Source organism: Acuticoccus sediminis, from assembly GCF_003258595.1.
GTDB lineage: Bacteria > Pseudomonadota > Alphaproteobacteria > Rhizobiales > Amorphaceae > Acuticoccus > Acuticoccus sediminis.
The window spans coordinates 1,597,217-1,653,904 of the sequence record NZ_QHHQ01000001.1; the positions used below are offsets into that span (position 1 = coordinate 1,597,217).

A 56,688-nucleotide genomic window follows, 5' to 3' on the forward strand; every position below is an offset into this window, starting at 1 on the left:
GAGCGTCATGCGGACGCCCTTGCGGGGCGGCAGCGCGTCGTTCGACATCGCCGGCAGGAGCGACAGGGTCAGGAACCCGTGCGCGATCGTGCCGCCGAACGGCGACTCGGCCTTCGCCCGCACCGGATCGACGTGAATGAACTGCCGGTCTCCACTCGACTCGGCATGCCGGTCGATCAGAGCCTGATCCACCGTGAACCAGCGGGAAACCCACATTTCCCGGCCAACGGTCTTGCGCAGGTCACTCAGAGTGAGTGCGTCTCGGTCCAGCGCTTGCGGGTCCATCAAACCTCCCCGTGTGTTCGCGACCTATACATTCTCGAACGCTCCTAAGTATGAGGCATTCTCTGCCCAAGTTGTGACTTTTAGTTATGCACTGGCGGGGTAGGCGGACTGCTCGCTATGCATCGGCCCCGTGGTTCCGGCACAACAGTGCCGCATCCATCGTGCTAGGCTGCTGTGCATTTCCGCGCCCGGAGGTGGCGCCGGAGTTGCATCGTGCGGCAGCACCGGCATGTCCCGGACGCCGGCCGACACTGTTTCGGACATCCCGATCGCGCCGCGACAGGACCGATGGAGACCGCCATGAATACCAGCGACGACAAGGACGCGCCGCTCCGCGAGGACATCCGCCTCGTGGGCCGTCTCCTCGGCGAGGTCGTGCGTACCCAGGAAGGCGGCGAGATCTTCGCGCTGATCGAGCAGGTGCGGAAGCTGGGCCTGCGCTTCCATCGCGACGAGGATCCGACCGCGCGCGAGGAGCTGGAGGACATCCTCTCCCATCTCTCCCGCGGGGGAGCGATCCAGACCATCCGTGCATTCAGCTACTTCTCTCACCTTGCCAACATCTGCGAGGACCAGCACCACATCCGGCGCAACCGCGCGCACCAGATCGCCAAGTCCGATCCGAGGGACGGCAGCCTGGCGCTGACCCTGTCGCGTCTCGCCGAAGGCGGCTTCACGCCGGACGACATTCGCGCCGCCCTCGAGCACGCCCTGATCAGCCCGGTACTGACGGCCCATCCGACCGAGGTGCGCCGCAAGTCGGCCCTCGACCGCGAGCGCGAGATCGCAGCGCTCCTTACCCAGCGCGACAGGGGCAACCTCACCCCGCAGGAGGAGGCCGACATCGAGGCCGCGATGGAGCGCGCGATCCTCACACTGTGGCAGACGAGCATCCTGCGCCGCAACCGCCTCGGCGTGCCGGACGAGGTCGCCAACGCGCTCGCCTACTATGACTACACCTTCCTTGAGGAACTGCCGAAGCTCTACAACATGCTGGAGGACGCGCTCGGCGCGGACCCCGCCAGCGAGCCGCTGCCGGCCTTCTTCCGGATGGGCTCCTGGATCGGCGGCGACCGGGACGGCCACCCCTTCGTCAACGCGGAGATCCTGCGGACGGCGACGCGCCTCAACAGCGAGAAGATCTTCGACTACTACGAGCGCGAGCTCTTCACCCTCGCGGGCGAGCTGTCGCTCGACGAGCGCCTCGTGAAGGTGAGCGCCGAGGTGGCCGAGCTCGCCCAGATGTCGGACGATTCGCCCCACCAGCACTCCGAGCCCTATCGCCGGGCGCTGACCGGGATCCGCAAGCGCCTCGCCGCGACGCGCAACGCGCTCGAGGCGGCCAACGGGCACGGTGTTCCCGAGCCCTATGCCGGCCCGGACGAGTTCCGCCAGGACCTCGCCGCCATCCACCGCTCGCTGTCGTCCAACGGCTCCACCGGACTCGCCGGCGGCCGGCTCCGGCACCTGCGCCGCGCGGCGGACGTCTTCGGCTTCCACCTCGCGACCATCGACCTGCGCCAGAACTCGGACGTTCACGAGCGCGTCCTCGCCGAGCTCTTCTCCAAGGCGAGCGTCCACGAGAACTATGCCTCGCTGAGCGAGGACGAGAAGATCGCGGTCCTCTCCGCCGAGCTGTCGACGCCGCGCATCCTCGTCTCGCCGTTCCTCGAATATTCCGAGGAGACCAACAAGGAGCTCGGCATCCTGAGGGAGGCGGCCGAGGCGCGCCGCCGCTACGGCGACCGCGTGGTCGAGAACGCCATCATCTCCAAGGCCGACTCGGCGAGCGACGTCCTCGAGGTCGCCGTCCTCCTCAAGGAGGTCGGCCTCATGCGCCCGACGGATCAGACGCTGGCGCTCAACATCGTGCCGCTGTTCGAGACCATCGGCGACCTCCGCGCCGCGCCCGGCATCATGGACCAGCTCTTTGGCCTTCCCGCATACGCGCCGCTCCTCGCGAGCCGCGGCATGATGCAGGAGGTGATGCTCGGCTACTCGGACTCCAACAAGGACGGCGGCTTCCTCACCTCCCGCTGGGAGGTCTTCAAGTCCGAGCACCAGCTCGTCGACGTCTTCGGGAAGTACGGCGTGACGATCCGCCTGTTCCATGGCCGCGGCGGCTCCGTCGGCCGTGGTGGCGGTCCGAGCTACGAGGCCATCGTCGCCCAGCCGGCCGGCGCGGTCCCGGGGGCGATCCGCATCACCGAGCAGGGCGAGGTGATCACCGGCAAGTACTCCAACGCCGAGCTCGGGCGGCGCAATCTGGAGGCGATCCTCGCCGCGACGCTCGAGGCGACCCTCGTGCCCGAGGCGGCCGGTTCCTCCCCGCCCGAGTTCATGGCGGTGATGGACGACCTCTCCGAGCGCGCCTTCAGGACCTACCGCGCGCTGGTCTACGAGACGGAGGGGTTCGAGGACTATTTCTGGTCCTCCACCGTGATCGGCGAGATCGCCAACCTCAACATCGGCTCGCGCCCCGCCTCGCGGAAGAACTCCCGCGCGATCGAGGACCTGCGGGCGATCCCCTGGGTGTTCGGCTGGGCGCAGTGCCGGCTGATGCTGCCGGGCTGGTACGGCTTCGGCTCCGCCGTCGAGGGCTACCTCGCCGACAACGAGGACGGCCTCGCGACGCTCCAGCGCCTCGCCGAGGAGTGGCCCTTCTTCCAGACGCTCCTGTCCTCGCTCGACATGGTGCTGTCGAAGACGGACATCGCCATCGCCTCGCGCTATGCCGAGCTGGTGAAGAACGAGGCGCTGCGCAACGCCATCTTCCCGCGCCTCAGGACCGAGCACGACCTGACGCGGCGCATGCTGCTGACGATCACCAACCAGACCGAGCTGCTCGCCGGCAACCCGCTGCTGGCCCGCTCGATCCGCAACCGCTTCCCCTACCTCGACCCGCTGAACCACCTGCAGGTCGAGCTGATGAAGCGCCACCGCGCCGGCGACGAGGACGACCGCGTGCCGCACGGGATCAACCTGACCATCAACGGAATCGCCGCGGGCCTGCGCAACTCGGGCTGAGGGGGGAACTGGCGGCCGGTGCGTCCCTGCCGGGGCGCCCGGGCGCCGGTGTGGGCCGGGCTACAGGATGACGAAGTCGGCTTCCGTCAGCGTCGTCGTGTCGAAGCCGACGACCACGGCGAGGACGGCATCGCCGGCCATGATCTTGTGGCCGTCGAAGCTGATGTCGTCGAAGGTCAGGCCGTTGTCGAGCCCGAACACGTCGACGTGCGCCGTGAAGTCGAGGACGCGCGACTGGCCCGGACCGGGAGTGAGGACGAACGTGTCCTCGCCGCCGCCGCCCGCAACCACGTCGCGGCCGCCGCCGCCGACGATCAGGTCGTCGCCACGCCCGCCGCGCAGGACGTCGTTGCCGTCCCGGCCGAATAGGAAGTCGTTGTCCGACCCGCCGTTGATGGTGTCGTCGCCCTCCGCGCCGACAAGGCGGTCCGCCCCGCCATGGCCGAACAGCTTGTCGTCGCCGTCGCCGCCGTCGAGCGCGTCCCGGCCGGCTCCGCCCTTCAGGACGTCGTCGCCGTCGCGGCCGAAGAGGGTGTCGCCGCCCGCCGCTCCGATCAGGCTGTCGTTGCCGCGGCCGCCGACGAGGCTGTCCTCGCCCCGGTCGCCGACGAGGCGGACGCCCTCGTGGACGACGGGTTCGATGATGCCCCGGCCGCCGGCCGGCTCGTCGTCCTCGCCCGGCTCCCCGGGTTCACCCGGGTCCACCGGCTCGCCCGGGTCGATCACGACGCCGTTGCGCACATGGTAGACGACCTCGCCGGCCACCGGCGAGCCGAGCCCCGGCGAGTCGGGCAGCTCCAGCAGCGCGCCGCGGTCGCCGGACACGTCGAGTTCCGAATGGTTGCGCTGGTCGCCCGCCGAGTAGCCGATCCGCGCGTCCGCGTCTGACACCTCGCCACGGGTCCACTGGATGTCCTCGTAGCGGAAGACGATGTCGAAATCGCCGTCGCCCTTGTCGATCAGCTCCAGCTGGAAGGCGTTCCGCTCCGACAGGTTCGCCGCATAGAAGCCGACGTCGTCCCAGGTCACGGTCAGCTTGCCGGACGCCGGATCGAGGTCGTACCAGACCGTGTCGGTGCCCTGGCTGGTGCCGCCGCGGGTCGGGCCGAGGCCGGTCTCGTCGCCGAGCGTGTCGACGTCGGCGAAGAAGGCGGCGATGATCGGAATGTCCGAGTTCGTAATGCCGAACGGCGTGTAGGTCGCGAGCGGCGCCTCGAACGTCACATTGCCGTTGTTGTTGATGTAGAGCGAATTGTAAGTCGTGCCGAAGAAATTCAGCCCGTCCTCGAATACTCTCGTAATATTGATGGCGTCTGAACTCTGGTCGTCATTGGCCGGAAGCTGACGTTCGCCGAAGCCGGCCGGGCCGCCCAGCCCGCGCACGAGATCTGCCATAGTTATACCTTAAGTAAACGTGCAAACTCTCTAGCATCGCGGCGAACGGGCGGCAATGGTTTCGCCCGGCGGCTCCGCCCCGCTGCGGCACGATTGCCGGCGGTTCGTCGCATCCCCGAGACTCCGAACTCGAACCTCTGCGGTGCGGACAAATCAACAAACGCGGAAGTTAAGGAACACCAGTTCTATTTTTGGGTTGGCTCCATGAGCGTTCCCTGTCCGATCAGGGGCTTACGGACGCTCGTGGCCGAGGGATGGGACGGTCAATAGGATGTCTCTATAGCGAGACGCCAAAAAACCGATTGGACTATAGAGATCGCCTCACCCTAGATAGGCTTAACGAGAACAATTCGAGGAGCTCGACGATGACGGATCGACCCAAACTCACGACGTCCGCCGGCGCCCCCTGGCCCAACAACCAGGACTCGCTGTCGGCCGGAAAGCGTGGCCCCGTCCTGATGCAGGACTATCAGCTCATCGAGAAGCTGGCCCACCAGAACCGTGAGCGCATTCCCGAGCGGACCGTGCACGCCAAGGGCTGGGGGGCCCACGGCAAGCTCGTCATCACCGGCGATATCTCGAAGTACACCAAGGCCAAGGCGCTGCAGCCCGGCGCCGAAACGCCGATGATCGCGCGGTTCTCCACGGTCGCCGGCGAGCAGGGCGCGGCCGATCACGAGCGCGACGTCCGCGGCTTCGCCCTCAAGTTCTATACCGAGGACGGCAACTGGGACATGGTCGGCAACAACACGCCGGTCTTCTTCGTGCGCGACCCGTACAAGTTCCCGGACTTCATCCACACGCAGAAGCGCCACCCGAAGACCAACATGCGCTCGCCGACCGCGATGTGGGACTTCTGGTCGCTGTCGCCCGAGGCGCTGCACCAGGTCACCATCCTCATGTCCGACCGCGGCCTGCCGCAGTCGCCGATGCACATGAACGGCTACGGCTCGCACACCTACTCGTTCTGGAACGACGCGGGTGAGCGTTACTGGGTGAAGTTCCACTTCAAGACCCAGCAGGGCCACACGTTCTACACGAACGCCGAGGCCGAGCAGGTCATCGGCAAGACTCGCGAGGGCTACCAGGAGCGCCTCTTCAACACGATCGAGGGTGGCGACTATCCGCGCTGGAAATTCCAGGTGCAGATCATGCCCGAAGCCGACGCGGAGAAGACCGCCTACAACCCGTTCGACCTCACCAAGGTGTGGCCGCACTCGGAGTACCCGCCGATCGACGTCGGCTATTTCGAGCTGAACCGCAACGCCGACAACTACTTCACCGAGATCGAGAACGCGGCCTTCTCGCCGTCGAACATCGTCCCGGGCATCTCCTGGTCGCCGGACAAGATGCTGCAGGCCCGCATCTTCTCCTACGCGGACGCGCACCGCCACCGCCTCGGCACGCACTACGAGACGATCCCCGTCAACCGTCCCCGCTGCCCGGTGCACCACTACCACCGCGACGGCGAGATGAACATGTACGGCGGCCTCGCCTCCGGCAACGAGAACGCCTACTACGAGCCCAACTCGTACAACGGCGCGCTCGAGGATCGCTCCGCCACGGAGCCGCCGCTGCGCATCGACGGTGACGCCGCCCGCTACGACCACACCGAGTACGACGACTACCTCCAGGTCCGCGAGCTCTACGCCAAGGTCATGAACGACGACGAACGCGCCCGCCTGCACGGCAACATGGGCGGCGCGATGGTCGGCGTGCCGACCGAGATCGTCGAGCGCTGGTTCGGCCACCTGAAGCAGGTGGACCCGCGCTACGAGGCGGGTGTGCGCGCCGAGTGGGAGAAGCAGAGCCGCGACGCGGGCTACGACCCGAACGCCCTGCCGATCACCGGCGCCACGCCGCAGACGACCAAGGGCGACTCCGCCCACGGCCTGCCGGGCATGTCCCACGCCGCCGAATAGGCCGACCTCGCCGCGCCGACCGGCACACGGCCCTGAAAACGCAAAGCCCGCGGCAATCGCCGCGGGCTTTGTCGTTTGTCGCCGGGTTTTCGCTGCAACCCGGTCCGGGACGGCCAGTCAGTCCTTGTAAGCCGTCCTGTCGCTTTCCAGCAGCTCCTCGACCCAGGCGGGGATGCGCAGGCCCGCGGCGACGCGCGCGTCCTGCGCCGTCTCCGCCGCCTTCACCCGGTCGAGCTCGACGATCACCTCGTCGATGCGCTCGAAGGGGACGACGACGACACCGTCCTGATCGGCGACGATCATGTCGCCGGTCGCAATCTGGTGGCCGCCGATCTGAACCGGGAAGCCGACCGTGCCGGGGCCGGACGAATGGGGCGATGCGGGCGTGATCCCGGCGCACCAGACCGGCAGCCCGACGGCCATGACGCCCGGATAGTCCCGCACGGGCCCGTCGGTCACGAAGCCGGCGGCGCCGCAGTTCTTCATCATGCCGACGAGACGGTCGCCCGCCGCCGCGCACCCGGTGTGACCGGCGAACGCGGTGACGATGATGTCGCCCGGTTCAAGGAACCTCAGCGCGGCGAACGTCGCCAGCACGTCCGCCGCCCCGGCGTCGGCCGTCAGCGCGGGCCCGGCCGCGGCCCGGTCGAGGTCGCGTCCGCCGCACGGCTGGATCGCCGCCGAGAGCGCGCCGCCGCCGTAGAGGGCGTCGACGACATAGCCGGTCGGGACGCCCTGGAAGGCCGCGATCTGGGCCGCCGTCGGCCGCCGCAGCGTGGATTTGATGGTCAGCGTCGGAGGGGCTTCGATCACGAGGCTTTCATCCTTCTTGTTATGGGGTCACGGGCCGAGGGGAGGGGCTGTGAGCGTTGGAGCGCGGCCCCGATGCTCCCGCCGTCCGAGAGGGGCGGATGCGTCCGCCCCCCGAGCGGTTTCGATCGGGCCGGGGCGTCAGAACTCGACCCGGTCGCCGCCCTTCAGCGAGAGGATCTCGCGCGCGTCGTCCGGGGTCGCGATCTCGAGGCCGAGGCCCTCCAGGATGCCGCGCACGATCGTCACCTGCTCGGCGTTCGACGTCGCCAGGCGCCCCTTGCCGGCCCACAGGTTGTCTTCGAGGCCGACGCGCACGTTGCCGCCCATCGCCGCCGCGATCGCGGCGATCCGCATCTGGTTGCGCCCCGCGCCAAGCACCGACCAGCGATAGTCCGTGCCGAACAGGCGATCGGCCGTGCGCTTCATGTGCGCCACGTCCTCCGGGTGGCCGCCGATGCCGCCCAGGATGCCGAACACCGACTGGACGAAGAAGGGCGGCTTCACCAGACCCCGGTCGACGAAGTGGGCGAGGGTGTAGAGGTGGCCGATGTCGTAGCACTCGATTTCGAATCGCGTGCCGTTCTCGGCGCACGCGGTGAGGATGTGCTCGATATCGGCGAACGTGTTCTTGAAGATCCGCTCCTTGGAGCCTTCCAGGTACGGCTTCTCCCAGTCGTTCTTGAACTCCTTGAACCGGTTCAGCATCGGGAAGAGGCCGAAGTTCATCGAGCCCATGTTCAGCGAGGCGACCTCCGGCTTGAACACCGCCGCCGGCTTCATGCGCTCTTCCACCGACATCGTCGGCGCGCCGCCGGTGGTGATGTTCACCACGCAGTTGGAGCGCTGCTTGATGACGCCGAGGAAGCGGCCGAACGCTTCCGGCGACTGGTCGGGAAGGCCCGTCTCGGGATTGCGTGCATGAAGGTGCACGATCGCCGCGCCCGCCTCCGCCGCACCGATGGCCGCGTCCGCGATCTCCTCCGGCGTGATCGGCAGGTGCGGGGACATGGACGGGGTGTGGATCGACCCCGTGACGGCGCAGGTGATGATGACCTTGTTGGCCATGGACGCTCCTATTGCTGCGTTTTCTTGTGGGCCGCGAGGGCGGCGAGGCGCTGGTCACGCCAGCGGCTCATCTCGGCGATACCGGCCGGGGAGGGAGCCGACCCCCACGCCTCGATGCAGCGGGCGATATTCTCCTCGCTGAGTGCGGCGTCCGGGTCGCTCGACTCGGCGACGCGGCGGAAGAACGGGCTGTACCGCCCGATATAGTCGGCGAGGCCCGCCGGGGCGTTCAGCTCGCCCACCTGGAACGGGCCGATGAAGGACCAGCGCAGGCCGAGGCCGTCGGACACCGTCTTGTCGAGGTCTTCCGGCGAGACGTAGCCCTCTCCCACCAGCCGGAAGGCTTCGACCAGCAGGGCGGCCTGGAGGCGGTTGAGGATGAAGCCGTCCACCTCCTTCTTCACCGTGATCGGCTTCTGCCCCAGCGCCTCGAACATCGCGCGGGTCTTCGCGATCGCCGCGTCGTCGGTCCACGGCGCGCCGGAGAGCTCGACCACCGGCACGAGGTGCGGCGGGTTGACGGGATGCGCGACGAGACAGCGGGCGCGCCCGGCGAGACCTTCGGTGAAGAGGGAGCACTGGAGCGCGGAGGTGGACGAGGCGAGCACCGTGTCCGGCGCGGCGAGGCGGTCGAGCTCGGCGAAGATTTCAAGCTTGGCGTCGAGCCGTTCGGGACCGTTCTCCTGGACGTGGGCCGCGCCCTCCAGCGCGGCCGCGACCGAGGGGGCGGCGGACAGGCGGGCGTGCGCGGCATCGGGGTCGTCGCAGAGGCCGTGCGCTGCGAGGGTCCCGAGGGCTCCGGCGCACTCGGCGACCGCTGCCTCGGCGGCGCCGTCGACCACGTCGTAGAGGCTGACGGTCCATCCCCCGCGCGCGAACACCATCGCCCAGGCTCGTCCGATGAGCCCTGCCCCGATGATAGCGGCCTTCATAGTGTCTCCCTCGCCGGCACCTCGACGTGCGGAGCCGGGTGCATGCCGCTTGCTGCGGTCTGTGATCACACTTACGCTGGACGAGACAGTCCCATTTGTCGAGAGCGTTCAATGACCGAAAGCGACGCCGAAGTTCGTAGCCCAGCGGCTTGCCGCAAGGTCACGCTCGGCACCCAGGTCTACGAGGCGCTCTGCGACCGTCTGGTCGGTGGCGAGCTTGCTCCGGGCGAGAAGCTGTCGCTCCGGAACCTGGCGGATTCGCTCGGCACGTCGGTGATGCCGGTGCGCGAGGCGGTGTCCCGCCTCGTCGCCGACGAGGCGCTCGAGGTATCGCCGAGCCGGGCGATCTCCGTCCCCGTCATGACGCGCGCGATGTTCTGCGAGCTGACCACGGTGCGGGTCGCCATCGAGGGCTTCGCGGTGGAGCAGGCGGCCTACAACCACCGGGCCCGCGACCTCGCGATCCTGAGCGCTCACGACGCCGCCTTCCGGCACGAGTGCAACGCGATGATCCCCGACCGCGTGGCGGCGCTCCGCGCGAACCGCGACTTCCACTTCGCCCTCTACGCCGCCGCCGACCTGGCGACACTGATGCCGATCATCACCGGGCTGTGGCTGAAGATCGGTCCGGTCCTCAACCTCGACATGCGCCTCTCCTCGCAGCGCCTCGCGATCGGCGGTGCGGAGGCGCAGCACGCCCGCATCATCGAGGCCCTCAGGCGGCGGGACGGGGCCGAGGCGCGCGCCGCCATCACCCGGGACATCGAGACCACCGCCGGCCTGATCGCATCCACTGGGCGGCTGACCCCGTAATCCAATAAGAAGAACCAAACATAATGAGCGGGAGGACACCATGGAACTTGGGTTGAAGGACTTGCGGGTCCTGGTCACGGCGGGCGCGGCCGGCATCGGCCGCGAGACGGCGCGCGCCTTCGCGGAGGAGGGCGCGCGCGTCCACGTCTGCGACGTCGACGAGGACGCGCTGGAGGAGCTCGCGGAGTCCGACCCGGGCCTCACCCGGAGCATCTGCGATGTCGCGGACCGGGGTGCGGTGGACCGTCTCTTCGCCGATGCGCTCGGCGCGCTCGGCGGCCTCGACGTCCTCATCAACAACGCCGGCATCGCGGGGCCGACCGCCTACGTCGACGAGATCGACCCGCTCGACTGGGACCGCACCGTCCAGGTCTGCCTGACCGGCCAGTTCAACTGCGCGCGGCTCGCGGTGCCGCACCTGAAGCAGTCCGCCAACCCGTCGATCGTCAATCTTTCCTCGGCGGCGGGCAAGTTCGGGTTCGGGCTGCGCTCGCCCTACGCGGCGGCAAAGTGGGGCGTCGTCGGGTTCACCAAGTCGCTGGCGATCGAGCTCGGGCCGTTCGGCATCCGCTGCAACGCGATCCTGCCGGGGCTCGTGGCGGGCGACCGCATCCAGCGGGTGTTCGAGGGCAAGGCGCGGGCGCGCAACGTCACGGCCAAGGAAATCGAGGCGCATGCGTTGGCGATGAACTCCATGCGCACGTTCGTCACAGCAAGGCAGATGGCCGACCAGATGCTGTTCCTCGCCTCCGAGCGCGGCCGTACCATTTCAGGACAGGCCATTTCCATCGACGGCGACACCCAGTCGCTGATGTAACAGTCGGCGACGACGAGACCGGGGCGGGGCCACCCGTCCATCAGACGAGGCACTCCCATGGCACAGCGTTCCGGGCGTATCGAAGACGCCCGCTTCATCACCGGCCACGGCCGATACACCGCGGACGTCGCCGACCCGTCGGCTCTGACGGCCGTCTTCGTCCGTTCGCCGGTCGCGGCCGGACGCATCGAGGCGATCGACACGGAGGCGGCCGCGGCGATGCCGGGCGTGCGCGCCATCGTCACCGCGGCGGCGCTCGCCGAGGCGGGCGTCGGCCCGGTCCAGGCGCCGCTGAACCTGACGGGACCGGACGGCACGGTCTGGACCGCGGTGAACCGTCCGCTCCTGGCGAGCGACGTGGTGCGCTATGTCGGCGAGCCGGTGGCGCTGGTCGTCGCCGAGACGCGCGCCGCGGCGCTCGACGCGGTCGAGGCGGTCGACGTCACCTACGCGGACGCTTCGGCCGTGACGACCGTGACGGACGCGCTCGCGCCCGGCGCGCCGCTCGTCTCGGCCGACCGGCCGGGCAACGTCGGGTTCGCATGGGCGCACGGCGACCGGACGGCGGCGGACGCGGCGGTCGCGGCCGCCGCGCATCAGGTGCGGCTCACCACCAACGTCAGCCGCGTCAACGCCGGGGCGATGGAGCCGCGCAACGTCCTCGTCCGGCCGGACGGCGAGCGCTGGGAGGTCTACGTCAGCCATCAGGCGCCGCAGGCCTTCCGCGGCGCGCTCTCCGGCGCCTTCGGGCTGCCGGCGGAGGCGATCCGGGTCGTCGCCGGCGACGTCGGCGGCTCGTTCGGCATGAAGATGGGGCCGCTGCGCGAGGAGATGGTGACGTTCTTCGCCGCCCGCTCCCTCGGCGCGGCGGTGCGGTGGATCTCCGACCGGACGGAGGACTTCCTCTCCGACGAGGCCGGGCGCGACATGCTCATGCACATCGCGCTGGGCGTCGACGCGGACGGGACCTTCACCGGTCTCACCGTGGACATCGAGGCCAACCTCGGCGCCTACGCCACCGGCCGCTCGCAGCCGCCGATCTTCAATGTCGGCGGGATCGCCGGCGTCTACCGCACGCCGGTGATCGCGGCGACGGTGACCGGCGTCCTCACCAACACGGCGCCGGTCTCTGCCTACCGCGGCGCCGGCCGGCCGGAGGCGACGCTCGCGATCGAACGCACCGTGGACAAGGCGGCGCGCGATCTCGGCTTCGACCCGGTGGAGCTGCGCCGGCGCAACCTCATCCCGGCCGATCAGATGCCCTGGGAGTCGCCGTTCATCTTCAACTACGACTGCGGCGACTTCCCCAAGGTGCTCGCCGAGGGCGCGGCCTTCGCCGACGTCGCCGGATTCCCGGAGCGCCGGCGACAGTCCGAGGCGAACGGGAAGCTGCGCGGGCTCGGCATCGCCATGTGCGTCGAGGCGGCGGGCGGCCCCTACAAGCGCACGTCGATGGACTATTCCGACATCATCGTCGGCGAGGACGGGCGCATCGTCCTCACCGGCGGCGCCTTCAGCGCGGGCCAGGGGCTCGAGACGGCGATGATCGACCTCGTCTCCGACGCGCTCGGCCTCTCGCCCGAGCAGTTCCGCTACGTCCAGGGCGACACCGACGAGGTGCCGCAGGGCAAGGGCATGGGCGGCTCGTCGGCGATGATCTCCTGCGGCTCGGCGGCGATGGAGGCCGCGCGCGACCTCATCGCCAAGGCGACCGCAAAGGCGGCGGACAGGATGGAGGTCTCGGAGGCCGACGTCGAGTACAGCGAGGGCACCTTCCGCGTCGTCGGCACCGACCGCGTGGTCGGCCTCGCCGAGCTCGGCGCCGACGCGGCCGCCTCGGGCGAGCGCCTCGCCGGCAACGGCGCCTTCAAGCCGGAGGAGGCGACGTTCCCCAACGGCTTCCACGTCTGCGAGGTGGAGATCGACCCGGACACCGGCGCGACCACCGTCGCCAGCTATGCGGCGGTGGAGGACATCGGCCGCGTCCTCAACGAGCAGCTCGCCTCCGGGCAGATCCATGGCGGCGTGGTGCAGGGCCTCGGCCAGATCCTGCAGGAGGACGTGGTCTACTCCCCCGGCGACGGCCAGCTCCTGTCGGCGAGCTTCATGGACTACTCGATGCCGCGCGCGGACGACATGCCGACGATCCGCACCGCCTTCTCCAACGTAGAGACGCTCCTCAACCCGCTGCGGGTGAAGGGCGTCGGCGAGGCGGGTTCGGTGGGCGCCGTCGCGGCGGGGCTCAATGCGGTCAACGACGCGCTCGCCACGCGCGGCGTCGCCTCGTTCGACATGCCGGCGACGCCCGTCCGCGTGTGGGAGGCGCTCCGCAAGGCATCGCCCGAAGCGGTGTGACGGACCCGGAGGAAACCACCCTCGCACCAATCGCACGGTCGGCAGCCGCGGACCGTGCGCCGGGCGTTGTGACCGGAATGGCCGCTATCGTGACCCCGCTGGAACCGGGCCCACGTTGTGGGCAATATCGCCGTGTGTTACCCGGCAGCTCTGGACAGGGGGTGGAGACCGCACATGGTCACGCGGATGGTGTTCGGGTTCCTCGTCGCAGCGTTCGGCCTGGTGTCGGTTGCGTCGGCCGCCGACCAACTCAGCGCTCAGGAGATCCGCGACTTCATGCTGGGCTCGACCATGTCGGGCATCCTGGTGGAGACCAACGAGCGCTGGTACGAGTGCGTCGCCCCGTCGGGCGACACGGTCTACAACATCGAGGGCCACATCTCGACGGGCTTCGTCGAGATCTCCGAGTCGGGCGAGACGTGCTTCACCTACCCGCGCCCGCAGACGACCTCGCAGTCCTGCTTCTTCGTGGAGATGAAGGACGGCAAGAAGGTGTTCGTCGCGGTGGACAGCAAGCTCCAGTTCCGGGTCGACAGCGTGTCCCCGGGCTTCGAGCAGTGCCCCACGTCCGCGCCGGTCAGCTAGACCGCTCCACGCTCCCGCAATGCTCCGCCTCGCCGCCCGCGTCCTCGCGGGCGCCGGCGGAGCAGTCTTTCATTCTCTGCGCTGGCCGGTGACCGTCCCATGGAAGCTACGGTGATCACCGTCCTTCTCGTTCTCAGCACGATCTTCGTCGGCTCGGTGATGAAGGGGGCCATCGGGATCGGCCTGCCGCTGCTGGCGACGCCGGTCCTTTCCATGTACCTCGGCGTGCCGGCGGCGGTGTCGATCGTCTCGATCCCCATCGTCGCGACGAACTTCGGGCAGGTGGTGAAGTTCCGCCGCGAGCTGCCCCGGCAGCGCTACCTGGCGCCCTTCCTCGCGGCGGGGGCGGTCGGCGTGGTGGTGGGGACGGTCGTCCTCGTCAACGCGCCGGTGGCGCTGCTGGAGATCGGTCTCGGCGGCGCGGTGCTGACCTACCTCGCCATCCAGACCTTCCTGCCCCCGCTCGTGATCCCGGATCGCCTGAGCCGGACGCTCGGCGGGCCGGTGGGGTTCCTGACCGGCCTGCTGCAGGGCGCTGTCGGGATCTCCAGCGTCGTCAGCATCACCTTCCTTCAGGCGCTGAAGCTCGAGCGGCCGGCCTTCGTCGGCTCGATCTCCGCGATGTTCCTGATGTTCTCGGCGATCCAGATCGTCGCGCTGATGGTGGAGGGGACGATGACGCTCGAACGGGCAGGGCTCGGGATCCTCTCCCTGCTCGCCGCCGCAGTGGGGATGGCGGTCGGCGACCGCTTCGCCTCGCGCATGACGGTGACGATCTTCCGCCGCGCGATCTTCGCCATGCTGGCGTTCCTGGCGGCGATGCTGGTGGCGAACGGCATCACCCTCCTGTAGCGGGGCCGCCGCCTCAGGCCGTGGGCTGCCCGTCGTCCGGCGGGCTGCTCGCGAGCCAGACGGCGAGGAGCTCCCACGCGACGGCGAACACCATGGGGCCGATGAAGAGCCCCGGCAGACCGAAGGTCACCGTGCCGCCGACGAGCCCCGCGAAGGTCACCGCCATGGGCGATTCCAGCCCCTGCCGCAGCGCGATCGGCTTCAGCGGGATCTCGAGCGCGGTGATCACCACAAGCAGGGTGCAGACGACGATCGAATAGACCGTGCCGTGGCTGAACCAGACCCAGACCATGATCGGCACCGTCACGAAGCCGGCCGACATCTGGGCCAGCAGCACGATGAGGACCGCCATCGCGAGGAGGCCCGCGTGCGGCACCTCGCCGGCGATCAGCACCACCCCGACCAGCAGCGACTGCAGCAGGGCGATGCCGATGACGCCCCGCGCGACGCTGCGGACGGCCGCGCTTGCGGTCGCGACGAAGTGCGTCCCGCGGGGACCGGCGATGCGCCGCGCGATCTCCTCCACCGCGTGGCTGATCTTCGGCGCCGGCTTGAAGAGGAGGCCCGCCACGACGACGGCGATGGCGAAGGCGATCACGCTCCCGGCGAGCCCGGCGATGATGTGCAGGAGCACCTTGCCCGGGCCGATGAGCGCGGTGCCGTATTCATTGGCGAAACGCTCGATGCCGCCGGTGCCGCTCTCCCAAAGGGCGGTGACCTTCGGGCCGAGGACGGGGACGTCCTTCACGGTCTCCGGCAGGGCGGGCACCGAGAGGGTGCCGCTGGCGGCCGCCTCGGCGATGTGTTCCAGCGAGATGACGAGGCTGGTGATGAGGTAGGCCGCCGGGCCGAACACCGCGGCGAGCGCGGCCAGCATCACGAGCCCGGAGGCGAGCGTCTCGCGTCCGCCGAGGTGTCGGGCGAGCCAGGCGTAGATCGGGTAGAGCGCGACCGCGAGGATGCCCGACCACATGATGATGCCGAGCAGCGGCCGGAGGAGAGCGCCGAGCAGCGCGAGGAAGGCCGCCAGCGCCGCGAGGCGGATGGCGACCGTCATGGCGGTGCGTTCGCGGCCGGGGAGGGAGTCGGCGTGGGGCGGCGCCGGGATCCCGTCCGGCTCAGGCATGGGCGCGGTGTCGTCTGCGCAGGCGCTCCACCAGGATCATCAGCACGATGGCCGCGACCGCCAGCACGAACAGCACCCACATGTACTCTTCGAGGACCGCCACCGCCGCCGTCGCGAGGCCGAGCGCGGTGCCGATGAAAGTCATGCGCCAATTGCCGTGGACGCCGGCCGTGAACGCGCCCAGCGCCAGCGCGAGACCGCAGCCGAGGCCGGTCTCGACGTTGTCGAAGCGGCCGGCCGACTCGTAGACGTGCACCAGGACGACGGCGCCCAGGACGCCGATCCAGTGGAAGGCGATCGGCAGCGCCGAGCTCCAGTTGGTGAGCGAGTAGCCGCCGTGCAGGCGGTCGAAGACGAACGCGGCGAGTGCGTAGGCGCCGACGAGGAAGAACCAGGCACTGTCCGTCGAGCCGGGGGACACGTCGGCGGCCGCGATGGCCGCGAACGCCAGGCCGATCAGGATGATGGAGACGACGATCTCGACGATTGCCAGACGGCGAGGCTTGCCTGCTTGCTCGGCCATAGGTGTCGCGAACCCTTTTTTCCATCGACCGGTGCGGCCGCCCGATCCAGTGTGTCTAACTGATCGTTAAAGCAGATTTGGCGGCGCGGCCACCCGCCGACTGTCCGCTTTGTTGCCGGAAAATGGTCGATTCGATGCCACCGTACCGCGCCCGCGGCGACCCTGTCGCACGCTGGACCTCCTCCAGATGGCTTGACAGATGCGACTGGTTCTCAATATCAACTAAGGGCTTCGCAAGGGATGGGACCATGAGGGCGTGTGTGCGCTGGGCGGCTGTGCTGTGTGCGGTGGGGATCATCTCCGGCGCGTCCCCCGGATCCGCGGCGGCGGCCGACCGCATGAAGGTGGTGACGACCTTCACCGTCCTCGCCGACATGGCGAAGAACGTCGCCGGCGACGCGGCGGACGTCGTCTCGATCACCAAGCCGGGGGCCGAGATCCACGGCTACGAGCCTACCCCGCGCGACATTGTCGGCGCCCACGACGCGGACCTCATCCTCTGGAACGGCCTCAACCTGGAGCGCTGGTTCAAGCAGTTCCTGGACAACCTCGGCGACGTCCCGTCCGTGACGCTCAGCGACGGGATCGACCCCATCCCGATCTCCGAAGGGGCGTACGAGGGCAAGGCCAACCCGCACGCCTGGATGGGCCTCGACAACGCGATGGTCTACGTCGACAACATCCGCGACGCCTTCGTCGCCCAGGACCCGGACAATGCGGCCGCCTACGAGGCGAACGCCGCGGCCTACAAGGAGAAGATCCGCGCCACGATCGCGCCGCTGCGCGACAAGGTGTCCGCGATTCCGGAGGACGGGCGCTGGCTCGTCACCTGCGAGGGCGCGTTCAGCTACCTCGCCCGCGATTTCGGCCTCAGGGAGCTCTACCTGTGGCCGATCAACGCCGATCAGATCGGCACGCCCCAGCAGGTCCGTGCGGTGATCGACGGGGTCCGAAAGCACGATATTCCGGTGGTATTTTGCGAAAGCACCGTCAATACTGCACCCGCCCAGCAAGTCGCTCGGGAAACGGGGAGCCACTACGGCGGCGTGCTCTATGTCGACTCCTTGTCGACCGCCGATGGACCGGTGCCCACCTACATCGATCTGCTGCGCGTGACCTCCGAAACGATCGTCGACGGTCTCACGGACGCCACGCAGTGACACCCGCCCGCGTACCGACGCGACTGCCGATGACGGCCGCGCCGAGGAAGAGGACAAGACCGTGCTCGATCGACCGAGCGTGACGCCCGATCCGACTGCCGCCAACGTCCCCCGGGGCGACCCCGCCGCGCCCGGCATCCTGGCGCGGGACGTCACCGTCACCTACCGCAACGGACACACCGCGCTGATCGACGCCTCCTTCGAGGTCCCGCGCGGCTCCATCGCCGCCCTCGTCGGGGTCAACGGCGCGGGCAAGTCGACCCTCTTCAAGGCCATCATGGGCTTCGTGCCCGCCGCCAGAGGCGAAATCAGGCTCCTCGGCCTCACCGTCCGCCAGGCGCTCGCCCAGAACCTCGTCGCCTACGTCCCCCAGTCCGAGGAGGTGGACTGGACCTTCCCCGTCCTCGTCGAGGACGTCGTCATGATGGGCCGCTACGGCAAGATGGGCTTCCTGAGACGCCCCCGCCGCGCCGACCACGACGCCGTCGCCACCGCCCTCGAGCGGGTCAACATGAGCGATTTCCGCCAGCGCCAGATCGGCGAACTCTCCGGCGGCCAGCGCAAGCGCGTCTTCCTCGCCAGAGCCCTCGCCCAGGACGGGCAGGTCATCCTCCTCGACGAGCCCTTCACCGGCGTCGACGTGAAGACCGAGGACCAGATCGTCGCGCTCCTGCGCGAGCTGCGCGCCGAGGGCCGCGTCATGCTGGTCTCGACCCACAACCTCGGCTCCGTCCCCGAGTTCTGCGACCGGACGATCTTCGTGAAGGGCACCGTGCTCGCCTCCGGCCCCACCGAGACGACCTTCACCCGCGAAAACCTCGAGCGCGCGTTCGGCGGTGTCCTGCGGCACTTCACCCTTTCCGGTCACGCCCTCCACGAGGACGACGACCCGCGCGAGGTGAGCATCATCACCGACGACGAACGGCCGGTGGTCCACTACGGCGACTGCGCCCAGCGCGCCAATCCGGAGGACCCCGCGTGAGCGTCCTGCTGGAGCCCTTCACCTACGGCTACATGACGAACGCCATGTGGGTCTCCGCCATGGTCGGCGCGGTCTGCGCCTTTCTCTCCGCCTACCTGATGCTGAAGGGCTGGTCGCTGATCGGCGACGCGCTGTCCCACTCCGTCGTCCCGGGCGTCGCGGGCGCCTACATGCTCGGCCTGCCGTTCGCCATCGGCGCCTTCATCGCCGGCGGGCTCGCGGCGACGACGATGCTCGTCCTGTCGAGCCGGTCGGGCCTCAAGGTGGACACCATCATCGGGCTGATCTTCACCGCGTTCTTCGGCCTCGGCCTGTTCATGGTTTCGCTGAATCCGATCGCGGTCTCGATCCAGACGATCACCATGGGCAACATCCTGGCGATCACGCCGGAGGACACGCTGCAACTCGCCATCATCGGCTTCGTGTCCCTCGCGGTCCTCCTCGTGAAGTGGAAGGACCTCATGGTCGTCTTCTTCGACGAGAGCCACGCGCGGTCCATCGGCCTCCGCCCCGGGCTGCTGAAGGGGATCTACTTCGTGCTCCTGTCGGCGGCGACCGTCGCGGCGATGCAGACGGTCGGCGCGTTCCTGGTGATCGCGATGGTCGTGACGCCCGGCGCGACCGCCTACCTCCTCTGCGACCGCTTCCCGCGCCTCATCCTGGTGTCGGTGGCGATCGGCACCGTGACGGCCTTCGTCGGCGCCTACGCGAGCTATTTCCTCAACGGCGCGACCGGCGGCATCATCGTCTCGCTGCAGACGCTGCTGTTCCTCACCGTCTTCGTCCTGGCGCCCAAGCACGGCATCCTCGCGGCCCGGCGCAAGGCCGCCGCCGCGCTGCGCCGGGGCGCGAAGGACGCGCCCGCCAGGGACGGCACGGCCGAGGACCGTCCGGTGCCGGTCCATCAGGCGATGGCGGAGGGACGGCCGTGACCATCTCGGACCTCCTCCTGCCGTTCCAGTTCCCGTTCATGCAGAACGCGTTCGCGATCGCGGTGATCGTCGCGATCCCCTGCGCGCTGCTCTCCTGCTTCCTCGTCCTCAAGGGCTGGGCGCTGATGGGCGACGCGGTCAGCCACGCCGTCCTGCCGGGCGTGGTGCTGGCGTGGATCCTCAATATCCCGCTCATCATCGGCGCATTCGCGGCAGGGATGACCTGCGCGCTCGCCACGGGGTTCCTGTCGCACAACAGCCGCGTGAAGCGCGACACGGTGATGGGCGTCGTCTTCTCCGGCATGTTCGGCGCGGGCATCGTCCTCTACACCTCGATCACCAGCAACGAGCACCTCGACCATGTCCTCTTCGGCAACATGCTGGGTGTCGGCACCGACGATCTCCTGACCGCGGGACTGATCTCTCTGGCGGTGTCGGCGGCGCTGCTCCTGAAGTGGAAGGACCTGCTGCTGCACGCCTTCGACCCGGCGCAGGCGCAGGCCTCCGGCCTCAACACCGGGCTGCTGCACTACGGCCTCCTCGCCGTGCTGTCGCTGACCATCGTCGCGACGCTCTCGTCGGTCGGGATCATCCTCGCCGTCGGGCTTCTCATCGCGCCGGGGGCGATCGCCTTCCTGACGGTGCGGAGTTTCGGCGCGATGCTCGTGGCCGCGGTCGCGGTGACGATCGTCGCGATGCTCGCCGGGACCTACCTCAGCTTCTTCATCGACAGCGCGCCGGCGCCGACCATCATTCTGGTGCTGACCGGAATTTTCGTGGTGGCGCTGGTCCGGCGCGAGCTTCTGAACCGTGCGCGTTCACGCCGCATGCTGACCGCCGAGGGGGCGGTCGGCTGACGTCACCCGGTGCTGGCGCCGGATGAAATATTGTGACAATCCTAGGCTCCAAGGGCGCATTCAGTACGCCTGAGCCAAAGGGCCAAACCCATGTCGTTCCATCTCAAGCATTCCGATTCTTCGCTGGAGGAGGGCGTTCGCCGCATCGTGCGGTCGCAGATCACCAGCGCGCTCGAGGAGGCGGCCGCGCTCGACGATCCGGCGGAGGCCGTGCACAGCGTCAGGAAGCGCTGCAAGAAGCTGCGCGGCCTGGTGCGACTGGTCCGCCCCGGCCTCTCCGGCGCCGGCGCCAGGAACGCGCTGTTCCGCGACGCCGCGCAGGGCCTCTCCGGCGTGCGTGACGCCGCCGTTCTGGTCGAGACCTACGACAAGCTGGCCAAGGCGTTCCCGGACCGGCTCGACCGTGCCGCCACCGCGACCGTCCGCGCGCACCTCGTGGACGAGCGTCGCGCCGCGCACGTCGAGGCGGACCAGTACACCGAGCGGATGGCGGTGTTCCGCGCCACCATGGCCGGGGCGCTCGACGAGGTGAAGGACTGGGACGTCGGCGGGAAGGCCGCCGAGACCGTCGCCGAGGGTGTCGAGCGGGTGCTCCAGGACGCTGCCGAGGCGCTGAAGGCCGTACGCAAGAAGGCGACCCCGGAGCGCGTCCACGAGCTGCGCAAGCACGTGAAGTACCACCACAGCCACGTGCGGCTCCTGCGTGAGCTGTGGCCCGGGCCGATGAAGGTCCTCGCCGACGAGCTGAACACGCTCGGCGAGTTGCTGGGCGACGAGCACGACCTCTCGGTCTTCATCGACACGCTGTCCGAGGCGCCCCTCGCGCCCGAACAGACCGAAGACGTGATCGCGCTGGCGCACGAGCATCGCGACCGGCTGCGGGACGAGGCCATGAGCCTTGCCGACCGCGTCTTCGCCGACGAGCCGAAGGTGGTCGCGAGGCGCATCGAGACCCTCTGGAAGGCGTGGCGCCGGGGGCCCGCGCCGGCGAAGGTGGCGGACGTGAATCCGGCCGACGCCGACCCCAACGCCGGCTTGGAGATCGAGCGCAAGTTCATCGTCATGAGCGACGCCTGGCGCGATGCCGTCCGCGAGACGATGGAGATCCGCCAGGCCTATGTCGCCAACACCGACCGGGTGAGCGTGCGCGTGCGGATCAAGAACGGCACGCAGGCGACGATGACCGTCAAGAGCGCGCGCACGACGATGGCGCGCCGGGAGATCGAGTTCAAGATCCCGCTCGCCGACGCCAGGGCGCTGATGGAACTCGCCACGGGCGTCACCATCGAGAAGCGTCGCCACGTGGTGCCGGTCGGCGCGATCGACGTGGAGGTGGACGAGTTCGTCTCGCCGGAGCCGTCGCTGGTGGTGGCCGAGGTGGAGCTGTCCCGGCCCGACGCGCCGCTTCCGGTCGCCGACTGGCTCGGCCGCGAGGTGACGGGCAATCCGCGCTACTACGGCGCCAGCATCGCCGGAGCCGTCCGCTCGGGCGAGTAGTCGCGCTTCGCCGCTGCTGCCGGGAAGCTGCCGACCCGGCCCGGAGAGGGCGCTTCGGCGCTCTCGCACCGCGAGGGCGGGCGGTCCACGGGGTTCAACATCTGTTGACGGACGGGCGGCGCGCGCGGCTTGACAGGCGCCCTCGCGATGGGCGCCATGCGCGTCGCCTCAGCGGCACCCGATTGATCCCGGCGAGGAGCCTTCATTGACCGACACGACCGACCGCGCGTTCACCGGCGGCGCTTACGGCATCGGCAACGAGAACTGGTTCTCCGGTGCCACCAGCCTGTTCCGCCGCCGCTATGCGCGCGATCCGGCCGGGGCGGACGTCGCCGTCATGGGGATCCCCTTCGACCAGGCGGTCACGAACCGGCCGGGCTGCCGGTTCGGACCCCGCGCCATCCGCGCGGCGTCCTCGCAGCTCGCCTGGCCGGGCGGTCCCTGGCGCTGGTCCGGCGACCCCTTCGCCGCGCTCGACGTCGTCGACACGGGGGACCTCACCTTCGACATCGGCGACCTCGCCGCCTTCCCGGCGACGCTGGAGGCGCGGGCCGCCGAGATCATCGCCACCGGGGCGAAGCTCTTCTGCCTCGGCGGCGACCACTTCACGACCTACCCGGTGCTGAAGGCCCATGCGGCGCGGCACGGCCCGCTCGGCATCGTCCAGTTCGATTCCCACAGCGATACCTGGCGCGACAACGGCACCCGGATCGACCACGGCACGATGTTCTTCCAGGGCGTGGAGGAGGGGGTCATCGATCCGGCTCGCTCGGTCCACGTCGGCATCCGCTCCGCCAACGACGAGACCCACGGCGTCACGATCATCGACGCCGACGCCGTCGCCGATCACCCGCCCTCGGCGATCGCGGCGCGCATCCGCGAGATCGCCGGGGAGGGGCCATCCTACCTCACCTTCGACATCGACGTCCTCGACCCCGCCTTCGCGCCCGGCACCGGGACGCCGGTGTGCGGCGGGATGAGCACCAACACGGCCGAACGTATCCTCGTCGCGCTCGCCGGCGTCCCGTTCGTCGGGATGGACATCGTCGAGGTCGCGCCGGCCTATGACGTGTCCGAGGTCACCGCGCTCGCGGCGGCGACGATGGCGATCAACATGATGGGCCTCTTCGCGGTGATGAAGGGCGTGCCCGACTTCGGGACGCGCGCCACCGGCACGCTCTGACGCCGGGGACCGGCGACGCGCCGCGGGGCGATGACGGGGCCGGCCCGCCGGAGTGTTCTCCCGGACGGGCCAATTCATGCCGCAGTTGGGGTGGAGCCTCGGGCCGGACCGGGTTAGCACTCGGCCAATTGCCAGGTGACCCATTGGAGGCAGCCCGTTCCTTATGACCGTTGAACACACCCGACACAGTCGGCCGTCGCGGTGGTGGCTCGCCGCGTCGGTCCTTCTGGCGATGGCGCTGCTCGCCCCCGGCCCCGCCGCCCGGGCCCAGCAGGGCGCGAGCGACGCCGCGCCCGCTGCCCCCCAGGCAGAGACGCCGGCGGCGACCCCGGCCCCCGATGGCCCGTCGCCCGGCTCCACGCCCGGGACGGCCGAGGCGGAGGCCGGCGCACCCGAGGAGAACGAGGAGGCCGACCTCCTGCTCTCGCCGCTTGCGCCGGCTCCGACGACCTCGCCGCGGAAGACCTTCACGAGCTTCCGCCGCTTCGTGCAGGACGCCGCCGACACCCTCCGCCTGGCGCTGAAGACGGCCGCCGACGAGCACGCGGTGTTCGACAACGACAAGATCCGCGCTCTCAAGGCGGATGCGTTCGACGACGTCCGCAGGGCCGCGTCGACCTTCGACCTGTCGGCCATTCCGCCCGTCAACCGCCGCACCGTGGCGACGAATTCCGTCCTGCTGCTGGAGGAGGTCCTCGACCGCATTCCCCTGCCGGACCTGGAGCGCATCCCGGACGACGCGGCGGTCGATGCCGGCGCCGCGCCGAACGGCTGGGTGATCCCCGGCACTGAGATCCGGATGGTGCGCTCGGAGGCACCGGACGGCGAGCCGCGCTACCTCTTCTCGGCGGAGACGCTGCAGCGGCTGCCGGCCTTCTACGCCCAGGTGCGCGAGGCGCCGAAGCTCGCCGACGTCGGGATCGACTACTACCAGTATTTCATCGTCGGCCCGGGCCCCGCGATGCCCCTCTTCGTGCACAACATGATCGCACGCTTCCCGGAATGGCTGCGCGTGTCCTACGCGGACCAGGCGGTGTGGCAGTGGATCGCGATGGCTCTGGCGACGCTGATCGCGATCGCGATCGTCGTCGCCGCGGTGCGGCTGGAGGCACGACGCTCTCAGTCCCTGAGTGCCGTGAAACGGTCGGCGCACCGGCTGATGCTGCCGGTCTTCGTCATCCTCGTGCTGTCCCTCTACGAGCATGTCATCGACGACTACATCAACGTCACCGGCCAGTTCCTGGCGATCACCGAGCTAGTGGTCGAGAGCCTTCAGGCGCTGACGCTCGCGGTCGCCACCATCTTCGCCTTCAACGTGTTCGCGGCGACGATCATCTCGACCCCGCGGATCAAGTCGGAGAGCCTCGACGCGAGCCTCATCCGGCTGTCGATGCGGGTGCTCGGCATCGCGGTGGCCGGCTACATCGTGTTCCTGGGGGCGACGCGCGTCGGCCTGCCGCTCTACGGCGTCATCGCCGGTCTCGGTGTCGGCGGTCTCGCGATCGCGCTCGCGGTCCGGCCGACGCTCGAGAACTTCATCGGCGGCATCATCCTCTACGCCGACCGGCCGGTGAAGGTCGGCGACTTCTGCAAGTTCGGCGACATGCTGGGAACGGTGGAGACCATCGGCCTGCGCTCGACCAAGATCCGCGGCCTCGACCGCACGCTGGTGACGGTGCAGAACGCGGACTTCTCGCAGATGTCGATCACCAACTTCACGCGGCGTGACTCCAACCTCATGAACACCATGATCGGGTTGCGCTACGAGACCTCGCCCGAGCAGCTCCGCGCGATCGTCGGGTCGATCGCGGAGATGCTGCGCGCCGACGAAAGGGTGAAGTCGGAGACGGTGCGCGTGGTCTTCCGCGGATTCGGCTCGTACTCGCTGGACGTCGAGATCTGGACCTACGTGCTGAGCGCCGACTGGGGCACCTTCCTGCGCATCCAGGAGGAGCTGCTGCTCAAGGTGATGGACATCGTACGCGAGAACGGCTCGGCCTTCGCGATCCCGGCGCAGACGACCTACCTCGGCACGGACCTGCCGCCGAACACGGACCCGGCGGCGCTCCCGGCGCCGGAGCTCCAGGCGGCGACGTAGCGGCGCCCGCCCCGCCACCGGGCTCCGGGCCGCGTCATGCTGCGCCCGGCGACGGCGGGGCTGCGCAGCCGCGGGGCCTAGGCGGCCTCGTGGCTCATGATGAGGTGGGAGAGGTCGTCCGCGGTCCACCCCTCGAGCGACGTGTCGCGCACGAGGCGGCCGGACTTCAACACCAGCGCACGCTGCGCCACCTCGACGACGTCGGCCATGTTGTGGCTGATGAGGATCACGGTGATGCCCTGCGCCGCGATCTCCTTGATGAGGGAAAGGACCAGCCGGGTCTCGCGGACGCCGAGCGCGGCGGTCGGCTCGTCCATGATGACGATGCGCGCCTTCCACCGCAGCGCCCGGGCGATCGCCACCGCCTGGCGCTGGCCGCCGGAGAGGTCCGACACGTGCCGGTTCATGTCCGGAACGGCGAGGCGCAGGCGCGAGAGATGCTCGGCCGCCTCCGTCCGCATCCGCCGCTTGTCCAGCATCCGGAGGCCCGGCAGCACCTGCCGCGTGATCTCCGAGCCGAGGAAGACGTTCTGCGCGATCGTCATCGTCGGCGCCAGCGCGAGGTCCTGGTAGATCGTTGCGACACCCTGGGAGAGCGCGTCCGCAGGGGAGGCGAACGTCACCTCCTGCCCGGCGAGGCGGATCGTCCCGAACGACGGCGGCTGCGCGCCCGAGATGATGCGGATCAGGGTCGACTTGCCGGCGCCGTTGTCACCGCAGATCGCCAGCGTCTCCCCCTCCCGGACCGCGAAGGAGACGCCGGACAGCGCCTCCACCGCGCCGTAGCGCTTCCCGATGCCGTCGAGGGCGAGGATCGGCGTCCCGTCGGTCACTCGGTGATGTACTCCGACACGTTGGACTGATCGACCAGCACCGGGTCGATGAGATAGTACGGGCCCGACGTGATGTCGGACGGGTCCTCTCCGTCGAGGATGCGCTTGACGCTGTCGACCGCGATCGCGCCCATCTCCTCGAACGGGACGGTGACGGTCGCCATCAGCAGGCTCGACTGGTCGGCGATGCGCTCATAGGCCTCGGTGCCGCCGTCGGCCGAGACGAGCACGACGTCGCCCTTCGACAGGCCCTGCTGGGCGAGGATGTCGTCGATGATGAAGGCCTGGCCGTCGAACGAGGCCCAGATGCCGTCGATGTTGCCCTGGTTCTGCAGCAGGAGCGCCTCCATGCCGGAGCGCACGTCCTCGCGCCAGCTCGCCGTGCGCGCCATGGAGTGCGTGCCGGCGACCGTCACCGCCTGGTTCTCGGCAAGCACCGCGTCGAGGATGCGGCCACGGATGCGGGTCGCGACGTTGCCCTCGAACCGCTCCTCCAGGATGTTCCCCTCGTAGCCGAGCTGGCCCATCAGGTAGAGCGCCATCAGTGCGCCGACCTGGTACTCGTTGGCCTGCACGTCGAACAGCGTCTGCTGGCTGCCGCCGGAGGCGACCGTGATCACCGGGATGCCCGCTTCCTTCGCCTCGGCGAGCTGCGCGTCCGTCTCCACCGGCTTGCCCATCGCGATGATGATCGCGTCGACGTCGGCCTGGATGAGGTTCTCGATCTGCGCGGCGTGCTCGGGCATGGCGCCGGCGGAGTTGAGGAGCGTCACATTCCAGCCGAGCTCCTCGGCCGCGGCCTTGGCGGCGTTGGCGACGCGCGCGTGCGTGTCGGACGACATCTGGAAGGCCACGATGCCGAGGTCGACGGCCGCCGCCGGGGTGGCGGCGAGGGCCATCGTGGCCGCGGCGATGAGGAAACGAAGGCGCATCGGAGGATCTCCCGGGGTCAGACGGTGAATGCCGCTTTGGTGAGGACGGAGGCGGACAGGGCGACGGAGGCGAGGATGATCAGGCCGAGCACGATCTCCTGCACGTAGTAGGCGGCGCCGAGCAGCACCAGGCCGTTGGAGAGGACGCCGATGACGAGTGCGCCGACGACGGTGCCGGGAACGTTCGGCCGGCCCGGCTCGAACATCGTCATGCCGAGGAGCACCGCGGCGATCCCCTTCATCAGGAAGTCGTCCGCGCTGGTCGGGCCGGCGGAGGACAGCGACGCTGTCAGGAGCACCGCGCCGAGCCCCGCGAACAGGCCGGAGAGCGCGAGGCCCCACACTTTCATCGAGCGGATCGGGATGCCGGCGAGACGCGCCGCCTCGTCCGCCTGCCCGGTCGCCGTCAGCCAGACGCCGAAGCGCGTCTGGCGCATCACGAAGAACGCGGCGAGGGCGATGACGACCATCCAGACTACGAGCACCGGGACGCCGCCGACGTGGCCGCGGCCGAGCCACAGGAAGCTCTTGTCCCACCGCCCGACCCAGGCAACGCCCTCGGTGAGCGCGAACGCCGTGCCGGTGGCGATGGACGCGGTCGCGAGGGTGGCGATCAGCGATGGGATCTTCGCGCGCGTCACGAACAGTCCGTTGGCGAGACCGAAGACGCCGCCGATGGCGAGCGCCGCCACGACCGCGAGCGGCCACGGGTAGCCGTGGTGGACGAGGCCGCCGCAGACGACGCCGGCGAGCGACGCGACCGCGGCGAAGGAGAGGTCGAGCTCCGACGTCGTGAGCGCGAAGGTGAAGCCGACGGAGAAGACCACCAGGAAGCTCACCTGCCGCAGGATCGTGAACTGGTTGCCGACGGTCAGGAAGTTGTCCGCCGCGAGGGCGAAGACGAGGAACACGAGGAGGCCGCCGACCGCGGTGCCGTAGGCGGCGACGAGCGCTCTCGCCCGGGCGCCGGTGAGGGGCGATGCGGCGGGACGCGTCTCGGCGGCATCCTCGGTGGCGGGGCGGTCGGTCATAGCGGCAGCGAACTCGGGACGAAAAACGGGACGATCATTCGCCGACCATGCCGGAAAGTGCAAACGACTTCAGCGCGGCTCTGGCGGCGCGGCGTTCGGCGAAGACGGCGGCGAATTCCGGGCGCGGCGCGAACGTCCGCTCCGGGGCGTTCATGGCCCGGGCGGCCTCTGCGAGCGTGGCGTAAACCCCGAGGCCGACCGCCGCGGCCGCGGCCGAGCCGACGAGCCCCGTCTCCACCTCGCGGGGGCGGATCACCGGGAGGCCCAGAACGTCGGCCTTGATCTGGCACCAGGCGTCGCTGAGCGCGCCGCCGCCGCAGACGGTGACCGCGCGGGCCGTGGTGCCGGCCGCCTCGGCGGTGCGCACGATATCCTCGACCGCGCCGGCGACGCCTTCGATGACGGCGAACATCGCCTCCGCCGGCCCGTGCGCGCGCGACAGTCCGGCGAGGACGCCGCGCACGTCCGGACGCCACACCGGCGCCCGCTCGCCGGCGAGGTAGGGGACGAACATCGGCAGTGATTCGCTCGGGCCGAGGCGTCCGGCGGCGTCCACCGCCTCGGCGAGGGTGCCGGGGAGGCGCAGCATGTCGAATGCCCAGCGCGCGGCGTCGCCACCCGCCTGCGTCGGTCCGCCGAGCTGGAAGGCGTCCTCCGACCAGGGCATGGGAACGAGGCCGGGGACGCGGGCCGCGCGGGCGGTGACGAGCCCCACCGCCTCGGAGGTGCCGCACACGTCGTAGGCGAGGCCCGGCTCGACGGCACCGGCGCCGACCGCGCCCGCCCACGTGTCCATCGCGCCGCCGAAGACGGGGAGGCCGGCGAGGCGGTCGAACGGCGCCCCGGTGGCGGTGACGGTGCCGACCGCCTCCCACGGCATGCGGCGGGGCAGGTCGACGAGGGCGAGCGCGCGGGCGAGCCAGTCCGGCGCGTCCGGAGTGGGGACAAGGTCGTCGAACCGCGCGGCGGTCACGCCGTCGGCGGCGATGACCCCGGTGAGGCGCAGGTTGAGCGCGTCCTTCGGCTCCAGCACGGCGGCGAGCGCCTCGAAGGTCGCGGGCTCGTGCGCGTGGAGCCAGGCGATGCGCGCCACGGTGTGGAACGCATTGACCGCGGTGGCGGGATTGTCGATGGGCAGCCACCGGGCACATTCGGCGGCGATCGCCGCCGCGCGGGTGTCGCGCCAGATGATCGCGGGGCGAAGCGACCGGCCGCCCGCGTCGAGGAACACCTGCGATCGCGTCATGGCGGTGATGGCGATGGCGCGAGGGGCGACGTCCGCCTCCAGCACCTCGGCCATCGTCTCGGCGAGGGCGTGCCACCACAGGTCCGGGTCCGCCTCGGCCCATCCGGGCGAGGGCTCGGCGAGGGTGAGCTCGCGGCGGGCGATGGCGTGCGTCGCGCCATCGAGGCCGATGGCGGCGGCACGCAGCGAGCCGGCGCCGAGGTCGGCGGTGAGGATTACCTCTTGGGTCATGTGACGGTCGTCATGCGGCGGAAGTCGCGGCGAGGCAAGTCATTGCTCCGCAAGGCAGAGCGCCGCCGAAGCCCGCCCCGCCGCCCGGCGCGCACCGGGCCGGGGATCCGGCGTCCGGTTCACGCCGGCTCGGCCTCGACGCGGATGCAGGCGGCGCTGCGGTGCGTGCCGGACGCCCCGCTCCCCGCCACGGTGCGCAGGGCGGGGTCGGTCCCGGCGCATTCGGGGATGGCGCGCGGGCAGCGCGGGCGAAACCGGCAGCCGGAGGGAATGTCGAGCGGGTTCGGCCATTGCGTGCCAAGGCCGAGGTCCGGGAGCCCCGTCCCGCCGCCCACCGTGAGGACCGAGCGCGCGAGGGCCAGGGCGTAGGGGTGCCGCGGGTCCTTCAGGACCGCACCGGCCGGCCCCTCCTCGACGATGCGGCCGAGGTAGAGGATCGCGACGCGCTCGCACAGGTGCTGCACCACGGCGAGGTCGTGGCTGATGAGGAGCATCGCGACGCCGGTCTCCCGGCGCAGGTCGGCGAGGAGGTTGAGGATCTGCGCCTGCACCGAGACGTCGAGCGCCGATGTCGGCTCGTCGCAGATGAGGACGTCGGGCCGGATCGCCAGCGCCCGGGCGATGGCGACGCGCTGGCGCTGCCCGCCGGAGAGCTCGCGCGGGCGGGCCGAGGCGACCCGCTGCGGCAGGCCGACCTGGTCGAGGAGCTCGGCGACGCGCGCCCGCCGCGAATGCCGGTCGCCGATCCGGTGCACCGCGAGCGGCAGTCCGACGATCTCGGCAATGCTGTGGGCGGGGTTGAGGGAGCCGAACGGGTCCTGGAAGACCGGTTGCACCCGCCGCGCCACTGCGCGCCGGCCGAGCGTTCCGAGCGGGGCGCCGTCGAACAGGATCTCGCCGCCCGATGGGGCTTCCACCCCGAGCAGCAGCCGCGCCAGGGTGGACTTTCCAGACCCGCTCTCGCCGACGAGGCCGACCGCGCTTCCTTTCTCGATCGAGATGCCGACGCCGTCGAGCGCGGTCAGCGTGCGCGGGGCCGAGAAGAGGCCGGCGGTGACGCCGTACTGCTTGACGACACCGCGCGCCTCGAGGACCGCCGGGGGCCGGTCCGGCGGGCTCACGCGAACCACCCCAGCGGCTCGGGATTGACGCAGCGCACCTCCCGCCCCGGACCGTCGGGGCGCAGGGTCGGCGCGGCGGCGGTGCAGCGCGGGAGCGCGCGCGGGCAGCGGTCGGCGAAGACGCAGGCCTCGGGCGGGCGGATCAGCGAGGGCACCCTGCCCGGGATGGTGGCGAGCGGGCTCTCCGGGTCGGCCCGGTCCGGGTTCGGGAGGCTGCCGAGGAGGCCGCTGGTGTAGGGGTGGCGCGGCCGCGACAGGATCTCCGCCGTCTCCCCCGCCTCGACGATCTGGCCGGCGTACATCACCGCGATCTTGTCGGCGACGTGGGAGACGACGCCGAGGTCGTGGGTGATGAGGATGAGGCCGGTGCCGAACTCCTGCTTGACGTCCTGCAGCAGCCGCAGGATCTGTGTCTGGATGGTGACGTCGAGCGCCGTCGTCGGCTCGTCGGCGACGATCAGCGCCGGGTTGCACATCAGCGCCATGGCGATCATCACGCGCTGGCGCAGCCCGCCCGACAGCTGGTGCGGGAACTGCGACAGGCGCGCCGCAGCGTTGGAGATGCCGACGCGCTCCAGCAGCGCCACCGCCCGCTCGCGCGCGGCCGCCCGCGTGCCGCCCTTGTGGCGGCGGTAGACCGCGGTGAGCTGCGAGCCGATCGGAAACACCGGGTTCAGCGCTGTCATCGGCTCCTGGAAGATCATGCCGATCCGCGCGCCGCGCAGCCCCTTGATGCCGCGCGGCCCGCCGGCCAGCACGTCCGACCCCTCGAACTGGTAGTTCGTCATCGAGACCTTGGCGCCGGGCGGCGTGAGGCCGAGGAGCGACAGCGCGGTCATGGACTTGCCGCACCCGGACTCGCCGACGATCCCGAGCGTCTCGCCGCGCCGTACGTTGAGCGAGACGCCGCGCACCGCCGACAGCGGACCGGCCCCGGTCGGCAGCGTGACGGTGAGGCCTTCGATGTTGAGGACCCTCATCGCCGCCCTCCGCGCAGCCCGTCCCGCAGGCCGTCGCCCATCAGGTTGATGGCCATGGTGAGGGTGAAGAGGCAGAGCCCCGGCAGCGTGATGAGCCAAGGGTCGAAGAACATGTAGTTTTTGCCTTCCGAGAGCATCAGCCCCCACGACGGCAGCGGCGCCTGCACCCCGAGGCCGAGGAAGGACAGCGCCGCCTCCAGAAGGATCGCGTTGGCGAGCTCGACCGTCGCGACGACGATCACCGCAGGGAGGATGTTGGGCAGGATCTCGCGCGCCAGGATGTGGGCGAGCGAACAGCCCATCGCCTCGGCCGCGCGCACATAGTCGGCCGAGCGCGCCTGTTGCGTCGCCGTCCGCGTGACGACGGCGAACTGGTCCCAGATGAGGAGGCCGATGACGAGCGTCACCGTCAGCAGCGAGCCGCCCGCGATGGCGACTACCGCGAGGGCGATCAGGACGATCGGCATCGACAGTCGCGTCGTGATGACGAAGCCGATGACGGCGTCGACCCGGCCGCCGAAGTAGCCGGCGACGAGGCCGAGCGTGATGCCGATGGTCGCCGAGATCGCAACGGCGACGAGGCCGATCACGAGCGAGATCCGCGCCCCGTAGAGGAGGCGGGTGAGGTAGTCGCGCCCGATCTGGTCGGTGCCCAGGAGGTGCGTGGGAACCGAGCCCGGATCCCAGAACGGCGGCTTGAGGCGGTTGGCAATGTCCGGCTGGGCCGGGCCGTACTGCGTCAGCCACGGCGCGAGGATCGCGGCGACGGCGATGACGAGGACCACCGTCCCGCCGATCACGAAGCTCTTCTGGGAGAACAGCGAGCGCAGTCGCTGGGCGCTGGCGCTCGGCTCCTCGACGGCGGCGTCGGTCATGCCGCGCTCCGGATCCGCGGATCCATCCACGCGTTGATGAGGTCCGCGAGCAGGGTGAGGACGATGTAGGCGAGGGAGACCAGGAGCACGATGGCCTGGATCACCGGCATGTCCGAGCGGGAGAAGGACTGCCAGGCGAGGTAACCGACGCCGTGGATGGCGAACACCGACTCGATGATGATCGAGCCGCCCAGCATGAAGCCGAACTGCACCGCGGTCAGCGAGATCACCGGCAGGAGCGCGTTGGAGAGCCCCCAGCGGAACAGGATCGCCGGCGAGGCGAGCCCCATGGCGCGCGCGGTGCGGATGTAGTCCGAGGCGAGGACGTCGAGCATGCCGGCGCGGGTGAGGCGCATCAGGGCGGGCATCGCGAAGGTGCCGAGCGCGATCGTCGGCATGACGAAGTGGGCGAGCGAGTCGGAGCCCGAGATCGGCAGCCATTTGAGCTGGACGCCGAAGACGATGATGAGCAGCAGCCCGGCCCAGAAGTTCGGGATCGCCTGACCGACCACGGCGAGCATCAGGCAGACGCGGTCGATCACGGTGTTGGGGAAGACCGCCGCCAGCACGCCGAGCGGAATGGCGAGGGCGAGGGCGAACAGGATCGACAGGAACGCCAGCAGCGCCGTCGTCGGCACGCGCTCGGCGATCATCGCCGCGACCGGCTCGCCGGTGAGGTAGGACTGGCCGAGGTCGAGGGTCACGATGTCGCCGAGATAGTCGAGGTACTGCACCGGCAGCGGGCGGTCGAAGCCGTAGCGCTCGCGGATCGCGGCGATATCGGCGTCGGTCGCGCTGTCAGGCGCGACGGCGAGCGCAGGATCCACCGCGACGTGCGACAGCACGAACGTGATGACCGAGACCGTGAGAGCCACGGCCACCGCGACGATCAGACGGCGCAGAAGGAAGCGAAGCATAGCCTGGCTTTCGAAACGGCCCGCCCCGACGGTATCGGGACGGGCCGGATTTAGGGTGCCGAAGGGCCGTCGTCGATCACCAGGAGGCGAGGAAGAAGCGCGGCAACTCGTCCACATTCGGGGTGAATTTCAGTTCCGAATCGAAGGCATAGCCCATCGTCACGGTGTGCATCGGGACCATGTACGCCTTTTCGGTGATCATTTGGATCGCCTTGGCGTAATTTTCCTTACGCACGGCCTCGTCGACGGAGGTCGAAGCCTCGGCCACCAGCGCCATCACCTCCTCGTCGCGGAAGCCGTCGTTGGAGGAGCCGTCGAAGAAGTTGCCGAGCGACGCCGAGGCGTCGGCGATCGAGAACGAGCCCCAGTCACCGTACCACACCTCGGTCTTGCCCTCGCGCCAGCCGGAGAAGGACGCGCGGGCCTGCAGCATCTCGAGGTTGGCGGTAATGCCGACGGCGGCGAGGTAGGCCTGCACCGCCTCGGCGCGGGCGCGGTCGCGGTAGGAGGTCATCGAGACCTGGAGACCGTCGCCGAAACCGGCTTCGGCGAGGAGCGCCTTGGCCTTCTCCGGGTCGTAGTCGTAGACGACCGCCGCGGACACGTCGCAGCCCAGCTGCATCGGGTAGCACGGAACGTCGATGACCTCGCCGTCGCCGCCGACGAGGTTCTCGACGATGGTCTTCTTGTCGATCGCGTGGTTGATCGCCTGGCGCACCTTCACGTTCGTGAGCGGGTTGCCCTCGCCGGTGCGGCCGGCCGCGTCGAGGCCGATGAAGGCGATGCGCATCGTCGAGCCGAGGACGGCGGTGCGGCCGGGAACGGACCCGATCTGGGCCACCTGGTCGGCCGGGACGTTCCACGTCCACTCGATGCCGCCGCCGAGGAGCTCGGCGATGCGGGTCGCGTCATCCGGGATGGTGCGGATGATCAGCTTGTCGATGGACGGAGCCTTCGGGCTTTCGAAGTAGGCCTCGTTCCTCGCCAGCGTCGTTGTGCCGCCGGACGCGCTGTCCAGCTTGTAGGGGCCGGTGCCGACGGGCTTCTTGTTGAACTCCTCGGCACCCACCTCCTCGAAGTAGTCCGACGGGTAGATGGGGAGTGAGCCGGCGACGAACTCCAGCGCCGCCGGGAACGGCTCCTTGGAGACGATGCGGACCGTCATGTCGTCGACCGCCTCGACCTTGTCGATCCAGGAGACGGACGACTGCGAGCGGGCGCCGTTGTCTGCGTTCGACCAGTAGGTGAGGGTGGCGACGACGTCCTCGGCGGAGAAGGGCGAGCCGTCGTGGAAGGTCACGCCCTGGCGCAGGGCGAACTCCCAGGTCTTGTCGTCGACGCGCTTCCATGAGGTGGCGAGCAGCGGCTCGTACTCGAAGTTCGCCGGATTGCGCCAGATCAGCATGTCGTAGAGGTGGCGCGTCATCACCACGCCGTCGCGCGAGGTGGAGGTGTAGCCGTCGAAGCCGGGCAGCTCCTCGCCCAGACCGATGGTGAGGGAGTTGTCATCGGGCCCTGCGAGCGCCGGCGCGGCCGTGCCAAGAAGCAGCGCCGCCAGGGCTATGGATGCGTGAACTTTCACTGTCGGTCCTCCGTCGTGGGGTGGGGCTACGGGGTGGGTGTGGTGGCTGCCGGTGCGGCGTCGGGGACGGGCGCACGGCCCGCGGCGCGCCGGAGCTGGCGGCGGGCCGGCAGGTCGGCGAGGTCGGCGGTGACCGGTCCCGGCGCGCGGGCGACGATCACCTCCCGGGCCGCGTCCTGGTAGGCGCCGCGGAAGTGCACGGAGCTCTTCACGACGAGGATCTCGGCCGCGAACGGGTCCTGTCCGAGGTGTTTCGGCAGGGCGGGCTCGGAGGCCTGCATGCGCTTGGGCGCCACGATGACCCGAACGTTGCCGCGCGCGAGGCAGGCGACGGGGCCGAGAGCGATGGCGTTGCCGCCGTACATCGGCCCCTCGCCGACGAATGATCCGTCGCCGAGGGACAGGACGGTCCACGGGCCGTCGATGGGCGCGCCCGTCCCCTGAAGCGTCCGGCCGCCCAGCGGGACGTCGATGACAGCGCCGACACCCGCCTCGTGCGCGGCCGTCGCGGCCGCCGCGTCGGCGATGTGGACCAGCAGCGCGGGGGCGTCGGCGGCGAGGAGCGCCGCGAGGAGGCCGGTCGTGTCGCCCGGGCCGCCTCCGCCGGGATTGTCCTGGGTATCGGCGATGACGACGGGTCCGTGGCCCGGCCCGGCTGCGGTGCGCATGGCCGCGGCGACCGCTTCGGCGGCGTCGGGGAGGGGGCCGTCGAAGCGCGGCTCGAGCGCGAGCCACAGCGCGTCGAGCCTTGCCGCTGCAGTGCGGGCCGCATCCGGGTCGGGGTGCTGGGCGACGAGGGTGGGGCCGGCGCCCGGGATGTCGGCGAGGGGAAAGCCGAAGAAGGTGGCGACGGAGAGCGCCGGGTCGGCGTCCATCATCGCCTCGGCCTCGTCGACGGCTTCCCTGCCGGGCCCGAACAGCGTGCACTGCCAGGTGAGCGCGATCTGGAACGGCGGGCGCGCCACGGCCTTCGCCGGCGCCGGCCCGCCGTCGAGGAGCGCGAGCAGCCGGCGCATGGCCCGGGCGCCGGTCTCCCGCATGTCGACGTGTGGATAGGTCCGGTAGGCCTCGATCAGCGTGACGGCGTCGACGAACCCGTCGGAGATGTTGCCGTGGAGGTCGAGGGCGACGGCGAGCGGCACGTCGGGCCCGATGACGCGCCGGATCGCCAGCGCCAGCGCCTCCTCGGCGTGGTCGTTCTCCTCGGTGACCATGGCGCCGTGCATCTCGGCGAAGACCGCGTCGAGCGGCGCCTCGGCGTGGGCGGCGGCGAGACGCCCGGTGATCTCGGCGGTGAGGCGGGCGAAGGCGTCTTCGGCGACCGTGGCGCCGGGGAGCGCGATGGTCCACAGGATCGGGACCAGCTCGACGCCGTCGCGCCCCGCCGCTGCGGTGATCGCGCCGGCGGCGGCGACGCCCGATCCCTTCAGCGCGCCGAACACCTCCTCGCCGCGCGACAGTCTTGGCCAGCCGCCGGGGGCGAGGAAGTCTTCGAAGGTGGTCCGTCCGGGGAGAAAGGTGTTGGTTTCGTGTTCGAGGCCGAGAACCGCGATCCGCGTCACGCAGCGACCTCCGCGAAGACCGGTCGCCTCACGGGGCGGGCGGCCTCGAACGCGGCGGCCGCGTTCAGCACCAGCGCATCCTGGAACGGGGCGGCGACGATCTGCAGGCCGATCGGAAGGCCCGGCGCCTCGCGCGAGTCCGGGCCGGTGAGGCCGCAGACGACGTTCGCCGCGGGCTGCTGCGTCATGTTGAAGGCGAAGGTGTAGGGGGCCCAGACCTCGCCGTTCATCTCGTACCAGTGCATGTCGCCGGGCGCCTGCTGGATCCCCTGGCGGTGAGGCAGGACCGCCATCGTCGGCGTCAGCAGGATGTCGTAGCGGCTGTGGAACTCCAGCATGACGCGCTTCAGCCGCTGCCGCTCGGCGATGGCGTTGACATAGTCGGAGACGGTGAAGCGCTCGGCCATCTCGGCGACGCGGGCGACCACCGGGTCGAGCTTGGCGCGCTCCTCCGCCGGAAGGACGAGGATGCCGGCGGCGCGGTTGCAGATCCGCAGCACGTCGTACGCCGCGAAGAGGCCCGAGAGGTCCGGATCGACCTCCTCCACGGTGGCACCTAGTTCCTCGAAGACGATGGCGGCGGCGTCGACGGCGGCGGCGACCTCCGCCTCCGGGTCGCGGATGCCGAGGCCGCGGGAATAGGCGATGCGCAGGCCCCGCACGCTGGCGATCGGCTCGTCGATGAGCGCGGCGAACTGCGGCGGCAGGGCGTCGGGATCGCGCGGATCCGGGCCGGCGATGACGGAGAGCATCGCGGCGGCGTCCGCCACCGTCCAGCTCATCGGGCCGACGTGGCCGAGGTTGCCGGCCGCGCTCGGCGGATAGTTGGCGACGAGACCGTAGGTCGGCTTGATGCCGAAGCAGCCGCCGAAGCTCGCCGGCATGCGGATCGACCCGGCCGCGTCGTTGGCGAGCGCCAGCGGGCCCGCGCCGCCGGCGATCTGCGCGGCTGCGCCCATCGACGAGCCGCAGTTGCCATAGGCCGCGTTCCAGGCGTTATTGGTCGGCCCGGTGAGGGGGCTCGTGGAGAACGGGCTGCCGCCGAACTCGGTCGTCGTGGTCTTGCCGAAGATGACCGCGCCGGCGCCCCTGAGGCGCGCGACGGAGGGGGCATCCTCGGTCCACGGGCCGGCCGGGTCGACGGTCTTGGAACCCTTGAGGGTCGCCATCCCGGCGGTCAGGATCATGTCCTTGACGCTGACGGGCACGCCGTCGAGGGCGCCGTACGGACGGCCGGCGCGCCAGCGCTGCAGCGAGGCGACGGCGGCGGTGCGCGCGCCCTCCGGATCGAACCGGCAGAACGGGTTCAGCCTCGGCTGCATGGCGTGGGCACGCGCCTCGACCGCCTCGAGCACGTCGAGCGGGGTGAAGTCGCCGCTCGCGTAGCCGGAGGTCATCTCCGCGGCGGAAAGGGCTGCAAGGTCGGTCATGGCCGCGCTTCCTGGGACATGGGGGCCGGGACGCGGCCGCCCACGCGCGGGTCTTCGAGCCGGTCGAGGAGAGCCGCGACGATCGCGGTCACGCGCTCGGGGACTTCGAGGTGGGGCATGTGGCCGACGTCGGCGAGGATCGTGGCGGGTCCCTGGCTGATGGCGGCCGCCACCGCCTGCGCGGCCTGCGGCGGGCACACCGGGTCGAGGGCGCCGGCGAAGGTCGTCACCGGCATCGTCAGCGTGCCGAGCAGCGCGGTCTGGTCCATCCCCGCGGATGCCGTCAGCGCCGTGTAATAGCCGTCGGCGTGTAGGGCGGTGATGTCCTCGATGAACGCGCGCCTGGCGTCGCGGTGATGGGGCGGGATGATCATCTCGGAGACCATCCGCGCCTCGACGGCGGAGACATGATCGCCGTCGAACATGGCGAGGCGCCGCGCGATCGCCTCGTAGCGCTCGGCCATCGACATGTGGGCGAGGAAGGCCGGCTCGGTGGCGGAGAGGACGAGCGCGCGGAAGAGGCCGGCGTCTCGCGCCACCGTCTCCAGCACCACCCGGCCGCCCATGGAGTGGCCGAACGCCACCACGGGACCGAGCTCCAGCGCCTCGACGAGGGCGGCGATGTCGATGGCGAAGTCGGCGAAGTCGGCCACGGGCGGGACGGTGCTCGCGCCGTAGCAGGCAAGGTCCGGCGCGATCACCGTCGCGCGGTGTGCGAGGAGGCTGGCGATATTGCGCCACTGGGTGCGGCGCCCGCTGATCCCGTGCACGAAGAGGAGTGGCGGGCCGGCGCCGATGATGTCCACCGCGAGCGTGCCGCCGCGCGGGGAGGGGATGCGTTCGGTGCGGAGCGCGGGCCGCTCGGCCTGGCACTTCATAGCAGCGAGAGCCCGCCGTCGACCCTCAGGACCTGCCCGGTCACATGGCCGGCCTCGCGGCTCAGGAAAAACGCGATCGCTGCGGCGATGTCCTCCGGCTCGGCGATGCGGCCGGACGGCGTCGCCCTGGCGGCCGCGACCCAGGCGTCGGCGCCGAGGGCGGCATGGCCGCCGCGTTTGCGGGTAAATCCCGGAGCCACGCAGTTTACTGTGACGCCAGTCGGAGCAAGTTCGTAGGCGAGGGCCTTCATCAGCGCCTCCAATGCGGCCTTGCCGGCTGCTGTGCTGGGAAAGATCGTTCCGTTGATTCCGAAATCGTTGGCGACGAACGAGCTCACCGCGACCACGCGGCCGACGGGCGATGCCTCGAGGTCGGCGCGTGCCGCGTTCGCGAGCGCGACGAAGGGCAGGGTGTTGATGGTGACGCCGCGCATGACGTCGCTGGGGTCGAGGGCGGAGAAGGTGGACTTCTCCGCCTTGCCGGCGTTGGAGACGATCTGGTCGACGCGGCCGAAGGTGTCGCGCGCGGTGCGGATCAGGTGCTCGGGGAAGCCGGGCTCGGTGAGGTCGCCCATCACCTCGGCGACCGCCGCCCCCGCCTCGCGCGCGGCGGAGACCGTGTCGGCGAGGCCGTCCGAGTTGCCGCGGGTGGTGAGGAGGAGCGCGGTTCCGCGGGCGGCCAGCCGCCGGGCCGTCGCCGCACCGATCCCGCTCGCGGCGCCCGTGATGACGACGGACCGTTCTATGGTCACCTCTGCCACTCGCTACACCGTCCGACCATATTGCGCGCCGTCTACTCCGCCGCGATCGCCGGGCGGAGGTTGAAGCCGTATGCACGATCGAGGCCGAGTGCCTGGATCGCGTCGAGGCCGACCTTGAGCGCGTCGGGCGCGAGCGGCCGGAGCGGCTTGCGCAGCGGCCCGGAGGGCAGTCCCAGCGCGCGCATCAGCGTCTTCACCGCGACCGGGTTGATCGCGGAATAGGCGAAATGGAGGATCGGCAGGTTCTCGAGGTAGGCCTTGCGGCAGGCGAAGGCGTCCTCGCCGCTCGTCCACGGCGTCGAGATCACGGCCATCTCGCGCGGGATGAGGTTGCCCGTCATGTTGGCCGTGCCGTGGCCGCCGAGCGCCATGGTGGGGATGACGAGGCCGAGGTTCGGCGAGCAGCAGCACATGACGGACATGTCCGGCGCGGCAGCGCAGACCTGGGCGACCTGGCCGACGCGCGTCGTGCTCTCCTTGAGGACGACCATGTTCGGGTGGTCGGCGAGGGAAAGGATGTCGGACCAGTGGAGGTCGGTCTTCACTCGCGGCGGGTTGTTGTAGAAGCCCATCGCGAGGTCGGCGCTGTCGAGAACTTCGCGGGCATACTCGCGGATGTCGGCGTTGTCGGCGCAGATGTAGGCGGGCGCGGCGAAGATGGCGCCGTCCGCGCCTTCGGCGGCGGCATAGCGGACGTTGGCGACGGTCTGCTCGGTGTTGGCGCCCGTGCAACCGTAGTACATCTGCATCGAGCCGGGGCGCATCCTCACCGTTTCGGTGATGATCCGGCGACGCTCGTCCGGCGTCAGCATCGACACTTCGCCGGTCGATCCCATGATGAGGACCGCGGACGTGCCGTTTTCGTGGTGCCACTCGAGGAGCGAGCGGAACCCCTCGAAGTCGATGGCGCCATCGGCGTTCATGGGCGTGACGAGTGCGACGAACGAGCCGGTCGGCTTGCGGTGCGCCATAAGACGAACCCCCATAAGCAAAGTTTAAGTATAAAGTTTAACGAGTGGCATTCCAAGCCGTCAAATTCATAAGCCTTTGGGGGCAATAACGAAAGGGAATGTCCAGGTTATGGCACCCTGAACGATCTTCCGATGATTGAATAAGATGTTGAAATGTAAATTGGAAAATGAGTCGCGACCCTGGTTTCGCAGGCGTCGGGATCAGAACGTCTCGCAGTGAAGAAGCGGGTTTTGGTGTGCCATTTCGAGGAAGGCGTCGGTGGCTGCCTGAGCGGCATGGGAGTGTGGGACGCCGACCGGACGGATGAGGCGGAAGGTGAAGCGGGCGTTGGGCTTGAAGGGGCGCACGGCGAGGACGCCCGGGCCGAAAAGTGCCGGCGAGAACGGGTCGACGATGGCAACGCCCGCCCGGCGGATGACGAGCGCGCACGCGGCATAGCTCGGCTGGCATTCGACCGCGATGGTGCGGGGGACATCGGCCTCCGTAAACACGGCATCGAGCAGCGAGGCCGTCACCGTGTGCTGGCTGAGCGCCACCATCGGGACGCCGGCAAGGTCCGCCGGGCTGATCGCCGGGAGCGCCGTCAGGGGGTGGTCCGGCGGCATGACGACGACGCAGTCGGCGCCATAGGTGGCGAGGATCTCGATGTCGTTGCGCGGGTTCGGCAGGTGCGCGAGGCCGATGTCCAGCGCCCCGGCGGCGGTGAGGTCGGCGACGCGCTGGGAGGTGTGCACGTCGAGGCAGACCCGCATGCCGGGGTGCCGCTCCTTGATGCGGCAGATGACCTCCGGCGCATACGAGGTGGCGACGGCGGGAAGGCAGCCGATGCGCACGTGCCCCCGCTTTAGGCCACGAATTTCGCGGGCGGCCTCTTCGAGCCGCGCGAGGCCGATGAGCGCTCGCTCGAGTTCCGTATGGTACGCGACGCCTTCCGGGGTGGGGGTCACGCCGTTGGCGGTCCGCTCGAACAGGGCGAAGCCGAGGTCCGCCTCCAGTGCGGCGACGAGTTTCGTCACGGCCGGCTGGGAAAGGCCCATGGATTCGGCCGCCCGGGTGATGGACCCTTTCTCGACGGTCAGACGGAATGCTTCGAGCTGGCGAAGGTGCAAGGACTCAAATTCTCCGAATGCCGCGTCCGACGACGGTCGGCGAGCTTGGTTTCGGCGCGTTTAAAGCACACTCGAAGCGAACGGCGAGGGAAAAATTGCATTTTTAACTGACGCTTATGACGGGCTGGCGCCGCATAAGCTGGAGGATTGATCGGTAGCGGCGCTTGGGATACGCCGTCGGTTGCGCCCGGGTCCGCGATGGCGTCGCGGGGAAGGCCCTCGCGCGGTCATCCGCGATGACCCTGACCGTCCTGTACGCCCGGATGAACGGCAGGGCGGCATCGTTCGACCCTGGCCAAAGTCTAGGATGCGACGATGACCGATCTCTCCGATCGTCCACGGAACTTCACCTGTCACAACGGCGAGCGCGTCGCGCTGCCCTTCTCGCCGGACGAGTACCAGCGGCGGATGGCGGCGCTGCGGCGCATCATGGCGGAGGCGGATGTCGCCGCCGTCGTCTTCACCTCGATGCACAACATCGCCTACTATACGGGGTTCCTGTACTGCAGCTTCGGGCGGCCGTTCGGCTGCGTGGTGACGCCGGACGCCGCGACCACGGTGACGCCGAACATCGACGCCGGGCAGCCCTGGCGCCGGTCCCACTGCGACAACGTCATCTACACCGACTGGCAGCGCGACAACTTCTGGCGGACCGTCGCGGGGCTGGCCGGCGGCGCCGCGCGGATCGGCGTCGAGGGGGACCACCTGACGCTCGCGGGGCGCGATGCGCTGGCGGCGGCGACCGGTCCGGCCGGCCTCGTGGACATCGCATCGCGCACGATGGCGGCCCGGCTCGTCAAGTCGGCCGAGTAGATCGCGCTGATCCGCGACGGCGCGCGGATCGCCGACCTCGGCGGGGCCGCGATGCGGGACGCGGTGCAGGTCGGCACGCGCGAGATCGACGTCGCGATGGCCGGGCGGGACGCGATGGAGCTGGAGATCGCGCGGGCCCATCCCGGCAGCGAGCTGCGGGACACGTGGTGCTGGTTCCAGTCCGGTCCGAACACCGACGGGGCGCACAACCCGGTGACGACCCGCGCGCTCCGGGAGGGCGACATCCTCAGCCTCAACGCCTTCCCGATGGTCTCCGGCTACTACACCGCGCTCGAGCGCACGCTCTTCCTCGGCGAGCCGGACGCGGCGTCGCTGGCGCTCTGGCGGGCGAACGTCGCGACCCACGAGCTCGGCCTGTCGCTCATCCGGCCGGGCGTGTCGTGCGCGGCAATCTGCGCGGAGCTGAACCGGTTCCTCGCGGGCGAGGGGCTGCTGCGGTACCGCTCCTTCGGCTACGGGCACTCCTTCGGCGTCCTCAGCCACTACTACGGACGCGAGGCGGGGCTGGAGCTGCGGGAGGACATCGAGACCGTCCTCGCGCCGGGCATGGTGGTCTCGATGGAACCGATGCTGTGGGTGCCGGAGGGAACGCCCGGCGCCGGCGGCTACCGCGAGCACGACATCCTGGTCGTGACCGAGGGCGGGGCCGAGAACATCACCGGCTTCCCCTACGGGCCGGACCACAACATTATCGCCGCCTAGCCCTCACTCCGCCGCTTGGTGCCCGGGGCGGCGGGTGATAATGGACTCGCCGTCCGGAGGCACCCCGATGTTTCTCGTCACCGTTGCGTTGATCTGGGCCGTGGCGGCGGTGACGCCGGGGCCGAACTTTCTCGTCGCCGTGCGCTGCTCGATCGGCGGGTCGCGGCGCACCGCGGTGGCCGCCGTCGCCGGGACGCTGGTCGGCACCGCTGTCTGGGGCGTCGCCGGGTGGCTCGGCATCACGGCGCTCTTCACGGCGGCGCCGCTCGCCTACACGGCGCTGAAGGTCGTCGGCGGCATCTACATCGCCTGGCTCGGCATCAAGCTTATCCGCAAGGCGCGGCGCCCGGTCGACCCGTCGCTCAACGAGCTGGATGCCGTGCGCGGGCCGCGCTGGGCGTTCCGACTGGCGCTCGGCACCAACCTCGCCAATCCAAAGACGGCTGCGTTCGTCGCCAGCCTCTTCGCCGCGGCGATGCCGCCGGACCCGGCCTGGTGGCAGGGCCTCGCGGCGGTCGCGGTCATGCTGGCGATCTCCGCGACGTGGTACACCATCCTCGTGGTATCGCTGACGCATCACCGGGTGGCGAGCGCCTACCGCTCGGCCCGGCGGGGCGTCGACGCGGCGACCGGCGCGCTCTTCGTCGCCTTCGGCTCGGCCCTCGCCCTGTCGGGCCGCTAGGACACCCCCCGCCGGATCGGACGCGGGCCGGCACGCGGGCCGGCCGTCCGGCCGCGAGCGCCGGCGCGACCGGTCCCTCCGCGCGTCAGAGCTGCTGTTCGGCGCCGGCGAGGATCGTGCCGACGTTCTGATAGACGACCTTCCTGCCCTTCCTGGCCCGGCGGTCCTCCATTGCGAGGTGGATCCTCATGCCCCGGTCGCGCACGAACGGCAGGTCGCGGATGTCGAGGCCGTTCCACGGGTGGAACGGGTTGCGGCGGGCGATGCCGTAGAGCGAGGTGCGGATCGTCGGACGCAGGCTCTCCACGCGCCGGTGGAAGCCGTAGGTGTCGGCGACGACGAGGGTGTTGCCCTTCACGGGGAAGCGCTGCAACTGGCCGTAGCCGAGCGCGCCGAGATCCTCCTCGGTGAGGCGGAAGGAGCCGGCGGCGTGATGCGGGTTGTCGCTCTGCGTCGCGCTGCGGGCCTCGGCGTCCTCCCAGGCTAGGCGCTCGGGCGTCAGGCGGTGCGAGCCGGGAACGTAGGCGAAGGGCCCGTCGTCGGCGCCGACGTCGTGCAGGAAGAGCCAGAACTTCGCCGTCGGGTGGAAGGTGTCGGCGTGGAGGTTGGCCTGCGGGTCCGCCTCGCCGGACTGCGGGTCGACGACGATGGTCTGGAGCATCGTCGCCACGTTGCCGGAGCGGCCCGCGGCGTAGCCGATCAGGTTGCGCACGTCCGGCCGGCGCACGAAGCCGGCGAGCTCGGAGAGGGCCGATCCGTCGAGCGGCAGGGGCAGGACACGGTTGATGGTCTGGCCCTGCCGCATCTCCCAGGCGGGGAGGGGGCGGGTGGCGAGCTCCTCGCGCACGCGCTCGAGGAGCGGCTCGGGGAGGGCGTTCTCGCGGATGACGAAGCCGTCGCGGTCGAACCGGGCCCGCTCGTCGGCGTCGATGCGCCCGGCGAGGGCGGACCGCCGGCGCTCGGCCAGCCTGGCGGCGATGGCCACGCGGCGGCGGTGCAGGCCGGCCTCGTTGAGGCGGTGCGAGCCGATGACGGGATTCCGCCGGAAGGACTTTTCGGCCGTCAGGACGGCCGGAGCGGCCAGGATGAGTTGGGCGATATTGGCACGCGACATGAGGCTACATCGGTCTCTCTGGGGTGCATGGCTTCTACGGCAACGGGTGGTGGGGGCGCAATTGATCGCGATCGACGGGGGCGAAACGCGCGCTGTGCTCCCTCTTGCGATGCCGTTCGGCGGCCCTATCCCCTCGCGCGAGGCTTGACGGCCGGCGAGTCTGTCTTTATGTCACGCCGACCGAACGGCAGGCCGTCGAGCGCGGGCATTTTCGTGCTCGAACCGCTGCACCGGTATCCCGTCTCGAGTCTGAGCGGGCAGATCGCTCGCTCCGCTCTTGTTTTCGCGTCGCGCCTGTCTTCCGGACCGGGGGGCTGTAGCGGCGCGTTTGCCCGTTGGTGTCACCGCTTTTTTGGGTGGTGCACCGTTTTTGAGGTCCGGCGGTTCGCCGGGGTGTTCGTCCGGCAGATGCCGGTAAGTTTGCGGCCCGTGGCCGCGTGAGAGGTTTGATGCCGACGATCAACCAGTTGATCCGCAAGCCGCGTGTCGCGCCTGTAAAGCGCAACAAGGTTCCGGCCATGGAGGCCAACCCGCAGAAGCGGGGTGTGTGCACACGCGTCTACACGACGACTCCGAAGAAGCCGAACTCGGCGCTGCGTAAGGTGGCCAAGGTCCGCCTGACCAACGGTTATGAGGTCATCGGCTACATCCCCGGCGAGGGCCATAACCTTCAGGAGCACTCCGTGGTGATGATCCGCGGCGGGCGCGTGAAGGACCTTCCGGGTGTGCGCTACCACATCCTGCGCGGTGTCCTCGACACCCAGGGCGTGAAGAACCGCAAGCAGCGGCGTTCGAAGTACGGCGCCAAGCGTCCGAAGTGATGCGGCGCTGCCGCCTTCGTCTCGGCGCGCCCGGCCGGTGTGATTGGGCCGCTGCCGGTGCGTTACGCGTTCCTTCCGGATCGCGGTGCTGAGATGAGGACGGTGTGGCGGGTCGGGCCGTTTCAGGCGGCCGCGATCCGTCCGTCCCGAGGACGGGCGCAGGGTGCGACGGTGGCACCCGGCGGTACTCGGGGATGACGGCGGGACGGTCCGCGCTTCGGATCGCCGCACGTCAGATCTGTGCGATGGCGGCGCTGGCGGTTTCGCTCGGCGCGGTCTCGGCCCAGGATTCGTTCGGGGCCATCGCATGGGACCGTGAGAGTGGCCGTTGGGGCTACTCGTACAATTATGCCGAGCGGGCGGGTGCGATCACCCGGGCGCTCGACGCCTGCGGTGACCCGGGGTGCGAGGTTCGCACCTGGTTCCGCAACGCCTGCGGCGCGCTGGCCGTCTCCGGAGGGGGATACGGGGCAAGCTGGGGCACCACCGAGGCCGATGCCCAGGCCAAGGCGATGGACCTGTGCCACGCCGAGGGCAACGAGGATTGCAAGGTCGCGACGTCCACCTGCTCGTCGCAATGAAATAAAGGTTAGCGAATGTCGCGTCGTCACAGCGCCGAAAAGCGTGAAGTTCTGCCGGATCCCAAGTTCGGCGACGTGGTCCTGTCGAAGTTCATGAACGCCATCATGCTCGACGGTAAGAAGTCCGCCGCCGAGAAGATCGTCTACGGCGCGCTGGACAGCTGCCAGCAGAAGGCCCGCACCGATCCCCTGCAGATGTTCCACGACGCGCTGTCGAACGTCGCGCCGCAGGTCGAGGTCCGGTCCCGCCGCGTCGGTGGTGCGACCTACCAGGTCCCGGTCGAGGTTCGCCCTGAGCGCCGTCAGGCGCTGGCGATCCGCTGGCTGATCACCGCCGCGCGCAAGCGCAACGAGAAGACGATGGTCGATCGTCTCTCCGGCGAGCTGATGGACGCGGCCAACAACCGCGGCACGGCTGTGAAGAAGCGTGAAGACACGCACAAGATGGCGGACGCCAACCGCGCCTTCTCGCACTACCGCTGGTAGTCCGGGCCGCGCGGTAGCCATCGGCGCCGCGCTCCGTTAAAGGAGCGCTGGCGCGCGGGTCCGCGCGACGGGCCGGTGGCTGCGGCGTTTCGGCGCACGGAAGGGACGACGCATGGTGAAGGGTCTTCTGACGGGACTGATCGCCGTGGCGCTCTGGAGCGTCGCGTCAGCGGCCGGCGCTGTGGCGAACGACACCGCCTCGACCCGCTACGGCGCGGTCGGTCTCGACCCGAAGTCGCTTTTCGTGGGTTTCGTCACGGGCGTCGCGAACGCCGACGATGCCCTCGCCCGGCTGGAAGTCACGTGCGACGCGGCCGGTGCCACATGCACCGAGGCGCACGCCTTCCACGACCAATGTGCGGCCCTGGCCCGCGCCGCGTCGTCCTCGGCAACCGACGCGCTGGGCCTCAGCGTGCACGACACCCGCGCGGCGGCGCAACAGGGCGCCCTCGCCGAATGCCAGAAGAACGGCGGCGAAGGCTGCAATATCCACGATACCTATTGTGCTCCCGCCGATCTCGACGAATAGAACTGCCCGCAAAGGCGGCCGACCGGGTTGGCCACTTCCGCGAACCCAGACCTTGAATGCCGAACTGACAGAGTCCTGAGACGAACATGCCCCGTACGCACCAAATCGAAGACTACCGCAACTTCGGCATCATGGCCCACATCGATGCCGGCAAGACCACGACCACCGAGCGCATCCTGTTCTACACCGGCCGATCGCATAAGATCGGCGAGGTGCACGACGGTGCCGCCACGATGGACTGGATGGAGCAGGAGCAGGAGCGGGGCATCACGATTACCTCCGCTGCGACCACCTGCTTCTGGCAGGACAAGCGGCTGAACATCATCGACACCCCGGGCCACGTCGACTTCACCATCGAGGTGGAGCGCTCGCTGCGCGTGCTCGACGGCGCGATCGCGCTGCTCGACGCCAACGCCGGCGTGGAGCCGCAGACCGAGACCGTGTGGCGCCAGGCGGACAAGTACCGCGTGCCGCGCATGATCTTCGTCAACAAGATGGACAAGACCGGCGCCGACTTCTACCGCTGCGTCGAGATGATCCGCGAGCGCCTCGGCTCCAACCCGCTGGTCCTGCAGCTGCCGATCGGCGCCGAGACCGACTTCAAGGGCTGCGTCGACCTCGTGAAGATGCAGGCGATCGTCTGGCATGACGAGTCGCTGGGCGCCAAGTTCGACTACGTCGACATCCCGGCCGACCTCGCCGACCGCGCCGCCGAATACCGCGAGAAGCTGATCGAGAGCGCCGTCGAGCTCGACGAGACCGCGATGGAAGCCTACCTCGAGGGCAACGAGCCCGACGAGGCGACGCTGAAGGCGCTGGTCCGCAAGGGCACCATCGAGGGCGCGTTCAACCCGATCCTCACCGGCTCCGCCTTCAAGAACAAGGGCGTGCAGCCGCTCCTCGACGCCGTCGTCGACTACCTGCCGTCCCCGGTCGACGTCGAGTCGATCCGCGGCATCGACGTGAAGACCGAGGAAGAGATCGTGCGCCGCTCGTCGGACAACGCGCCGCTCGCGATGCTCGCCTTCAAGGTCATGAACGACCCGTTCGTCGGCACGCTCACCTTCTGCCGCATCTACTCCGGCAAGCTGGAGCAGGGCGACTCCCTCATGAACACCGTGAAGGAGAAGCGCGAGCGCGTCGGCCGCATGCTGCAGATGCACTCCAACTCCCGTGAGGAGATCAAGGAGGCCTACGCCGGCGACATCGTCGCGCTCGCGGGTCTCAAGGAGACCACCACGGGCGACACGCTGTGCGATCCGAACTCGCCGGTGATCCTGGAGCGCATGGAGTTCCCGGATCCGGTGATCGACATCGCCATCGAGCCGAAGACGAAGTCCGACCAGGAGAAGATGGGCCTCGCGCTCAACCGTCTCGCCGCCGAGGATCCGTCCTTCCGCGTGCGCACCGACCACGAGTCGGGCCAGACGATCATCTCCGGCATGGGCGAGCTTCACCTCGACATTCTGGTCGACCGCATGAAGCGCGAGTTCAAGGTCGAGGCGAACATCGGTCAGCCGCAGGTCGCCTACCGCGAGACCATCTCGCAGAAGGCCGAGATCGACTACACGCACAAGAAGCAGACCGGTGGTACCGGCCAGTTCGCGCGCGTCAAGATCATCATCGAGCCGAACGAGGCCGGCGCGGGCTACGAGTTCGTGTCCGAGATCGTCGGCGGTTCGGTGCCGAAGGAGTACGTCCCGGGCGTCGAGAAGGGTATCAATTCGGTGATGACCTCCGGTCCGATCGCCGGCTTCCCGATGGTCGACATCAAGGCCCGCCTCATCGACGGTGCCTTCCACGACGTCGACTCGTCGGTCCTGGCGTTCGAAATCGCGTCGCGCGCCGCCTTCCGCGAGGCGTGCCAGAAGGCCAAGCCGAAGCTCCTCGAGCCGATCATGAAGGTCGAGGTCGTCGGTCCGGACGAGTTCGCCGGCACCGTGATGGGTGACATCAACTCCCGCCGCGGCCAGATCCAGGGCACCGAGACCCGTGGTATCGCCACGGTGGTGAACGCCTTCGTGCCGCTCGCGAACATGTTCGGCTACGTGTCGAACCTGCGCTCGATGACGCAGGGCCGCGCGCAGTACACGATGCAGTTCTCGCACTACGAGCAGGTGCCGCAGAACGTCGCCGACGAGGTCCAGGCGAAGTACGCCTAAGACGTCGCGAAGGCGCTTCGGGGGTGCCCGGGCCGTCAGGCCGGGCGCTCCGGAGCGGGGGTTGGAGCCGCCGGATCGACCAGATCCGGCCGGCCTTGGCGTTCACGGCCCGCTGTGCCGGCCGCTGCGATCGTGATCGCGGCCGGTGACGATACGGTCGGACAGATCGTGTCCGGGATGCGGGGCGTGGTCGGGACAATGGAGCGTGACGACGCGCTCCGGCGCCGCCAGCAGGGCGTAATCGTGCGGCAAACGCGCAATTAGGCTCAAATAGACCCAACAAATGCGAATTCGCGTGTTCCGGCGCGCGAAGTTCGGTGATAGACAGCGGCCTCACCTGTGGCCGGCGTCGATCGCCGGCCATGAGTATGACTAAGCGTCAGCCCAATGCTTAAGAGGAATGTGGAGATCGCCAATGGCGAAGGAGAAGTTCGAGCGTAAGAAGCCGCACCTGAACATCGGCACCATCGGTCACGTCGACCATGGCAAGACGTCGCTAACGGCGGCGATCACGAAGGTGTTGGCAGAAACGGGCGGCGCGACGTTCAAGGCGTATGATCAGATCGACGCGGCGCCCGAAGAGAAGGCCCGCGGCATCACCATTTCGACCGCGCACGTCGAGTACGAGACCGCAAACCGCCACTACGCGCACGTCGACTGCCCCGGGCACGCCGACTACGTGAAGAACATGATCACCGGTGCGGCGCAGATGGACGGCGCCATCCTGGTGGTGTCGGCGGCCGACGGCCCGATGCCGCAGACCCGCGAGCACATCCTGCTCGCCCGTCAGGTCGGTGTGCCGGCGATCGTGGTGTTCCTGAACAAGGTCGATCAGGTCGACGACGAGGAGCTCCTGGAGCTCGTCGAGCTCGAGGTTCGCGAGCTGCTGTCGTCCTACGACTTCCCGGGTGACGACATTCCGATCGTCAAGGGTTCGGCTCTGGCCGCCCTCGAGGACTCGGATGCAAAGATCGGTCACGACGCCATTCTCGAGCTGATGAAGGAAGTCGACGCCTACATCCCCGAGCCGGATCGTCCGATCGACGGCGCCTTCCTGATGCCGATCGAAGACGTGTTCTCGATCTCCGGCCGCGGCACCGTCGTGACCGGCCGTGTCGAGCGCGGCATCGTGAAGGTCGGCGAGGAAGTCGAGATCGTCGGCATCCGCGACACCACCAAGACGACCGTCACCGGCGTCGAGATGTTCCGCAAGCTGCTCGACCAGGGCCAGGCTGGCGACAACATCGGTGCTCTGCTGCGTGGTGTCGGCCGTGACGACGTCGAGCGCGGCCAGGTGCTGTGCAAGCCGGGTTCGGTGAAGCCGCACAAGAAGTTCAAGGCCTCGGCCTACATCCTCACCAAGGAAGAGGGTGGGCGTCACACGCCGTTCTTCACCAACTACCGTCCGCAGTTCTACTTCCGGACCACGGACGTGACGGGCGTCGTGACCCTCAACGAGGGCACCGAGATGGTGATGCCGGGCGACAACGTTGAGATCAACGTCGAGCTCATCGTGCCGATCGCGATGGAGGAGCAGCTCCGCTTCGCTATCCGCGAGGGTGGCCGCACCGTCGGCGCCGGCGTCGTGGCTCAGATCGTCGAGTAACGACCGGGCCATATGGCTACGAAAAGCGCGGCTTCGGCCGCGCTTTTTTTTTGTGCCAGCGAGCGCCTCCAGCCGGTGGCGCGCTGCGAGGGCCGGCGGACCGTGGTCCAGCGCCTGGGCGGGTTCCCCAGGGGCCGGCTGCGACACGCGAGCCGTGCGGTGGCCGTCAGGCCGGACCGGACTGAGACGCTCCCACCCCGCAAGGAGACGAGGTCGAGCCAACCCTTGTGGCCTCGGAGCTCGATTTCAGCCTCTTCCATGGCGCGCCCCTGCGCTGCGTGAGGTGGGTCGACGCGGTGGAACGACCCAGCCCAACCGTGGGCCGAGGACGTGCGAATGGGTCCGCGTCCGGCAGGTGCGTCAGTGGCGCAGGTGGTTCGGATCTTTCGAGATCTTCGAGCGGCCTCGTCCGCAATATTCGGTAGATATACGCCGTCGCGGATATCTGGAAATTACTGAACCTCCCGGAAAACTAAGCTGCTGCGAAAGTAGCCGTGATGTGAAGGACCCGCCTGAGGGGGCGCTCCTTCATGCATATCGGCGAGCCCGGATTGCTGACCATGCCGTCGGCCCCGGTCGCAAACGTATCCGGACCGCGCCGGCGGCGACGGGCTGCACCGCCATTTCGCTGGGTGAACGATCGTACGCGCCGGTTTGTCGCGGGGGACTTTCGCAGCAGCCCCGGTTTCGGGGCAGGCGGACCTGAGGGGAGGGGGGCGCCGGGGGAGTGCGGTAGCGGGGGACTTGAGACTTTTGCGAGTCGCGCCCTATACTCCTCTCCGTGCTGGCCTTCTCGGCGTCCGTTCCATCCGGGCGACCAGGCTGGGACGGAGGGGTTCGGCCAGCGTTTTACGCGTGGCCGTTATGATTCCGTCATTTTTCCCCTCAGGGGGCTAGCGTTCCGCTCCGTCTTCGATTAGGTAAGCCGTCGCTCCGGACGACGGGGCGCTAGCCAAACGAGTTGACCAACGGCGTGTCGGCCAGCCTTTCGGAGGGCCGGACAGGCCGGTTTGTCCGTTGCGGTCCCTCCGGGCCGTTAGTCGTTACGGCATGTTGCCGTTGAGTTCGTGCGGTTCTTGAAACCGCGTTGTCCGTTCAGGCGGGTGCAAGTTAGAGACCGATGAACCAGAATATTCGCATACGCCTGAAGGCGTTCGATCACCGTGTGCTCGATACGAGCACCCGGGAGATCGTGCAGACGGCGCGACGTACGGGCGCGCAGGTACGCGGCCCGGTGCCGCTTCCGACGCGCATCGAGCGCTACACCGTGAACCGTTCGCCGCACATCGATAAGAAGAGCCGCGAGCAGTTTGAGATCCGCACCCACAAGCGGCTTCTCGATATCGTTGACCCGACCCCGCAGACCGTGGACGCGCTGATGAAGCTCGACCTCGCGGCCGGCGTGGACGTCGAGATCAAGCTTTAAGAGTTTCGTCATGACCCAAGTCCAGCAGCGTTCCTCCATTGTCGCTCGGAAACTCGGCATGACGCGCGTCTACAACGACGCGGGCGAGCACGTGCCAGTGACCGTGCTGTCGCTCGACGGCTGCCAGGTCGTCGCCCATCGCACGAAGGACCGGGACGGCTACACCGCCCTCCAGCTCGGCGCCGGCAAGGCGAAGGCGAAGAACACGACGCGAGCCATGCGCGGTCATTTCGCGAAGGCGAACGTCGAGCCGAAGAAGACGCTCGTCGAATGCCGTGTCGCCGAGGAAGGTTTCATCGACGTCGGCGCCGAGCTGACGGCCGATCACTTCGTTCCGGGCCAGTTCGTGGACGTCACCGGCACGTCCATCGGCAAGGGCTTCGCCGGCGCCATGAAGCGCCACAACTTCGGTGGTCTTCGCGCCTCCCACGGTGTGTCGATCTCCCACCGCTCGCATGGCTCCATCGGCCAGTGCCAGGACCCCGGCAAGGTGTTCAAGGGCAAGAAGATGGCCGGCCACATGGGCGGCGTCCGCGTCACGACGCAGAACCTCACCGTGGTTCGTGCCGACGTTGAGCGCGGTCTTCTCCTGGTCGCGGGTGCCGTTCCCGGCGCCAAGAATTCCTGGATCATCGTCCGTGACGCCGTGAAGCGCGGCCTCCCTGCCGATGCGCCGACCCCGGGTGCGTTCCGCATGCCCGAGGCCGATGCCGCTCCGGCCGAGGAGGCGCAGGCTCCTGCGGTCGCCGACGAGACCGTCGCGGCGGCCCCGGCCGTCGACACGGCAGAGGTCACCAACGAGGCTCCGGCCGGTGACGACACCACGAAGGGTGACGCGTGATGGACATCGAAGTCAAAACGCTCGCCGGTGGTTCCGCCGGGACCGTCAGCCTTCCGGAAGAGACCTTCGGCCTGGAGCCCCGCGCGGACATCCTGCACCGCGTCGTGCGCTGGCAGCTTGCGAAGCGCCAGCAGGGCACCCACAAGACGATGACGCGCGGTGAGATCAACTCCACCGGCAAGAAGATGTATCGTCAGAAGGGGACGGGCCGGGCCCGCCACTCCGACAAGAAGGCGCCGCAGTTCCGCGGCGGCTCGAAGGCGCACGGCCCGAAGCCGCGCAGCCACGCGATCGACCTGCCGAAGAAGGTCCGCCTTCTCGGCCTGAAGCATGCGCTGTCCGCGAAGGCGAAGGCCCAGGGCCTGATCGTCATCGAGGACGCGAAGGTCGAGGCGGTGAAGACCAAGGCGCTGCGCGAGCAGTTCAAGGGTCTGGGCCTCGCGAACGCGCTGATCATCGACGGCACCGTCGACGCCGGCTTCGCCAAGGCAGCCCGCAACATTCCGATGGTCGACGTGCTGCCGGTCGCCGGCCTCAACGTCTACGACATCATGCGCCGCGACACGCTGGTCCTGACCAGGTCGGCGCTCGACGGCATCGAGGCGCGCCTTGCGGGCAAGTCCGCGGCTGCGGCCGAGACCGCTGCTGAGGGGGCGAACTGATGGCCATCGCACTGAAGAACTACGACGTCATCGTCTCCCCGGTGATCACCGAGAAGTCGACCGAGGCGTCCGAGAACAACCAGGTCGTCTTCCGCGTCGCCAGGACGGCGACGAAGCCGGAGATCAAGGAGGCCGTCGAGGCCCTCTTCTCCGTGAAGGTGACCGCGGTGAACACGCTCGTCCGCAAGGGCAAGGTGAAGCGCTTCAAGGGCATCAAGGGGCGTCAGTCCGACGTCAAGCATGCCGTCGTGACGCTCGCCGACGGGCAGCACATCGACGTGACGACGGGGCTCTGAGACCATGGCACTGAAGACATTCAATCCGACGTCGCCGGGCCAGCGTCAGCTCGTCATCGTCAAGCGCGACGGCCTCTACAAGGGCAAGCCGGTCAAGACCCTCACCGAGGGCCTGACGAAGTCCGGTGGCCGCAACAACCGCGGCCGCAAGACCGCCCGCCACCGTGGCGGCGGTCACAAGCGCACCTACCGCGTCGTCGACTTCAAGCGTCGTACGAAGTGGAACGTCCCGGCGACCGTCGAACGGCTGGAGTACGATCCCAACCGCACGGCGTTCATCGCGCTGATCAAGTACGAGGACGGCGAGCTCGCCTACATCCTCGCGCCGCAGCGTCTCGCCGAGGGTGACACCGTCATCGCCGGCGACAAGGTGGACGTGAAGCCGGGCAACGCGATGCCGCTGTCGGCCATCCCCGTCGGCACCATCATCCACAACGTGGAGATGAAGCCGATGAAGGGCGGGCAGATCGCACGCTCCGCCGGCACCTACGCCCAGCTCGTGGGCCGCGACGGTCCGTGGGCGATCCTTCGCCTGCAGTCCGGCGAGCAGCGCCTCGTCTCGGGTCAGTGCCTCGCCTCGATCGGCGCGGTGTCCAACCCGGACCACGGCAACATCAACCTGTCGAAGGCCGGCCGTTCGCGCTGGCTCGGCATCCGGCCGCAGACCCGCGGCGTTGCGATGAACCCGTTCGACCACCCGCATGGTGGTGGTGAAGGCCGTACGTCTGGCGGCCGTCACCCGGTGACCCCCTGGGGCCAGCCGACGAAGGGCAAGCGCACCCGCTCGAACAAGTCGACGGACAAGTACATCGTCCGTTCGCGCCACGCACGGAAGAAGTAAATGACACGCTCGGTTTGGAAAGGTCCGTTCGTCGACGGATACCTTCTGAAGAAGGCGGAGAAGGTCCGCGAGGGCGGTCGTAACGAGGTCATCAAGATCTGGTCGCGGCGCTCGACGATCCTGCCTCACTTCGTGGGTCTGACGTTCGGCGTCTACAATGGCCAGAAGCATGTGCCGGTCCTCGTGACGGAGGACATGGTGGGTCACAAGTTCGGCGAGTTCTCGCCGACCCGCACCTACTACGGTCACGGCGCGGACAAGAAGGCGAAGAGGAAGTAATGGGTAAGGCCAAGGCTCCCCGCGCTCTCGCCGACAATGAGGCCCGCGCGGTCAACAAGATGATCCGCATCTCGCCGCAGAAGCTCAACCTCGTCGCGGCGATGATCCGGGGCAAGAAGGTCTCGGCGGCGCTCGCCGAGCTCGAGTTTTCGCGCAAGCGCATCTCGGGCGAGGTGAAGAAGACCCTCGAGTCCGCGATTGCCAACGCGGCGAACAACCACGACCTCGACGTCGACTCGCTCGTCGTCAAGGAGGCCTTCGTCGGCAAGGCGCTCGTCATGAAGCGCTTCAGCCCGCGTGGTCGCGGCCGGGTTGGCTCCATCCAGAAACCGTTCTCGCACCTCACCATCGTAGTGCGTGAAGTCGAGGAGGCCGCCTGATGGGTCACAAAGTTTCCCCCGTCGGGCTCCGGCTCGGCATCAATCGCACCTGGGATTCGCGCTGGTACGCGGAAGGTGGCGAGTACGGCAAGCTCCTGCATGAGGATCTCGCGATCCGCACCATGCTGATGAAGGAGCTGAAGCAGGCCGCGGTGTCGAAGATCGTCATCGAGCGCCCGCACAAGAAGTGCCGCGTCACGATCCACTCGGCCCGGCCGGGCGTCGTGATCGGCAAGAAGGGCGCGGACATCGACAAGCTGCGCAAGAAGGTCGCGGCGATGACGGACTCCGAAGTCCACATCAACATCGTCGAGGTCCGCAAGCCCGAGATCGACGCGACGCTCGTCGCAGCGTCGATCGCGCAGCAGCTGGAGCGCCGCATCGCGTTCCGCCGCGCCATGAAGCGCGCCGTGCAGACGGCGATGCGCATGGGCGCCGGCGGCATCCGCATCAACTGCGGCGGCCGTCTCGGCGGCGCGGAAATCGCGCGCACCGAGTGGTACCGCGAGGGCCGCGTGCCGCTGCACACCCTGCGTGCGGACATCGACTACGGCACCGCCGAGGCGAAGACCGCGTACGGTGTCTGCGGCGTCAAGGTTTGGATCTTCAAGGGCGAGATCCTGGAGCATGACCCGATGGCGTCCGAGCGTCGCGCCACCGAGGCTGCGAACCAGGGCTCGTCGGGTCGTCGTTCCGGCGGCCGCGACCGGGACTAAGAGGGCGGATCGATGTTGCAGCCGAAGCGGACCAAGTTCCGCAAACAGCAC

General features: G+C 69.4%; 55 protein-coding genes (2 of these 55 only partly in view). 32 read left to right on the forward strand and 23 right to left on the reverse strand.

What is annotated here, in order from left to right; translation table 11 throughout:
* On the reverse strand, window positions 1–285 hold the 5' portion of the coding sequence (locus DLJ53_RS06925) for a MaoC family dehydratase (protein WP_111343428.1). It extends 207 nt beyond the left edge of the window; only the first 285 of its 492 coding nucleotides appear in the window; the start codon lies at window positions 283–285; its stop codon lies beyond the left edge, outside the window.
* 300 nt (window positions 286–585) lie between these two features.
* Between DLJ53_RS06925 and ppc the strand changes: the two genes are divergently transcribed.
* The gene (gene ppc, locus DLJ53_RS06930; RefSeq protein ID WP_111344175.1) at window positions 586–3,312 is read left to right on the forward strand and encodes a phosphoenolpyruvate carboxylase; all 2,727 of its coding nucleotides are present in this window, start codon (window positions 586–588) and stop codon (window positions 3,310–3,312) included.
* Window positions 3,313–3,372: 60 nt separating this feature from the next.
* Here the strand turns inward: ppc and DLJ53_RS36005 are convergent, their stop codons facing one another.
* On the reverse strand, window positions 3,373–4,707 hold the full coding sequence (locus tag DLJ53_RS36005; RefSeq protein ID WP_111343430.1) for a nidogen-like domain-containing protein: 1,335 nt from the start codon (window positions 4,705–4,707) through the stop codon (window positions 3,373–3,375).
* 365 nt (window positions 4,708–5,072) lie between these two features.
* Here DLJ53_RS36005 and DLJ53_RS06940 point away from each other — a divergent pair, with 365 nt between their 5' ends.
* Window positions 5,073–6,629, forward strand: a complete 1,557-nt coding sequence (locus DLJ53_RS06940; RefSeq protein WP_111343432.1) for a catalase — start codon at window positions 5,073–5,075, stop codon at window positions 6,627–6,629.
* 117 nt (window positions 6,630–6,746) lie between these two features.
* Here the strand turns inward: DLJ53_RS06940 and DLJ53_RS06945 are convergent, their stop codons facing one another.
* The 3 genes from DLJ53_RS06945 to DLJ53_RS06955 all read right to left on the reverse strand — a co-directional run bounded on the left by DLJ53_RS06945 (window position 6,747) and on the right by DLJ53_RS06955 (window position 9,439).
* Window positions 6,747–7,442: an RraA family protein gene (locus DLJ53_RS06945; protein WP_111343434.1), complete on the reverse strand. Its 696-nt coding sequence runs from the start codon at window positions 7,440–7,442 to the stop codon at window positions 6,747–6,749.
* A gap of 138 nt (window positions 7,443–7,580) precedes the next feature.
* Entirely contained in the window at window positions 7,581–8,507 is a 927-nt protein-coding gene (kce, locus tag DLJ53_RS06950; protein WP_111343436.1) for a 3,5-dioxohexanoate:acetyl-CoA acetone transferase, read from the reverse strand.
* A gap of 8 nt (window positions 8,508–8,515) precedes the next feature.
* A complete protein-coding gene (locus tag DLJ53_RS06955; RefSeq protein ID WP_111343438.1) occupies window positions 8,516–9,439 on the reverse strand; it encodes a 3-hydroxyacyl-CoA dehydrogenase in 924 nt (307 codons plus the stop codon).
* Window positions 9,440–9,550: 111 nt separating this feature from the next.
* Between DLJ53_RS06955 and DLJ53_RS06960 the strand changes: the two genes are divergently transcribed.
* From DLJ53_RS06960 to DLJ53_RS06980, 5 genes are all read left to right on the forward strand, one after another.
* Window positions 9,551–10,252, forward strand: coding sequence for a GntR family transcriptional regulator (locus tag DLJ53_RS06960; protein ID WP_111343440.1), 702 nt, complete (start codon window positions 9,551–9,553; stop codon window positions 10,250–10,252).
* A gap of 40 nt (window positions 10,253–10,292) precedes the next feature.
* Window positions 10,293–11,069, forward strand: coding sequence for an SDR family oxidoreductase (locus DLJ53_RS06965; RefSeq protein ID WP_111343442.1), 777 nt, complete (start codon window positions 10,293–10,295; stop codon window positions 11,067–11,069).
* Window positions 11,070–11,126: 57 nt separating this feature from the next.
* Complete coding sequence (locus tag DLJ53_RS06970; protein ID WP_111343444.1) at window positions 11,127–13,424, forward strand: xanthine dehydrogenase family protein molybdopterin-binding subunit; 2,298 nt, start codon at window positions 11,127–11,129, stop codon at window positions 13,422–13,424.
* A gap of 174 nt (window positions 13,425–13,598) precedes the next feature.
* Window positions 13,599–14,009 carry a hypothetical protein gene (locus DLJ53_RS06975; RefSeq protein ID WP_111343446.1) on the forward strand — a complete coding sequence of 137 codons (411 nt, stop codon included), beginning with the start codon at window positions 13,599–13,601 and terminating at the stop codon, window positions 14,007–14,009.
* Between the two features lie 99 nt (window positions 14,010–14,108).
* Entirely contained in the window at window positions 14,109–14,861 is a 753-nt protein-coding gene (locus tag DLJ53_RS06980) for a sulfite exporter TauE/SafE family protein (RefSeq protein WP_111343448.1), read from the forward strand.
* 13 nt (window positions 14,862–14,874) lie between these two features.
* Here DLJ53_RS06980 and DLJ53_RS06985 read toward each other — a convergent pair whose 3' ends face one another.
* Together DLJ53_RS06985 and DLJ53_RS06990 are read right to left on the reverse strand one after the other, a co-directional pair.
* Window positions 14,875–15,987 carry an AI-2E family transporter gene (locus tag DLJ53_RS06985; protein WP_111343450.1) on the reverse strand — a complete coding sequence of 371 codons (1,113 nt, stop codon included), beginning with the start codon at window positions 15,985–15,987 and terminating at the stop codon, window positions 14,875–14,877.
* Window positions 15,980–16,510, reverse strand: coding sequence for a hypothetical protein (locus DLJ53_RS06990; protein ID WP_111343452.1), 531 nt, complete (start codon window positions 16,508–16,510; stop codon window positions 15,980–15,982). Before DLJ53_RS06990 ends, DLJ53_RS06985 begins: the two co-directional genes overlap by 8 nt.
* Before the next feature lie 248 nt (window positions 16,511–16,758).
* On the opposite strand from DLJ53_RS06990, the gene DLJ53_RS06995 reads away from it, so the two are divergent.
* The 7 genes from DLJ53_RS06995 to DLJ53_RS07025 all read left to right on the forward strand — a co-directional run bounded on the left by DLJ53_RS06995 (window position 16,759) and on the right by DLJ53_RS07025 (window position 25,219).
* Window positions 16,759–17,670, forward strand: coding sequence for a metal ABC transporter substrate-binding protein (locus tag DLJ53_RS06995; RefSeq protein ID WP_111343454.1), 912 nt, complete (start codon window positions 16,759–16,761; stop codon window positions 17,668–17,670).
* Window positions 17,671–17,749: 79 nt separating this feature from the next.
* Complete coding sequence (locus DLJ53_RS07000) at window positions 17,750–18,652, forward strand: manganese/iron ABC transporter ATP-binding protein (protein ID WP_111344177.1); 903 nt, start codon at window positions 17,750–17,752, stop codon at window positions 18,650–18,652.
* A complete protein-coding gene (locus DLJ53_RS07005) occupies window positions 18,649–19,584 on the forward strand; it encodes a metal ABC transporter permease (RefSeq protein WP_111343457.1) in 936 nt (311 codons plus the stop codon). Before DLJ53_RS07000 ends, DLJ53_RS07005 begins: the two co-directional genes overlap by 4 nt.
* Complete coding sequence (locus tag DLJ53_RS07010; protein ID WP_202913017.1) at window positions 19,581–20,441, forward strand: metal ABC transporter permease; 861 nt, start codon at window positions 19,581–19,583, stop codon at window positions 20,439–20,441. Before DLJ53_RS07005 ends, DLJ53_RS07010 begins: the two co-directional genes overlap by 4 nt.
* A gap of 90 nt (window positions 20,442–20,531) precedes the next feature.
* The gene (locus DLJ53_RS07015) at window positions 20,532–21,938 is read left to right on the forward strand and encodes a CHAD domain-containing protein (protein WP_111343459.1); all 1,407 of its coding nucleotides are present in this window, start codon (window positions 20,532–20,534) and stop codon (window positions 21,936–21,938) included.
* A 205-nt stretch (window positions 21,939–22,143) separates the two neighbouring features.
* Window positions 22,144–23,121: an agmatinase gene (gene speB, locus DLJ53_RS07020; protein ID WP_162408974.1), complete on the forward strand. Its 978-nt coding sequence runs from the start codon at window positions 22,144–22,146 to the stop codon at window positions 23,119–23,121.
* Window positions 23,122–23,284: 163 nt separating this feature from the next.
* Complete coding sequence (locus tag DLJ53_RS07025) at window positions 23,285–25,219, forward strand: mechanosensitive ion channel family protein (protein WP_111343462.1); 1,935 nt, start codon at window positions 23,285–23,287, stop codon at window positions 25,217–25,219.
* Window positions 25,220–25,296: 77 nt separating this feature from the next.
* Here DLJ53_RS07025 and DLJ53_RS07030 read toward each other — a convergent pair whose 3' ends face one another.
* The 15 genes from DLJ53_RS07030 to DLJ53_RS07100 form a co-directional block, all read right to left on the reverse strand.
* Complete coding sequence (locus tag DLJ53_RS07030) at window positions 25,297–26,052, reverse strand: ATP-binding cassette domain-containing protein (protein WP_111343463.1); 756 nt, start codon at window positions 26,050–26,052, stop codon at window positions 25,297–25,299.
* Window positions 26,049–26,984, reverse strand: a complete 936-nt coding sequence (locus tag DLJ53_RS07035) for a sugar ABC transporter substrate-binding protein (RefSeq protein ID WP_111343465.1) — start codon at window positions 26,982–26,984, stop codon at window positions 26,049–26,051. Before DLJ53_RS07035 ends, DLJ53_RS07030 begins: the two co-directional genes overlap by 4 nt.
* Window positions 26,985–27,001: 17 nt before the next feature.
* Window positions 27,002–28,015 carry an ABC transporter permease gene (locus tag DLJ53_RS07040; protein ID WP_111343467.1) on the reverse strand — a complete coding sequence of 338 codons (1,014 nt, stop codon included), beginning with the start codon at window positions 28,013–28,015 and terminating at the stop codon, window positions 27,002–27,004.
* Between the two features lie 34 nt (window positions 28,016–28,049).
* The gene (locus DLJ53_RS07045; RefSeq protein WP_111343469.1) at window positions 28,050–29,492 is read right to left on the reverse strand and encodes a xylulokinase; all 1,443 of its coding nucleotides are present in this window, start codon (window positions 29,490–29,492) and stop codon (window positions 28,050–28,052) included.
* A 119-nt stretch (window positions 29,493–29,611) separates the two neighbouring features.
* Window positions 29,612–30,613 carry an oligopeptide/dipeptide ABC transporter ATP-binding protein gene (locus DLJ53_RS07050; RefSeq protein ID WP_111344181.1) on the reverse strand — a complete coding sequence of 334 codons (1,002 nt, stop codon included), beginning with the start codon at window positions 30,611–30,613 and terminating at the stop codon, window positions 29,612–29,614.
* Window positions 30,610–31,593 (reverse strand): ABC transporter ATP-binding protein, encoded by a 984-nt coding sequence (locus DLJ53_RS07055; protein ID WP_111343471.1) that lies wholly within the window; start codon window positions 31,591–31,593, stop codon window positions 30,610–30,612. Before DLJ53_RS07055 ends, DLJ53_RS07050 begins: the two co-directional genes overlap by 4 nt.
* Window positions 31,590–32,468: an ABC transporter permease gene (locus DLJ53_RS07060; protein ID WP_111343473.1), complete on the reverse strand. Its 879-nt coding sequence runs from the start codon at window positions 32,466–32,468 to the stop codon at window positions 31,590–31,592. The genes DLJ53_RS07055 and DLJ53_RS07060 overlap by 4 nt, the downstream gene beginning before the upstream one ends.
* A complete protein-coding gene (locus DLJ53_RS07065) occupies window positions 32,465–33,385 on the reverse strand; it encodes an ABC transporter permease (RefSeq protein ID WP_111343475.1) in 921 nt (306 codons plus the stop codon). The genes DLJ53_RS07060 and DLJ53_RS07065 overlap by 4 nt, the downstream gene beginning before the upstream one ends.
* Before the next feature lie 76 nt (window positions 33,386–33,461).
* Entirely contained in the window at window positions 33,462–34,967 is a 1,506-nt protein-coding gene (locus tag DLJ53_RS07070; RefSeq protein WP_111343477.1) for an ABC transporter substrate-binding protein, read from the reverse strand.
* A gap of 26 nt (window positions 34,968–34,993) precedes the next feature.
* Window positions 34,994–36,529, reverse strand: coding sequence for a M81 family metallopeptidase (locus DLJ53_RS07075; protein WP_111343479.1), 1,536 nt, complete (start codon window positions 36,527–36,529; stop codon window positions 34,994–34,996).
* Window positions 36,526–37,959 (reverse strand): amidase family protein, encoded by a 1,434-nt coding sequence (locus DLJ53_RS07080; protein WP_111343481.1) that lies wholly within the window; start codon window positions 37,957–37,959, stop codon window positions 36,526–36,528. Before DLJ53_RS07080 ends, DLJ53_RS07075 begins: the two co-directional genes overlap by 4 nt.
* Window positions 37,956–38,837: an alpha/beta fold hydrolase gene (locus tag DLJ53_RS07085; protein ID WP_111343483.1), complete on the reverse strand. Its 882-nt coding sequence runs from the start codon at window positions 38,835–38,837 to the stop codon at window positions 37,956–37,958. Before DLJ53_RS07085 ends, DLJ53_RS07080 begins: the two co-directional genes overlap by 4 nt.
* Window positions 38,834–39,589, reverse strand: coding sequence for an SDR family NAD(P)-dependent oxidoreductase (locus tag DLJ53_RS07090; protein ID WP_111344183.1), 756 nt, complete (start codon window positions 39,587–39,589; stop codon window positions 38,834–38,836). Before DLJ53_RS07090 ends, DLJ53_RS07085 begins: the two co-directional genes overlap by 4 nt.
* 41 nt (window positions 39,590–39,630) lie before the next feature.
* Window positions 39,631–40,569 (reverse strand): dihydrodipicolinate synthase family protein, encoded by a 939-nt coding sequence (locus tag DLJ53_RS07095; RefSeq protein ID WP_111343485.1) that lies wholly within the window; start codon window positions 40,567–40,569, stop codon window positions 39,631–39,633.
* Between the two features lie 201 nt (window positions 40,570–40,770).
* Window positions 40,771–41,679: a LysR family transcriptional regulator gene (locus DLJ53_RS07100; RefSeq protein WP_111343487.1), complete on the reverse strand. Its 909-nt coding sequence runs from the start codon at window positions 41,677–41,679 to the stop codon at window positions 40,771–40,773.
* 315 nt (window positions 41,680–41,994) lie between these two features.
* Between DLJ53_RS07100 and DLJ53_RS36530 the strand changes: the two genes are divergently transcribed.
* From DLJ53_RS36530 to DLJ53_RS07110, 3 genes are all read left to right on the forward strand, one after another.
* Window positions 41,995–42,492: an aminopeptidase P family N-terminal domain-containing protein gene (locus tag DLJ53_RS36530; RefSeq protein WP_342353584.1), complete on the forward strand. Its 498-nt coding sequence runs from the start codon at window positions 41,995–41,997 to the stop codon at window positions 42,490–42,492.
* 9 nt (window positions 42,493–42,501) lie between these two features.
* Window positions 42,502–43,215 carry a M24 family metallopeptidase gene (locus tag DLJ53_RS36535; protein WP_342353587.1) on the forward strand — a complete coding sequence of 238 codons (714 nt, stop codon included), beginning with the start codon at window positions 42,502–42,504 and terminating at the stop codon, window positions 43,213–43,215.
* 67 nt (window positions 43,216–43,282) lie between these two features.
* Entirely contained in the window at window positions 43,283–43,897 is a 615-nt protein-coding gene (locus DLJ53_RS07110) for a LysE family translocator (protein ID WP_111343489.1), read from the forward strand.
* Window positions 43,898–43,982: 85 nt separating this feature from the next.
* Here DLJ53_RS07110 and DLJ53_RS07115 read toward each other — a convergent pair whose 3' ends face one another.
* A complete protein-coding gene (locus DLJ53_RS07115; RefSeq protein ID WP_111343491.1) occupies window positions 43,983–45,011 on the reverse strand; it encodes a phytanoyl-CoA dioxygenase family protein in 1,029 nt (342 codons plus the stop codon).
* A gap of 449 nt (window positions 45,012–45,460) precedes the next feature.
* Between DLJ53_RS07115 and rpsL the strand changes: the two genes are divergently transcribed.
* From rpsL to rplP, 15 genes are all read left to right on the forward strand, one after another.
* A complete protein-coding gene (gene rpsL / locus DLJ53_RS07120; RefSeq protein ID WP_075219909.1) occupies window positions 45,461–45,832 on the forward strand; it encodes a 30S ribosomal protein S12 in 372 nt (123 codons plus the stop codon).
* 245 nt (window positions 45,833–46,077) lie between these two features.
* On the forward strand, window positions 46,078–46,413 hold the full coding sequence (locus DLJ53_RS07125; protein WP_202913018.1) for a DUF4189 domain-containing protein: 336 nt from the start codon (window positions 46,078–46,080) through the stop codon (window positions 46,411–46,413).
* 15 nt (window positions 46,414–46,428) lie between these two features.
* Window positions 46,429–46,899: a 30S ribosomal protein S7 gene (gene rpsG, locus DLJ53_RS07130; protein ID WP_111343495.1), complete on the forward strand. Its 471-nt coding sequence runs from the start codon at window positions 46,429–46,431 to the stop codon at window positions 46,897–46,899.
* Between the two features lie 115 nt (window positions 46,900–47,014).
* Window positions 47,015–47,428 carry a DUF4189 domain-containing protein gene (locus DLJ53_RS07135; RefSeq protein ID WP_162408976.1) on the forward strand — a complete coding sequence of 138 codons (414 nt, stop codon included), beginning with the start codon at window positions 47,015–47,017 and terminating at the stop codon, window positions 47,426–47,428.
* An 86-nt stretch (window positions 47,429–47,514) separates the two neighbouring features.
* Window positions 47,515–49,590 (forward strand): elongation factor G, encoded by a 2,076-nt coding sequence (gene fusA, locus DLJ53_RS07140; RefSeq protein WP_111343499.1) that lies wholly within the window; start codon window positions 47,515–47,517, stop codon window positions 49,588–49,590.
* 415 nt (window positions 49,591–50,005) lie between these two features.
* Window positions 50,006–51,196: an elongation factor Tu gene (tuf, locus tag DLJ53_RS07145; RefSeq protein WP_111343501.1), complete on the forward strand. Its 1,191-nt coding sequence runs from the start codon at window positions 50,006–50,008 to the stop codon at window positions 51,194–51,196.
* A gap of 1,120 nt (window positions 51,197–52,316) precedes the next feature.
* Complete coding sequence (gene rpsJ / locus DLJ53_RS07150) at window positions 52,317–52,622, forward strand: 30S ribosomal protein S10 (protein ID WP_111343503.1); 306 nt, start codon at window positions 52,317–52,319, stop codon at window positions 52,620–52,622.
* 10 nt (window positions 52,623–52,632) lie between these two features.
* Window positions 52,633–53,463 (forward strand): 50S ribosomal protein L3, encoded by an 831-nt coding sequence (gene rplC, locus DLJ53_RS07155; protein ID WP_111343505.1) that lies wholly within the window; start codon window positions 52,633–52,635, stop codon window positions 53,461–53,463.
* Entirely contained in the window at window positions 53,463–54,125 is a 663-nt protein-coding gene (gene rplD / locus DLJ53_RS07160) for a 50S ribosomal protein L4 (protein ID WP_111343507.1), read from the forward strand. Before rplC ends, rplD begins: the two co-directional genes overlap by 1 nt.
* A complete protein-coding gene (locus DLJ53_RS07165) occupies window positions 54,125–54,421 on the forward strand; it encodes a 50S ribosomal protein L23 (RefSeq protein ID WP_111343509.1) in 297 nt (98 codons plus the stop codon). The genes rplD and DLJ53_RS07165 overlap by 1 nt, the downstream gene beginning before the upstream one ends.
* 4 nt (window positions 54,422–54,425) lie before the next feature.
* The gene (gene rplB / locus DLJ53_RS07170; protein WP_111343511.1) at window positions 54,426–55,262 is read left to right on the forward strand and encodes a 50S ribosomal protein L2; all 837 of its coding nucleotides are present in this window, start codon (window positions 54,426–54,428) and stop codon (window positions 55,260–55,262) included.
* Window positions 55,263–55,541: a 30S ribosomal protein S19 gene (gene rpsS, locus DLJ53_RS07175; protein WP_111343513.1), complete on the forward strand. Its 279-nt coding sequence runs from the start codon at window positions 55,263–55,265 to the stop codon at window positions 55,539–55,541.
* Window positions 55,541–55,921 carry a 50S ribosomal protein L22 gene (gene rplV / locus DLJ53_RS07180; RefSeq protein WP_111343515.1) on the forward strand — a complete coding sequence of 127 codons (381 nt, stop codon included), beginning with the start codon at window positions 55,541–55,543 and terminating at the stop codon, window positions 55,919–55,921. The genes rpsS and rplV overlap by 1 nt, the downstream gene beginning before the upstream one ends.
* Window positions 55,921–56,637, forward strand: coding sequence for a 30S ribosomal protein S3 (gene rpsC / locus DLJ53_RS07185; protein WP_111343517.1), 717 nt, complete (start codon window positions 55,921–55,923; stop codon window positions 56,635–56,637). The genes rplV and rpsC overlap by 1 nt, the downstream gene beginning before the upstream one ends.
* 12 nt (window positions 56,638–56,649) lie before the next feature.
* On the forward strand, window positions 56,650–56,688 hold the beginning of the coding sequence (gene rplP, locus DLJ53_RS07190) for a 50S ribosomal protein L16 (RefSeq protein WP_111343519.1). 375 nt of this gene lie beyond the right edge of the window; only the first 39 of its 414 coding nucleotides appear in the window; the start codon lies at window positions 56,650–56,652; the stop codon falls past the right edge of the window.

Coding starts and splice junctions, on each gene's coding strand:
- tuf (WP_111343501.1), top strand. CDS start 50,006: ATGGCGAAGGAGAAGTTCGAGCGTAAGAAGCCGCACCTGAACATCGGC.
- DLJ53_RS06985 (WP_111343450.1), bottom strand. CDS start 15,987: ATGCCTGAGCCGGACGGGATCCCGGCGCCGCCCCACGCCGACTCCCTC.
- DLJ53_RS06975 (WP_111343446.1), top strand. CDS start 13,599: ATGGTCACGCGGATGGTGTTCGGGTTCCTCGTCGCAGCGTTCGGCCTG.
- rpsS (WP_111343513.1), top strand. CDS start 55,263: ATGACACGCTCGGTTTGGAAAGGTCCGTTCGTCGACGGATACCTTCTG.
- rpsJ (WP_111343503.1), top strand. CDS start 52,317: ATGAACCAGAATATTCGCATACGCCTGAAGGCGTTCGATCACCGTGTG.
- DLJ53_RS07015 (WP_111343459.1), top strand. CDS start 20,532: ATGTCGTTCCATCTCAAGCATTCCGATTCTTCGCTGGAGGAGGGCGTT.
- rplB (WP_111343511.1), top strand. CDS start 54,426: ATGGCACTGAAGACATTCAATCCGACGTCGCCGGGCCAGCGTCAGCTC.
- DLJ53_RS07055 (WP_111343471.1), bottom strand. CDS start 31,593: ATGAGGGTCCTCAACATCGAAGGCCTCACCGTCACGCTGCCGACCGGG.
- DLJ53_RS06955 (WP_111343438.1), bottom strand. CDS start 9,439: ATGAAGGCCGCTATCATCGGGGCAGGGCTCATCGGACGAGCCTGGGCG.
- DLJ53_RS06940 (WP_111343432.1), top strand. CDS start 5,073: ATGACGGATCGACCCAAACTCACGACGTCCGCCGGCGCCCCCTGGCCC.
- DLJ53_RS36530 (WP_342353584.1), top strand. CDS start 41,995: ATGACCGATCTCTCCGATCGTCCACGGAACTTCACCTGTCACAACGGC.
- rplC (WP_111343505.1), top strand. CDS start 52,633: ATGACCCAAGTCCAGCAGCGTTCCTCCATTGTCGCTCGGAAACTCGGC.
- rplV (WP_111343515.1), top strand. CDS start 55,541: ATGGGTAAGGCCAAGGCTCCCCGCGCTCTCGCCGACAATGAGGCCCGC.
- ppc (WP_111344175.1), top strand. CDS start 586: ATGAATACCAGCGACGACAAGGACGCGCCGCTCCGCGAGGACATCCGC.
- DLJ53_RS07045 (WP_111343469.1), bottom strand. CDS start 29,492: ATGACCCAAGAGGTAATCCTCACCGCCGACCTCGGCGCCGGCTCGCTG.
- rpsG (WP_111343495.1), top strand. CDS start 46,429: ATGTCGCGTCGTCACAGCGCCGAAAAGCGTGAAGTTCTGCCGGATCCC.
- DLJ53_RS06970 (WP_111343444.1), top strand. CDS start 11,127: ATGGCACAGCGTTCCGGGCGTATCGAAGACGCCCGCTTCATCACCGGC.
- DLJ53_RS06980 (WP_111343448.1), top strand. CDS start 14,109: ATGGAAGCTACGGTGATCACCGTCCTTCTCGTTCTCAGCACGATCTTC.
- DLJ53_RS36005 (WP_111343430.1), bottom strand. CDS start 4,707: ATGGCAGATCTCGTGCGCGGGCTGGGCGGCCCGGCCGGCTTCGGCGAA.
- DLJ53_RS06990 (WP_111343452.1), bottom strand. CDS start 16,510: ATGGCCGAGCAAGCAGGCAAGCCTCGCCGTCTGGCAATCGTCGAGATC.
- DLJ53_RS07085 (WP_111343483.1), bottom strand. CDS start 38,837: ATGAAGTGCCAGGCCGAGCGGCCCGCGCTCCGCACCGAACGCATCCCC.
- DLJ53_RS06960 (WP_111343440.1), top strand. CDS start 9,551: ATGACCGAAAGCGACGCCGAAGTTCGTAGCCCAGCGGCTTGCCGCAAG.
- DLJ53_RS07065 (WP_111343475.1), bottom strand. CDS start 33,385: ATGCTTCGCTTCCTTCTGCGCCGTCTGATCGTCGCGGTGGCCGTGGCT.
- DLJ53_RS06995 (WP_111343454.1), top strand. CDS start 16,759: ATGAGGGCGTGTGTGCGCTGGGCGGCTGTGCTGTGTGCGGTGGGGATC.
- DLJ53_RS07110 (WP_111343489.1), top strand. CDS start 43,283: ATGTTTCTCGTCACCGTTGCGTTGATCTGGGCCGTGGCGGCGGTGACG.
- rplD (WP_111343507.1), top strand. CDS start 53,463: ATGGACATCGAAGTCAAAACGCTCGCCGGTGGTTCCGCCGGGACCGTC.
- rpsL (WP_075219909.1), top strand. CDS start 45,461: ATGCCGACGATCAACCAGTTGATCCGCAAGCCGCGTGTCGCGCCTGTA.
- DLJ53_RS07025 (WP_111343462.1), top strand. CDS start 23,285: ATGACCGTTGAACACACCCGACACAGTCGGCCGTCGCGGTGGTGGCTC.
- DLJ53_RS07080 (WP_111343481.1), bottom strand. CDS start 37,959: ATGACCGACCTTGCAGCCCTTTCCGCCGCGGAGATGACCTCCGGCTAC.
- fusA (WP_111343499.1), top strand. CDS start 47,515: ATGCCCCGTACGCACCAAATCGAAGACTACCGCAACTTCGGCATCATG.
- DLJ53_RS07125 (WP_202913018.1), top strand. CDS start 46,078: ATGGCGGCGCTGGCGGTTTCGCTCGGCGCGGTCTCGGCCCAGGATTCG.
- rpsC (WP_111343517.1), top strand. CDS start 55,921: ATGGGTCACAAAGTTTCCCCCGTCGGGCTCCGGCTCGGCATCAATCGC.
- DLJ53_RS07165 (WP_111343509.1), top strand. CDS start 54,125: ATGGCCATCGCACTGAAGAACTACGACGTCATCGTCTCCCCGGTGATC.
- DLJ53_RS07095 (WP_111343485.1), bottom strand. CDS start 40,569: ATGGCGCACCGCAAGCCGACCGGCTCGTTCGTCGCACTCGTCACGCCC.
- kce (WP_111343436.1), bottom strand. CDS start 8,507: ATGGCCAACAAGGTCATCATCACCTGCGCCGTCACGGGGTCGATCCAC.
- DLJ53_RS07040 (WP_111343467.1), bottom strand. CDS start 28,015: ATGACCGACCGCCCCGCCACCGAGGATGCCGCCGAGACGCGTCCCGCC.
- DLJ53_RS07060 (WP_111343473.1), bottom strand. CDS start 32,468: ATGACCGACGCCGCCGTCGAGGAGCCGAGCGCCAGCGCCCAGCGACTG.
- DLJ53_RS06965 (WP_111343442.1), top strand. CDS start 10,293: ATGGAACTTGGGTTGAAGGACTTGCGGGTCCTGGTCACGGCGGGCGCG.
- DLJ53_RS07035 (WP_111343465.1), bottom strand. CDS start 26,984: ATGCGCCTTCGTTTCCTCATCGCCGCGGCCACGATGGCCCTCGCCGCC.
- DLJ53_RS07115 (WP_111343491.1), bottom strand. CDS start 45,011: ATGTCGCGTGCCAATATCGCCCAACTCATCCTGGCCGCTCCGGCCGTC.